The organism is Limosilactobacillus pontis, assembly GCF_002940945.1.
GTDB lineage: Bacteria > Bacillota > Bacilli > Lactobacillales > Lactobacillaceae > Limosilactobacillus > Limosilactobacillus pontis_A.
The window spans coordinates 1-41,912 of the sequence record NZ_PNFV01000012.1 but is presented as its reverse complement, the minus strand read 5'-3'; the positions used below and the strand labels follow the sequence as shown (position 1 = coordinate 41,912).

41 protein-coding genes, 19 tRNA genes, 1 rRNA gene and 1 pseudogene are annotated in these 41,912 nt (G+C 49.8%); 57 read left to right on the top strand and 5 right to left on the bottom strand.

All coding sequences use genetic code 11. The annotated features are described in order from the left end of the window. The first annotated feature begins 68 nt into the window (after nucleotides 1-68). From rrf to CK797_RS08295, 20 genes are all read left to right on the top strand, one after another. Nucleotides 69-185, top strand: a 5S ribosomal RNA gene (gene rrf, locus CK797_RS08390). A gap of 6 nt (nucleotides 186-191) precedes the next feature. Beyond that, nucleotides 192-264, top strand: a tRNA-Val gene (locus tag CK797_RS08385). Nucleotides 265-266: 2 nt separating this feature from the next. Further along, nucleotides 267-339, top strand: a tRNA-Lys gene (locus tag CK797_RS08380). Nucleotides 340-383: 44 nt separating this feature from the next. Next, a tRNA-Thr gene (locus tag CK797_RS08375) sits at nucleotides 384-456 on the top strand. An 8-nt stretch (nucleotides 457-464) separates the two neighbouring features. Then, a tRNA-Gly gene (locus CK797_RS08370) sits at nucleotides 465-536 on the top strand. Nucleotides 537-552: 16 nt separating this feature from the next. After that, nucleotides 553-638: transfer RNA gene (locus CK797_RS08365), tRNA-Leu, on the top strand. Between the two features lie 6 nt (nucleotides 639-644). Further along, a tRNA-Arg gene (locus CK797_RS08360) sits at nucleotides 645-718 on the top strand. Nucleotides 719-723: 5 nt separating this feature from the next. Further along, nucleotides 724-797, top strand: a tRNA-Pro gene (locus tag CK797_RS08355). 23 nt (nucleotides 798-820) lie between these two features. Then, nucleotides 821-894, top strand: a tRNA-Met gene (locus tag CK797_RS08350). Between the two features lie 16 nt (nucleotides 895-910). Next, nucleotides 911-984, top strand: a tRNA-Ile gene (locus CK797_RS08345). A 31-nt stretch (nucleotides 985-1,015) separates the two neighbouring features. Next, a tRNA-Ser gene (locus CK797_RS08340) sits at nucleotides 1,016-1,103 on the top strand. A 10-nt stretch (nucleotides 1,104-1,113) separates the two neighbouring features. Next, nucleotides 1,114-1,187: transfer RNA gene (locus CK797_RS08335), tRNA-Met, on the top strand. A 4-nt stretch (nucleotides 1,188-1,191) separates the two neighbouring features. Further along, a tRNA-Asp gene (locus CK797_RS08330) sits at nucleotides 1,192-1,266 on the top strand. 9 nt (nucleotides 1,267-1,275) lie between these two features. Next, nucleotides 1,276-1,348, top strand: a tRNA-Phe gene (locus CK797_RS08325). A gap of 21 nt (nucleotides 1,349-1,369) precedes the next feature. Continuing rightward, a tRNA-Gly gene (locus tag CK797_RS08320) sits at nucleotides 1,370-1,440 on the top strand. 5 nt (nucleotides 1,441-1,445) lie between these two features. Continuing rightward, nucleotides 1,446-1,520 (top strand) — tRNA-Ile (locus tag CK797_RS08315). A gap of 2 nt (nucleotides 1,521-1,522) precedes the next feature. Continuing rightward, a tRNA-Ser gene (locus CK797_RS08310) sits at nucleotides 1,523-1,611 on the top strand. A gap of 5 nt (nucleotides 1,612-1,616) precedes the next feature. Further along, nucleotides 1,617-1,688: transfer RNA gene (locus CK797_RS08305), tRNA-Glu, on the top strand. Nucleotides 1,689-1,698: 10 nt separating this feature from the next. Continuing rightward, a tRNA-Met gene (locus CK797_RS08300) sits at nucleotides 1,699-1,772 on the top strand. A gap of 4 nt (nucleotides 1,773-1,776) precedes the next feature. Beyond that, nucleotides 1,777-1,851: transfer RNA gene (locus CK797_RS08295), tRNA-Asp, on the top strand. Nucleotides 1,852-1,947: 96 nt separating this feature from the next. On the opposite strand, the gene CK797_RS08290 is transcribed toward CK797_RS08295, so the two are convergent. Further along, nucleotides 1,948-2,442, bottom strand: coding sequence for a hypothetical protein (locus tag CK797_RS08290; RefSeq protein WP_104689291.1), 495 nt, complete (start codon nucleotides 2,440-2,442; stop codon nucleotides 1,948-1,950). 214 nt (nucleotides 2,443-2,656) lie between these two features. Here CK797_RS08290 and spxA point away from each other — a divergent pair, with 214 nt between their 5' ends. The 4 genes from spxA to CK797_RS08270 all read left to right on the top strand — a co-directional run bounded on the left by spxA (nucleotide 2,657) and on the right by CK797_RS08270 (nucleotide 6,496). Next, nucleotides 2,657-3,058 (top strand): transcriptional regulator SpxA, encoded by a 402-nt coding sequence (gene spxA / locus CK797_RS08285; protein ID WP_104689290.1) that lies wholly within the window; start codon nucleotides 2,657-2,659, stop codon nucleotides 3,056-3,058. Between the two features lie 237 nt (nucleotides 3,059-3,295). Further along, nucleotides 3,296-3,967: an adaptor protein MecA gene (locus CK797_RS08280; RefSeq protein WP_104689289.1), complete on the top strand. Its 672-nt coding sequence runs from the start codon at nucleotides 3,296-3,298 to the stop codon at nucleotides 3,965-3,967. 70 nt (nucleotides 3,968-4,037) lie between these two features. After that, a complete protein-coding gene (locus tag CK797_RS08275) occupies nucleotides 4,038-5,099 on the top strand; it encodes a competence protein CoiA (RefSeq protein WP_181049549.1) in 1,062 nt (353 codons plus the stop codon). A gap of 17 nt (nucleotides 5,100-5,116) precedes the next feature. Further along, a complete protein-coding gene (locus CK797_RS08270; protein WP_181049550.1) occupies nucleotides 5,117-6,496 on the top strand; it encodes a C69 family dipeptidase in 1,380 nt (459 codons plus the stop codon). Nucleotides 6,497-6,550: 54 nt separating this feature from the next. Here CK797_RS08270 and CK797_RS08265 read toward each other — a convergent pair whose 3' ends face one another. Then, a complete protein-coding gene (locus tag CK797_RS08265; RefSeq protein WP_104689286.1) occupies nucleotides 6,551-7,183 on the bottom strand; it encodes a DsbA family protein in 633 nt (210 codons plus the stop codon). A 154-nt stretch (nucleotides 7,184-7,337) separates the two neighbouring features. On the opposite strand from CK797_RS08265, the gene CK797_RS08260 reads away from it, so the two are divergent. Genes CK797_RS08260 through CK797_RS08250 form a run of 3 tightly spaced genes read left to right on the top strand, consistent with a single transcriptional unit; the run spans nucleotide 7,338 to nucleotide 9,713 of the window. Continuing rightward, nucleotides 7,338-8,015 carry a GTP pyrophosphokinase family protein gene (locus CK797_RS08260; RefSeq protein WP_104689285.1) on the top strand — a complete coding sequence of 226 codons (678 nt, stop codon included), beginning with the start codon at nucleotides 7,338-7,340 and terminating at the stop codon, nucleotides 8,013-8,015. Next, a complete protein-coding gene (locus CK797_RS08255) occupies nucleotides 7,996-8,811 on the top strand; it encodes an NAD kinase (RefSeq protein WP_104689284.1) in 816 nt (271 codons plus the stop codon). The genes CK797_RS08260 and CK797_RS08255 overlap by 20 nt, the downstream gene beginning before the upstream one ends. After that, complete coding sequence (locus CK797_RS08250; protein ID WP_104689283.1) at nucleotides 8,811-9,713, top strand: RluA family pseudouridine synthase; 903 nt, start codon at nucleotides 8,811-8,813, stop codon at nucleotides 9,711-9,713. Before CK797_RS08255 ends, CK797_RS08250 begins: the two co-directional genes overlap by 1 nt. A gap of 47 nt (nucleotides 9,714-9,760) precedes the next feature. Here CK797_RS08250 and CK797_RS08245 read toward each other — a convergent pair whose 3' ends face one another. Next, a complete protein-coding gene (locus tag CK797_RS08245; protein WP_104689282.1) occupies nucleotides 9,761-10,789 on the bottom strand; it encodes a lactonase family protein in 1,029 nt (342 codons plus the stop codon). A gap of 98 nt (nucleotides 10,790-10,887) precedes the next feature. On the opposite strand from CK797_RS08245, the gene CK797_RS08240 reads away from it, so the two are divergent. From CK797_RS08240 to CK797_RS08230, 3 genes are all read left to right on the top strand, one after another. Next, complete coding sequence (locus CK797_RS08240; protein ID WP_104689281.1) at nucleotides 10,888-11,742, top strand: methyltransferase domain-containing protein; 855 nt, start codon at nucleotides 10,888-10,890, stop codon at nucleotides 11,740-11,742. A gap of 169 nt (nucleotides 11,743-11,911) precedes the next feature. Continuing rightward, entirely contained in the window at nucleotides 11,912-12,421 is a 510-nt protein-coding gene (locus tag CK797_RS08235; protein WP_104689280.1) for a tRNA (cytidine(34)-2'-O)-methyltransferase, read from the top strand. 14 nt (nucleotides 12,422-12,435) lie between these two features. Further along, nucleotides 12,436-14,757: an FtsK/SpoIIIE family DNA translocase gene (locus tag CK797_RS08230; protein ID WP_104689279.1), complete on the top strand. Its 2,322-nt coding sequence runs from the start codon at nucleotides 12,436-12,438 to the stop codon at nucleotides 14,755-14,757. Between the two features lie 49 nt (nucleotides 14,758-14,806). Here CK797_RS08230 and CK797_RS08225 read toward each other — a convergent pair whose 3' ends face one another. Beyond that, the gene (locus tag CK797_RS08225) at nucleotides 14,807-14,926 is read right to left on the bottom strand and encodes a DUF4044 domain-containing protein (RefSeq protein ID WP_083479927.1); all 120 of its coding nucleotides are present in this window, start codon (nucleotides 14,924-14,926) and stop codon (nucleotides 14,807-14,809) included. A 271-nt stretch (nucleotides 14,927-15,197) separates the two neighbouring features. On the opposite strand from CK797_RS08225, the gene CK797_RS09175 reads away from it, so the two are divergent. From CK797_RS09175 to CK797_RS08090, 27 genes and pseudogenes are all read left to right on the top strand, one after another. Continuing rightward, nucleotides 15,198-15,407, top strand: coding sequence for a hypothetical protein (locus CK797_RS09175; RefSeq protein WP_225365046.1), 210 nt, complete (start codon nucleotides 15,198-15,200; stop codon nucleotides 15,405-15,407). A gap of 150 nt (nucleotides 15,408-15,557) precedes the next feature. After that, nucleotides 15,558-15,986, top strand: coding sequence for a division/cell wall cluster transcriptional repressor MraZ (gene mraZ / locus CK797_RS08215; RefSeq protein WP_104689292.1), 429 nt, complete (start codon nucleotides 15,558-15,560; stop codon nucleotides 15,984-15,986). A 15-nt stretch (nucleotides 15,987-16,001) separates the two neighbouring features. Next, nucleotides 16,002-16,949 carry a 16S rRNA (cytosine(1402)-N(4))-methyltransferase RsmH gene (gene rsmH / locus CK797_RS08210; RefSeq protein ID WP_104689278.1) on the top strand — a complete coding sequence of 316 codons (948 nt, stop codon included), beginning with the start codon at nucleotides 16,002-16,004 and terminating at the stop codon, nucleotides 16,947-16,949. 17 nt (nucleotides 16,950-16,966) lie between these two features. Then, on the top strand, nucleotides 16,967-17,323 hold the full coding sequence (locus CK797_RS08205; RefSeq protein ID WP_104689277.1) for a cell division protein FtsL: 357 nt from the start codon (nucleotides 16,967-16,969) through the stop codon (nucleotides 17,321-17,323). Next, the gene (locus CK797_RS08200) at nucleotides 17,323-19,476 is read left to right on the top strand and encodes a penicillin-binding transpeptidase domain-containing protein (RefSeq protein ID WP_104689276.1); all 2,154 of its coding nucleotides are present in this window, start codon (nucleotides 17,323-17,325) and stop codon (nucleotides 19,474-19,476) included. Before CK797_RS08205 ends, CK797_RS08200 begins: the two co-directional genes overlap by 1 nt. Before the next feature lie 12 nt (nucleotides 19,477-19,488). Then, on the top strand, nucleotides 19,489-20,460 hold the full coding sequence (gene mraY / locus CK797_RS08195) for a phospho-N-acetylmuramoyl-pentapeptide-transferase (protein ID WP_104689275.1): 972 nt from the start codon (nucleotides 19,489-19,491) through the stop codon (nucleotides 20,458-20,460). A 30-nt stretch (nucleotides 20,461-20,490) separates the two neighbouring features. Next, the gene (gene murD, locus CK797_RS08190; protein ID WP_104689274.1) at nucleotides 20,491-21,864 is read left to right on the top strand and encodes a UDP-N-acetylmuramoyl-L-alanine--D-glutamate ligase; all 1,374 of its coding nucleotides are present in this window, start codon (nucleotides 20,491-20,493) and stop codon (nucleotides 21,862-21,864) included. Nucleotides 21,865-21,866: 2 nt separating this feature from the next. Then, the gene (gene murG / locus CK797_RS08185; protein ID WP_104689273.1) at nucleotides 21,867-22,967 is read left to right on the top strand and encodes an undecaprenyldiphospho-muramoylpentapeptide beta-N-acetylglucosaminyltransferase; all 1,101 of its coding nucleotides are present in this window, start codon (nucleotides 21,867-21,869) and stop codon (nucleotides 22,965-22,967) included. Nucleotides 22,968-22,993: 26 nt separating this feature from the next. After that, nucleotides 22,994-23,836, top strand: a complete 843-nt coding sequence (locus CK797_RS08180) for a cell division protein FtsQ/DivIB (RefSeq protein ID WP_104689272.1) — start codon at nucleotides 22,994-22,996, stop codon at nucleotides 23,834-23,836. A 128-nt stretch (nucleotides 23,837-23,964) separates the two neighbouring features. Then, nucleotides 23,965-25,332 (top strand): cell division protein FtsA, encoded by a 1,368-nt coding sequence (gene ftsA, locus CK797_RS08175; RefSeq protein WP_104689271.1) that lies wholly within the window; start codon nucleotides 23,965-23,967, stop codon nucleotides 25,330-25,332. A 21-nt stretch (nucleotides 25,333-25,353) separates the two neighbouring features. Next, complete coding sequence (gene ftsZ / locus CK797_RS08170; protein WP_104689270.1) at nucleotides 25,354-26,610, top strand: cell division protein FtsZ; 1,257 nt, start codon at nucleotides 25,354-25,356, stop codon at nucleotides 26,608-26,610. A 60-nt stretch (nucleotides 26,611-26,670) separates the two neighbouring features. Beyond that, the gene (locus CK797_RS08165; RefSeq protein ID WP_412458031.1) at nucleotides 26,671-27,087 is read left to right on the top strand and encodes a cell division protein SepF; all 417 of its coding nucleotides are present in this window, start codon (nucleotides 26,671-26,673) and stop codon (nucleotides 27,085-27,087) included. 11 nt (nucleotides 27,088-27,098) lie between these two features. Further along, on the top strand, nucleotides 27,099-27,359 hold the full coding sequence (locus CK797_RS08160) for a YggT family protein (protein ID WP_104689268.1): 261 nt from the start codon (nucleotides 27,099-27,101) through the stop codon (nucleotides 27,357-27,359). A gap of 15 nt (nucleotides 27,360-27,374) precedes the next feature. Then, nucleotides 27,375-28,160 carry an RNA-binding protein gene (locus CK797_RS08155; protein WP_104689267.1) on the top strand — a complete coding sequence of 262 codons (786 nt, stop codon included), beginning with the start codon at nucleotides 27,375-27,377 and terminating at the stop codon, nucleotides 28,158-28,160. A 20-nt stretch (nucleotides 28,161-28,180) separates the two neighbouring features. Further along, nucleotides 28,181-28,915 (top strand): DivIVA domain-containing protein, encoded by a 735-nt coding sequence (locus CK797_RS08150; protein ID WP_104689266.1) that lies wholly within the window; start codon nucleotides 28,181-28,183, stop codon nucleotides 28,913-28,915. A gap of 296 nt (nucleotides 28,916-29,211) precedes the next feature. Further along, nucleotides 29,212-32,007, top strand: a complete 2,796-nt coding sequence (gene ileS / locus CK797_RS08145) for an isoleucine--tRNA ligase (RefSeq protein WP_104689265.1) — start codon at nucleotides 29,212-29,214, stop codon at nucleotides 32,005-32,007. 121 nt (nucleotides 32,008-32,128) lie between these two features. Further along, entirely contained in the window at nucleotides 32,129-32,344 is a 216-nt protein-coding gene (locus CK797_RS08140; protein WP_104689264.1) for a cold-shock protein, read from the top strand. Then, on the top strand, nucleotides 32,344-32,895 hold the full coding sequence (locus CK797_RS08135; RefSeq protein WP_104689263.1) for an NUDIX hydrolase: 552 nt from the start codon (nucleotides 32,344-32,346) through the stop codon (nucleotides 32,893-32,895). Before CK797_RS08140 ends, CK797_RS08135 begins: the two co-directional genes overlap by 1 nt. Next, nucleotides 32,888-33,178: a hypothetical protein gene (locus CK797_RS08130; protein WP_104689262.1), complete on the top strand. Its 291-nt coding sequence runs from the start codon at nucleotides 32,888-32,890 to the stop codon at nucleotides 33,176-33,178. Before CK797_RS08135 ends, CK797_RS08130 begins: the two co-directional genes overlap by 8 nt. A 12-nt stretch (nucleotides 33,179-33,190) precedes the next feature. Beyond that, nucleotides 33,191-33,886, top strand: coding sequence for a 5'-methylthioadenosine/adenosylhomocysteine nucleosidase (locus CK797_RS08125; RefSeq protein WP_104689261.1), 696 nt, complete (start codon nucleotides 33,191-33,193; stop codon nucleotides 33,884-33,886). Between the two features lie 18 nt (nucleotides 33,887-33,904). Beyond that, entirely contained in the window at nucleotides 33,905-35,074 is a 1,170-nt protein-coding gene (locus CK797_RS08120; RefSeq protein WP_104689260.1) for a cysteine desulfurase family protein, read from the top strand. Then, nucleotides 35,074-35,415 carry a DUF1831 domain-containing protein gene (locus tag CK797_RS08115; protein ID WP_104689259.1) on the top strand — a complete coding sequence of 114 codons (342 nt, stop codon included), beginning with the start codon at nucleotides 35,074-35,076 and terminating at the stop codon, nucleotides 35,413-35,415. Before CK797_RS08120 ends, CK797_RS08115 begins: the two co-directional genes overlap by 1 nt. A 108-nt stretch (nucleotides 35,416-35,523) precedes the next feature. Next, nucleotides 35,524-36,657, top strand: a complete 1,134-nt coding sequence (mnmA, locus tag CK797_RS08110; RefSeq protein WP_104689258.1) for a tRNA 2-thiouridine(34) synthase MnmA — start codon at nucleotides 35,524-35,526, stop codon at nucleotides 36,655-36,657. Nucleotides 36,658-36,766: 109 nt separating this feature from the next. Beyond that, nucleotides 36,767-37,423: a histidine phosphatase family protein gene (locus CK797_RS08105; RefSeq protein WP_104689257.1), complete on the top strand. Its 657-nt coding sequence runs from the start codon at nucleotides 36,767-36,769 to the stop codon at nucleotides 37,421-37,423. A 13-nt stretch (nucleotides 37,424-37,436) separates the two neighbouring features. Next, nucleotides 37,437-38,120, top strand: coding sequence for a tetratricopeptide repeat protein (locus tag CK797_RS08100; protein WP_104689256.1), 684 nt, complete (start codon nucleotides 37,437-37,439; stop codon nucleotides 38,118-38,120). 24 nt (nucleotides 38,121-38,144) lie between these two features. Then, the gene (locus CK797_RS08095; RefSeq protein WP_104689255.1) at nucleotides 38,145-40,637 is read left to right on the top strand and encodes an ATP-dependent RecD-like DNA helicase; all 2,493 of its coding nucleotides are present in this window, start codon (nucleotides 38,145-38,147) and stop codon (nucleotides 40,635-40,637) included. Between the two features lie 85 nt (nucleotides 40,638-40,722). Then, nucleotides 40,723-41,711: pseudogene (locus CK797_RS08090) on the top strand (ribose-phosphate diphosphokinase). Nucleotides 41,712-41,784: 73 nt separating this feature from the next. Here CK797_RS08090 and CK797_RS08085 read toward each other — a convergent pair. Further along, complete coding sequence (locus CK797_RS08085) at nucleotides 41,785-41,898, bottom strand: IS3 family transposase (protein ID WP_225365041.1); 114 nt, start codon at nucleotides 41,896-41,898, stop codon at nucleotides 41,785-41,787. Between the last annotated feature and the right edge of the window lie 14 nt (nucleotides 41,899-41,912).

Genomic DNA, 41,912 nt, shown 5'->3' with positions numbered 1-41,912 from the left:
TTAGGTTTGTTGGTGAGATTGGATATTGTTTAGTTTTGAGAGCACAAGCTCTCACCCGAAGAGGGTAGTGTGGTGATGATGGCTTGAAGGATACACCTGTTCCCATGCCGAACACAGTAGTTAAGCTTCAACACGCCGAAAGTAGTTGGGGGATCGCTCCCTGCGAGGATAGGACGTTGCCACGCGATTTTGGAGGATTAGCTCAGTTGGGAGAGCGTCTGCCTTACAAGCAGAGGGTCACAGGTTCGAGCCCTGTATCCTCCATCGAGCCGTTAGCTCAGTTGGTAGAGCATCTGACTTTTAATCAGAGGGTCGTGGGTTCGATCCCCACACGGCTCATTGCCAAACAGCTATCGGTTTGGTATAATAAAAGTGTTGTCCATGCCGACTTAGCTCAGTTGGCAGAGCATCTGTCTTGTAAACAGGGGGTCGGAGGTTCGAATCCTCTAGTCGGCACTAAATATGCGGAAGTAGTTCAGTGGTAGAACATCACCTTGCCATGGTGGGGGTCGCGGGTTCGAATCCCGTCTTCCGCTTTGTCAATTCTATAATGCCGGGGTGGCGGAATTGGCAGACGCACGGGACTTAAAATCCCGCGGTTAGTGATAACCGTACCGGTTCGATCCCGGTCCTCGGCACTTCATGCACCCATAGCGCAATTGGATAGAGTGTCTGACTACGAATCAGAAGGTTGAAGGTTCGACTCCTTCTGGGTGCATTTTTCGGGAAATAGCTCAGCTTGGTAGAGCACCTGGTTTGGGACCAGGGGGTCGCAGGTTCGAATCCTGTTTTCCCGACTTGCTAATTTAATATTAGTTTTCGCGGTGTAGCTCAGCTGGCTAGAGCGTCCGGTTCATACCCGGGAGGTCGAGGGTTCGATCCCCCCCGCCGCGATTTACCTGGCTGTTTTGGACCTTTAGCTCAGTTGGTTAGAGCAAGCGGCTCATAACCGCCCGGTCGTAGGTTCGAGTCCTACAAGGTCCATCAATTGTTTTGGTGAATATATCCATATTATGGAGGATTACCCAAGTGGCTGAAGGGGGCGGTCTTGAAAACCGCTAGGCCGTGAGAGCGACGCGAGGGTTCGAATCCCTCATCCTCCTCTTTTATTATCGCGGGGTAGAGCAGTCTGGTAGCTCGTCGGGCTCATAACCCGGAGGTCGTTGGTTCAAATCCAGCCCCCGCAATTTTGGTCCGTTGGTCTAGTTGGTTTAGGACGCATCCCTGTCACGGATGAGATCACGAGTTCGAGTCTCGTACGGACCGCTTCAGTTTGGCTCGGTAGCTCAGTTGGTAGAGCAACGGATTGAAGCTCCGTGTGTCGGCGGTTCGATTCCGTCCCGCGCCATTGTCCATTATTATTTATATTGCGGGTATAGTTTAGTGGTAAAACCACAGCCTTCCAAGCTGTTGTCGCGAGTTCGATTCTCGTTACCCGCTTTTATGGGCCTATAGCTCAGTTGGTTTAGAGCGCACGCCTGATAAGCGTGAGGTCGATGGTTCAAGTCCATTTAGGCCCATTGGAGAATTACTCAAGTTGGCTGAAGAGGCGCCCCTGCTAAGGGTGTAGGTCGCGAAAGCGGCGCGAGGGTTCGAATCCCTCATTCTCCGTTAATGACCCGTTAGTCAAGTGGTTAAGACACCAGCCTTTCACGCTGGTATCGTGGGTTCAAATCCCGCACGGGTCACTTTTATTATCGCGGGGTAGAGCAGTCTGGTAGCTCGTCGGGCTCATAACCCGGAGGTCGTTGGTTCAAATCCAGCCCCCGCAATTTTGGTCCGTTGGTCTAGTTGGTTTAGGACGCATCCCTGTCACGGATGAGATCACGAGTTCGAGTCTCGTACGGACCGTTAAGTAAGCTAAGTGCATTGTGCACTTAGCTTTTTTTCTTTTAAATAAAAAACGATCAAGAAACTTGATCGTTTGCTGATTAAGGTTGGATGAAATTAACGTACTGGACGGTAGATTTCATCGTAATAATAGTTGTCCGACCCCATGGTAGTAAAGTTAGTCAATGACTTGAAGGAGTCACTTTCCCGCCAAGCTGTTAGGTCTTCGAAGTCATTCCACGCTGTCAAGAGAACTAGGGTAGAACTTTCATTATGGTTGGCGACCGAGGTCATCAGGACACCGTTAGCAGTACTTGGTGCATCGTCAACAATCTTTTCTAAACTGTTGTAAAGCAGTTTCTGGCGATCGCCGTTGACCTGGAAGGACTGGTAGTATAAGACACCAGTCAGATTAGCATTTAATGATGACTCTAGGACGGTCAGAGTAACTGGAGACTTGAATATCGGATCCTTGCCGGACAAGTCAAACAGGGCAAGCTTATTGCTGTGTGTGGAAGCCTGCATCAACTTAAACTGGCGATCAGGGTTTTCTTTAATGATATCTTCTAAGATTTGGTGTGAGCCAAATGTAAAACTAACTTTAGTTAACACGAAGATCCCTCCTATTTAATGTATACTCTATTATTATAGTACAGATTAGCATAAAAGATGGATGGAAGTAGTCAATAATTAAATAAAGGTAAATTTACTTACAAAAAGTTAATAAATTTATCGAATCCCCTTTTATCACCTGCTATAAGATAGTATAATATTAGTTGTATTAATGAATGTTGTCGTTACTAATCTTTAAGGAGGCTTTTATTTAATGGTTACTCTTTTCACGTCTCCAAGTTGTACCTCTTGTCGCAAGGCACGCGCCTGGTTGCAAGAACACAACATTCCATTTAAGGAACGAAATATTTTTTCTGAACCGTTATCACTTGATGAGATAAAAAACATCTTACGGATGACAGAAAATGGGACTGAGGATATTATTTCTAAACGGTCCAAGGCTTATAAGAAACTAAAGCTGGACCTAAATGAGCTGCCAATGAAGCAACTCTTCGCCTTGATCAGTGAGAATCCGGGCCTGTTACGGCGGCCAATCATTATGGATGATAAGCGGCTGCAGGTGGGTTATAACGAGGACGAGATCCGCCGTTTTCTACCACGAAAGGTTCGGGCATTCGAGCTGGCGGAGGCCCAACGTAAGGCAAACTTGATTTAATCTTCACGTGGCTGGGAGAAAGCAAAGTCTTCTCTGGCCACTTTATTTTTTGATAATTGCAGTGTAGTTTCAAACAAGCTAATGAGCTAGTTTTATATTATCAGCATGGTGATAAATAAAGGTTGGATTACCATTAGTTGCCAGGGGAGGTAGCCACTTCCTTTTTCTTTACTTTTATGAGAAAGGCTTTAGAATAGTAGTTAATGATTTAAATTGCGGATCTAGGGGGTGCTGCCAATGGAGATGGAACACATTAATAAAAATACGATTCGCGTCTTAATCGACAATGATGATCTGAACGCCCGAGGTATTACTATCCTCGACCTCCTGGGCGACCACCAGCAGATTGAGGATTTCTTTTACAGCATCTTGCGCGAGGTTGATACCGACCACCAGTTTCAGGACAATGATGCGGTAACCTTTCAGGTGATGCCAACGGAAAGGGGTCTTGAGTTGTTCATCAGTAAGAACGATCCCAATGACCCTAACGCCGATAATAATGCCCAGATTGCGCGGTATATCAAAAATAACCTAGCCCGCTCTGCTGCCAATCAGAAGAATAATACTCCAGTTCAACCGGTGCAGTCACAGCAACTAAATGCGGCCGAACCTCACCAAGCAAATAGCTGGCGAGTGGTGGTTTTTGATGTTTTCGAGAATCTGATTGACTTCGCTCGGATTGCCGAGGATGATGACATCGTGAGCGACCTTTATAAGTATAACGATAAGTATTATTTGGTTCTCCAATACTTCCAACCAGTTGAAAATAAAAGCCTAGTGGAGGATAGTCTGGCACTAGCCTACGAATATGGGAACCGGACGGCAATGACTCCGGATTACTTGAGTGAGCACGGCAAGAAGCTAATGACAGTGTCGGCCTTACATACTGTTCGTCACTACTTTAACTAAGGATAAGCGTGAGATTGTATCTCGCGCTTTTTCTTTTATCATCCGTATATATCATATGGGGGTGAAAAAGATGCTTGTTGCAGTAAAGGCAGGACGATTGGTTTTAGCAGGCAATGCACAGGAGAAGACAGGTTACCGCTGTCCGGGTTGCAATGAATTGGTGATTCTGCGGCGGGGACGGCACAAGATCGCACACTTTGCCCATCGACCGGGGAGCAAGTGCCGGCTCGGCGAGGGTGAGACATCGGAACACTTACTTGGTAAGCGTCAATTGCTGCAGTGGTATCGCCAGCAAGGGTATCAGGTGAAATTAGAGGCTTACCTGCCACAGATTGCCCAGCGTCCGGATCTTTTATTGACAGAAAAGGACCGTCGGGTGGCAATCGAATTTCAGTGTAGTCCACTGAGTCTAGAACGTCTTCGGGAACGCAATGCAGGGTATCGTCAGTGCGGTATTTCTTTTCATTGGCTGCTCGGTGCGCCCTATCAGAAACGTCGACTTCAGGTGGCAAAGGTGGCTCAGTTTACCCAGGAGGTTGCTGGGCGTCCCGTTTTACTCTTTTGGGACACCCGGGTTGGTCGTCTGCTGGTTCAGCGAGATCTATTGCAGTGTTCTTTTGTTCACGGGACGGAGATGGGACCGGTAATGATGATTAGGGCTCAGATCCACCACCTCAATGGAATTCAGTATGGCCGTGGAGGCGGTGTGATCGTACGCCAGATGTTGACTAGTCTGCCAGGCCACTATCCCTTAGCAGCATGTCCGCTGGTCTGTCATGATACTGTTCCTACCTGGCCGGTATTGGACGAGCCGGTCATCATGTGGCGCATTCGGGTCGTTATGGCGCTTATTCATCAACCGGTCTTTACATTCTGGTCCCAGGCAAATTGGCGGGAATGGTTAGCGGTAATGGCAGCAGATCACTGGTTGAATTTTGGCTGCTTGGATGGTCGGAGCCTACGTGACAACCTGCTGGTCATCTTTACTCAAGAACTATTGCGGGAACGGGTTCTCATCGCCTGCCCGGATGGTTACATCCTCTTTCAGCACCCTGTCTGGTTTACCAGCGTTCCGGAGAAGTTAAAGTATCTGGAACGGGGTGGGTTTTCACGGATAAGTGCATTAAAATAGAAGAAAAGGGGATGAAAATTGTGAAAAAACATACCTGTACGACACTCTTGGTGGGGAAGAAGGCTACCCTAGACGGTTCAACGATTGTTTGTCGGGAGGAAGACTATGGCAACGCTTTCGACCCGCAGCGCTTTACCTACGTTAAGCCTACTGACCAGCCTCGCCACTACCAAAGCAAGACAACGGATTTTACCATCGACCTCCCGGATACGCCCGTTGGATACACCTCGACGCCGGATGCTGATAGTTCCGCGGGGATCTTTGCGGCTGGCGGGATCAACCAGCATAACGTTGCCATGACCGGGACCGAAACGATCACGACTAATTCACGGATACTAGGGATTGATCCCTTTAACGCTACCGATGGGATTGGCGAAGAGGATTTCGTGACCCTGGTCCTGCCGTATATCAGGACGGCACGAGAAGGGGTCGAACGACTGGGTCACCTGCTCGAACGCTATGGGACCTATGAGTCCAACGCTATCTCATTTGGTGATCATGATGAGGTCTGGTACATGGAAACAATCGGTGGTCATCACTGGGCTGCCGTTCGGATCCCGGATGATGCCTTTGTGATCGCCCCTAATCGGTTGAATATCGATGATTTCGACTTTACGTCTGCTGATACCTGCTGTTCGGCTGATTTGAAGGGCCTGATTGATGACAACCGACTTAATCCGGCGCTTGACGGGCATTATAACCTGCGACAGATATTTGGCAGTCAGACGGTTACCGATACGCGTTACAATAATCCGCGAGCATGGTATGTTCAGCAACAACTGAGTACTAAGCCGACCGGTCAGCCGACGGATCAGGATCTCCCATTTATTTGCCGGCCGCGTCATAAGCTCGCCATTGAGGAGATCAAGCAGGTAATGAGTTCGCATTATCAGGGTACATCGTTTGATCCTTATGAGCATGACCAGGCTCCCTACCGGTCAATCGCCCTTAACCGTAATTTAGAATTGCATATTCTGCAGATCCGTAACAACGTTCCTGCTGCTATTGCTGGAATTCACTGGCTTGCCTTTGGTCCGAACGCGTTTAACACAGTGGTACCATTCTATGCCAATATTACCGATACGCCGGCGAGTTATCGAGACACACCTATCAACTATGATGCTGGGAGTATGTATTGGCTGACCCATACCATTGCGGCGATTGGGGATGCTCATTACGCTAAGGCACAGTCAGCAGTTGAAGCCTATGAACAAAAGGTAGTCGCTGCTGGCCGACATATCCAACGGGTGACGGATCAGCAAGTAGACCTGGCGGACCCACAGCACCAGCTAGACCAGGCAAATGAACAGATGGCGACGATCGCCATGAAGGAGGCCACCGTCCTGTTGGGCAAGCTGGTCAAGATTGCTTTTGGTGATGCCAAACTGCAATATTAAGATAAACTAACCAAAAAAATGACCAGGATTTTCCTGATCACTTTTTTTATCGGTTCATTTTTGAATAGTTTTGAGGGCTGGCCGATGGAACTGGGCCGCAAACTGGGCCGCACTCTGCCGATGGTCAATTTTATTTTCACGGAAGGCCTGGATAAGGGTCTCATAGTCGAAATTAGCAATGAGATAGCCATAGTCTGTTTGGTCGGTATCAAAAACCACCGCTGTCGCCGTCTGAGTAACTCCTAGTTCGGCGGCCATTCGCTGGTCCTCTTGAAAGGCCTGACGGGCAAGCTTGGACTGACGGTCCTCCATGAACATCTCCAGATCCAAACCAGCTTCCTTGGCAACTTGTTCGGCCAACTGACGTGAATAACCAACCTGCCCCTTGACAATGGCATCCTGGAGCCGCAGAAGATAACAGCGTCCTCGCTTACGACCCTGGAAAAGTGCTGCCTTATAATCCAAGATAACCTGGAAGATAGTGTTAGAAACGTGCTGGCGAACCGTCAGATCGCAACGGCTGAGCCCATATAGGCGTATGGTATCGCTAATTGTCTGCATGTTAAACAGCGGGACAAATTGATAATTAATTTTGGTATTCAGTTCATGATCCACCCGTAAGACGTCATTTTCACAGCGGAAACAACGCATCCCCAAGGGGTTTACAAATAAATGAATCTCAAGCATCAACTGCTCCTCCGATCAATAATAGCCTTAATTTGTTTTGTGAACATTTTCAATTGTGGCAAAAAAAGTGCTGCTTGTAAAGTAAACCGTATCGGGTCCACCAGTTAACTAAAGTATGCTAAAATAATATGCAGATTTAATGGGAGGCTTTAACATGATTGAAAATTGGCAGCACTTTTTATTGCCATATCAACAGGCCGTCAATGAATTAAAGGTAAAACTACGCGGGATGCGTAAACAATACCAGGAGCAAGGAGAGCACTCGCCGATCGAGTTTGTTACCGGACGGGTTAAACCCGTTGATAGCATCAAGGAGAAGATGGTGCGGCGCCACGTCCAAGAAGACCGGTTGGAGCAGGATATGCAGGATATTGCTGGCCTGCGGATCATGTGTCAGTTTGTTGAAGACATCTATGTAGTCGTCGATCTGTTGCGGCAGCGTAGCGATATGACTATCCTAGAGGAGCGGGATTATGTCACTAACGTTAAGCCCAGCGGTTATCGATCCTATCACATTGTAATCGAGTATCCGGTTCAGCTGGTGACCGGAGAAAAAAAGATTTTGGCCGAGATCCAGGTGCGAACCCTGGCAATGAACTTTTGGGCCACAATTGAGCATTCTCTGAACTATAAGTACCAGGGGGCCTTTCCTGAAGAACTATCGGCTCGGCTACAGCGGGCGGCCGAGGCGGCCTTCCGTTTGGATAATGAGATGTCGGAGATTCGCGAGGAGATCAAGGAGGCCCAGACCCTCTTTTCACAGCGGACGCTGACCAAGGATGCTGAGCAGGATAAAGAGAAGGGACAACGTAATGAGAGTAGCGATATATAACAACGAAACGGCCGAGTCGCAGCGAGTCACCAAGTTGCTGCGTGTAGATATGGAGAAGGCTGGACTGGTATACGACCAGCAGAAGCCCGAGGTTGTCGTCACAATCGGTGGGGATGGGACTCTGCTGTCTGCCTTTCATCATTATCAACACCAACTTGACCGGGTACGCTTTGTGGGGATCCACACTGGGCACCTAGGTTTTTATACCGATTGGCGTAATTTTGAGATTGACGACCTGGTCGACAGCCTGGTCCGGGATAGCGGCCAGTCAGTTGCTTACCCCCTGCTGGATATGAAGGCGATTTACTCGGACGGGTTAGTCGATCACTTCATTGCCCTTAATGAGTCGACGATTCGCAACATCACCAAGACGATGGTCTGCGATGTTTACATCAATAATCAGCTCTTCGAGAATTTTCGGGGCGATGGCCTGTGCATCTCAACACCAACCGGATCTACCGCTTATAACAAATCAGTTGGTGGGGCAATTATGGATCCGCACAGTGTCGGCTTCCAGCTTGCTGAGATGGCATCTTTAAACAACCGGGTCTTTCGGACGCTAGGCTCACCAATCATTTTTGGTGCTGATGCTAAGCTGATGTTGCGCCTGCGAGACGCAAACGGCCATGTGCTGACCTGCGATCGTGATCAGCTCATGTTGAAGAACAAGAAGGGCCAGCGTTATCTGATGGAATTAGCCTATCAGGTTTCGGATCAAAAGATTAACTTTGCCCGCTACCGCCACAATAATTTCTGGAACCGAGTCAAAGATTCCTTTATTGGTGGGACCAAGTAATGGAGTTTACGTGGAAATATCAGCAGGCGGTCCCACGGCGACTGCGGTCGGCCCTCAGAATGAAAGGGGTAACTAGTTCACTGATGAAGGTTGCAATCTACCATGGCGGTAAGATGTTGATCAACGGTGAGGAGAAGTGGGCAGTTGACATGGTTCACCCCGGAGATAGCTTCACTCTGGTCTTGCCCCCTGAAGCCGGTAATGAGCATGTGGTAGCCTATCCAGCGCCACTTCAGATTGTCTATGAAGATCAAGATTTCTTGGTTCTGAATAAACCGGCTGGGGTGGCCACCGTTCCGGCTCACCATGTAGCAGTTCCCGACAGCCTGGTTAATCGGGTCAAGTCCTATTATCAGCAGCAGGGTTACGAGAACCAAGTGATTCACGTGGCTACCAGACTGGACAAGGACACCAGTGGACTGGTGATCTTTCCAAAACACCGCTTTGCCCACGCTGTTCTCGACCGTCAGCTAAAGCATCACCAGGTCAAGAAAAATTACCTGGCCCTGGTTCGGGGACGAGTATCAGCTGACCATGGCTATGTCGATGCCCCAATTATGCGGGATCCCGAATCGTTTGTCCAACGGATGGTCGGGAATGGTGGCAAGGCCTCGGTGACCGAGTATTGGGTTCAGGGGCGTAGCGCATCTGGATCGCTGGTCAAGGTTCGTCTGCACACTGGCCGGACTCACCAGATTCGAGTTCACTTCAGTTATCTGGGGCATTCACTTCTGGGGGATGATATGTACGGGCAGAAATCGTCGCTGATTGCCCGTCAGGCCCTGCATTGTTATTGGTTGCAGTTCTATAGTCCGTTTAAGGGTGAGAATATTACGGTAACCGCCCCACTGCCGACCGACATGCGGACAGCTATCACGGCTGTGGGTTTAAGTCAGCCATAAAAAAGGTCGATGACGTTTTTTGTCATCGACCTTTTGATATATAAAACTTACTTCCACTTCATGACGCAAACTGGTTCTGGGCAGGCAACGTCCTTCTGCAGGAGGGTTAGCTTGCCGGTATCGGCATCCCGTTTGTAGAGGGTAAGGTTATCGGAATTCTGGTTAGAGGCAAGCAGGTAGGATTCATCCTGGCTGAGGTTGAAATCCCGTGGAAAGTCTCCTTCGGTTGAGATGGACTGGATATGCTTAACCGTGAAGTCCGGCTGGACCGCAAAGACAGCGATCGTATTTTCACCACGGTTGGAGGTGTAAATGAATTTACCATCGCTGGAGAAGCGGATAGCGGCTGCCCCGTTGTGGGCTGTCCAGTCATCTGGAATTGTCTTGATCGTCTGGACATGGGTGAAACTGGCATCGGTGGCATTGTACTTCAGAACTTCAAGCTTACTAGACAGTTCACCGAGAACATAGGCGTACTTGCCATTTGGATGGAAGGCAATGTGACGGGTCCCAAAGCCGTCTTCACACTTATAACGGGAGACAGCGGTTAGCTTGCCATCGGCGGAGACATCGTAGACCACGATCAAGTCCATCCCTAGGTCACAAACGACCAGGCGTTGGTCTGGAGTCAGGTCGGCAAAGTGAACGTGGGGGGCCTCCTGTTCTGGCTGGGGACCGGTTGCTCCCTGATGGGTAACGGAATCGGTCTGGGTCAGTGTTCCGTCTTCGTTGATCTTGAAGACGTCAACCTTGGCGGTGTGGTAATTAGCACTGTAGAGCAGGTGGCGCTTTTTATCAAGACCGACGTAGGCTGGTGGGGCACCTGCGGCGAGGACCTTGCTGAGCATCTTTGCGTTGTCGTCCTTCAGGGAGTAAGATGCCACGCCTCCTTGGTCACCGATCTGCTTGATGGCATAGACCCGGTCGTTGTTGCCAACTTGCAGATAGGCTGGTTTCTGGGATGGGATGGCCAGGCGGACGTTGGTTAGCTTGCCAGCGTCATCATCAAGGGTGACGGCGTAGACACCTTTACTGTCCTTTTTGGTATAGGTTCCAATTAAAAAATTCTCTTCCACGATGGAATTCCTCCTTTGAAAATGCTTACTTATATGATAGCAAAATTATGGCTATGGTAAACTATTAATATTGAGAAAAAAGGAAAGGTCAGATCAATGTGAAGAAAATCGAAAAGCAACGGCAGTTCGTAAAACGACATCTCGACCTCTTTCGGTGTCCGACCTGTCAGGAGCCCTTTGTCCAGCTGACGGAGAACAGTATTGTTTGTGGGCGGGGACATCGGATTGACTTCAATAAGCATGGCTACCTCCATTTCTTACGGGGGGCCGCAGATACGGAATATGGGCGGAAAATGTTTCTGGCCCGCCGTGAACTCTTAAATGCGGGGCTGTTCAAGCCAATCGTTGAAGAAATTGCCAAAGCTCTGCCGTCACAGCCCCTGAATATCCTGGACGTCGGTACGGGGGAGGGGACGCCGTTCTACCAGTTGAGCGAGTTGCGAGCCGGGCAGGACGACTGTCTAGTAGGTTTTGATATTTCTAAGGCCGGTGTGACATTGGCTACTCAGTTAGACATGAAAGCCTTTTTCTGCGTGGCGGATCTTCGTCAATTGCCATTCAACGATCAGTCTTTCGATGCAATCATTGAATTGTTTTCGCCTTCAGATTACGCAGAATTCAACCGGGTTCTAATGCCCGGTGGTACCCTGATCAAGGTGATCCCCAACGCTGACTACTTAACCGAACTGCGTCACCTCCTTTATGCTGAAGGTGACCAGCACGCTCACTATGATAATTCCCGGGTCAAGGAGCTGTTTGCACAGCACTACCCAAACGGTCGGGTTCAACGGGTTCGCTACCGGTTTGAGTTGCCAGCAGGGATGCAGGCAGCTCTAGTTGAAATGACGCCCCTTCATTGGGGACGTGGTGTTAAGCAGCTAACTGCTACCGAGTTAGCAAATCTGCAGGCAGTGACCGTCGATGTTAGTCTGCTGATTGCTAAAAAATCTTAATAAAATGTTTGCACAAGCAAAGAAATGATGCTAAAGTATTATAAAGAAATCGTTTGGCAGTTGACATCGAACCGATTCGTTGGTAACTGCCAAAGAGTACTTCATTAAAGCAGCGTTTCGCCGTGCCCACACCGAGACCCTGCTTTTTTTATTTCTGAGGAGTTTAACAATGACTAATCATATTGTACTGTTTGAACCACTTTTCCCCGCCAATACGGGCAACATTGCCCGGACCTGTGCGGGAACCAATACGGAACTGCACCTGATCCGTCCTCTGGGTTTCTCTACTGATGATAAGCACATGAAGCGGGCCGGGTTGGATTACTGGGATAAGGTCAAAATTACCTATCATGATGATCTTCAGCAGTTTGTTGCCAGTGTACCAGACATCAGCAAGCTGTATTTAGTTTCCAAGTTTGCCAGCCGCGATTATACTGACGTGGACTACACTAGTGAAGGTGACCATTACTTTCTGTTTGGCAAGGAGACGACCGGTCTGCCTGAACAGTTTATGCGCCGCTACCCAGAGAATGCTATCCGAATTCCACAAAACGATGATAATATTCGGGCACTCAACCTCTCGAATAGTGCGGCCATCGTCATCTATGAGGCCCTGCGTCAGCAGAGTTTCCCGGGATTAGCCCGGGTGCACACCTATCACTTTGACAAGCTGAAGTAGCGAAGGGAGGGCGTATGGCACAGCGAAAGAAAACAAATAAGCGGCGCCGCCCACGCCGGAGTTCAAATGCTAAGCAACACCGTCTTATCAATAACCTGGCCGGGATTATTGTTGTCCTGCTGATGCTGGTGGGACTATTCAAACTGGGAGCCTTAGGGGCAGTGATTCAGGGAATTTTTAAGCTCTTGGTTGGAGCGGGCTATCCGATCTTAATGCTAGTTGTCCTGCTCTACGGGCTTGGCTTTGCCCTCTATGCTCGCTGGCTGCACTTTGGTCCGCGCCGAATCACGGGGGCGGTGGTCTGCTATCTGGGACTCTTGATTTGGTTGCATGTTTTGATGATGGATCAATTGAACGTGCACGCCAAGATTCCGGTAGTCACTTGGAGCAACCTGAGCAAAGCCGTGCTTAACGGGGATAGCACCCTGCCAATCGGTGGGGGGATGCTGGGGGCCTATCTCTATACCGCCTGTGATGTCCTGGTCGACCGGGTTGGGACGGCTATTTTGTCCTGGCTCCTGATGATTTGTGGTATGGTAATCTTCTTTGCCCTGCCTTGGCGGGATTTTCTCCGGCTTTGTGGTCAGCTGGTTCAGCGTCTGGCGGGGGCGCTCCACACCGGTGGTCAAGAACTATCAGCCAAGATGAAGCAGCCGGGGGTGACTGCCCCGGCTTCGACGGCTCCGGAACCATCACTGAGTCGGAAGGTTCAGGACTTCTTCAAGGATGATAACGAAGAGGCGGCAACACCATCAGAAGCTCCAGCGCCGCAACCCACAACCCCGGTGGCCGAGCCAAGAATCACAGTGGCTAGTGACCAACAGGAGAAAACAACTCCAAAGAGCGATGTCTCAAGTGATGAACAGTCTGAACTTTCCCTGGCTGGAGTTTCGGCTCAGGCGGACAAGGATTACCAGTTGCCGCCATTGACCTTGTTGAGCAAGGTTAAGCCGACTGATCAGCAGGCTGACTTGAAGAACATTAAGAAAAATACCCAGTTGTTACAGAAGACCCTGAAGTCCTTCAATGTTAATGCAACGGTTGAGAACGTCAATTTAGGACCGTCTGTTACCAAGTATGAACTGCGGCCAGCCGTTGGGGTCAAGGTCAGCCGGATTACCCACTTGGCAGATGATTTAGCCCTGGCTCTGGCCGCCAAGGATATCCGGATTGAGGCGCCAATTCCTGGCAAGTCGCTGATTGGGATCGAGGTGCCAAACCAACAGGTAGCCACCGTGGGCTTCCGCAACATGTTTGAGGCGGCACCCCAGGATGACAACCCGATGGATGTTCCACTTGGGAGGACTGTTACTGGGGATGTTGAAATGGCGGACTTGACTAAGATGCCCCATCTTCTGATCGCCGGAGCGACCGGGAGTGGGAAGTCGGTAGCAATCAACGTTATTCTGACTAGCATTTTACTCAAGGCTAAGCCCCACCAGGTGAAGATGCTTTTAATTGATCCGAAGAAGGTCGAGCTGAGCGTCTATAATGATATTCCCCACTTGCTTAGCCCGGTGGTTTCCGAGCCCAAGAAAGCGGCCCGGGCATTAGGAAAGGTAGTAGCAGAGATGGAACGGCGCTACGAACTGTTTGCTAAGTTTGGAGTTCGCAACCTCAAGGGGTACAATCACCTAGTTCAACAGCAGAACAGTGCTCACCCTGAACAGCAGCAGCCCTCGCTACCGTTGATTCTGGTAGTCGTTGATGAATTGGCAGATCTGATGATGACGGTCTCCAATGATGTCGAGGATGCCATCGTTCGGATCGCTCAGATGGGACGAGCCGCTGGAATCCATATGATTCTGGCGACCCAGCGGCCATCCGTCGACGTCATTACCGGTTTGATCAAGGCCAATGTTCCGTCGCGGATTGCTTTTGCAGTTTCTAGTGGGGTTGATTCGCGAACTATCCTGGATGCCAACGGGGCTGAAAAGTTGCTCGGTCGTGGGGATATGCTGTTTGAACCGATTGACCAGAATAAGCCGGTTCGGGTTCAGGGAGCGTTTATTGCCGACCGGGATGTAGAAGCAGTGGTTGACTTTATCAAACAGGAGCGGCCAGCCGAGTACGATAAACAGATGGTGGTCAGCGACTCTGAGATGGCTGCGGAAGCCGAGAAAGAGGATGAGGATCCGCTCTTTCAAGAGGCCCTTGATTTTGTGGTTCAGGAACAGCGAGCTTCTACATCACTTATCCAACGTCGCTTTAGGATTGGTTATAATCGAGCGGCCCGGATTGTTGATGACATGGCTCAGCGGGGCTATATTAGTCCAGCTAATGGTTCAAAGCCGCGTGAGGTTTATAAAAAAACCGACCAACCGGAACAAAAATAAAAGAAGCGGTCATGCAAACTCGTTGCATGACCGCTTCTTGCGTTCGGGCTTAGATAAGATTCAATGCGGCGACCGCACTGAAGATGAGTGATCCGAGCATCGCAATCAGCATTAACCAGATGGCGACCATGGTGATCTTTTGGAAACGTGTCTTCTTCTTCCGTTGCATAATCCTTAACCACCTTTCACGATTGGTAACTTATAGTAGTGTACCGCATTTTGTCGCCAGCTTTCAAACGGAATGCTAAATTTATGGTAGACTACTTAAAACAATGAATTTTAAGGTGGCTAAAAAAGTGTTGGTTGATTATCATCGTATCTTAATACAGTTGACGATCGTTCTCTTATTGGCAATAGCGACCAGCTTATTAAAGCGATTTAATCGCGGACTGTTGATACGCCGGTACTGTCGTTACGGCTGGGTGCTAGTCCTCTGGGGCATGAGCATTGTTAATTTGGGACCGTATTGGTTTGCCTATCCAGTAGCTCTCTGGATGCTGCTTGCCCTAGTACTGATCTTCATTCAGCTATTGCATAACCACGAGTTCATCTATCGGCGTTACTGGCCAGTTTTCTGGCACTGGTCTTTGTTGTATGCGGTGGTGGTGTTTATCGTCTCGCTGTTTAGTGGGAAATTACCATTGGTATAATAAATTAATAATTAATATTTATTAAGTAAGGTAACGGAAATTGGACGATTTTCGTTACTTTTTTATTATAATAAAATCCTGAAATACCGTGGTGAGAAGTGGGGGATTGTGGTAGACTTGTCCTATAAAGTGGTAAAGGGGATGAGTGGCTTGTTGATGGGTGAATATCAGCATACGCTTGACACCAAACAGCGGCTGATCATCCCAGCTAAATTCCGTGACCAGCTTGGTAGTCAGTTTGTGGTTACCCGGGGCTTAGATGGGTGTCTTTTCGGGTACCCAATGGCTGAATGGCGGTTACTAGAGGAAAAATTGAAGACGTTACCGCTGACCAAGCGGGACGCCCGGGCATTTGTCCGCTTTCTCTATTCCGCCGCTACTGTTTGTATGATTGATAAGCAGGGGCGAATCAATATTCCAGACCCGCTTTGCCAGTATGCCAAGCTGAGTAAGAAGTGCATGGTGGTCGGGGTTTCCAATCGTCTAGAAATCTGGGATCGTGACCGTTGGGACGAATACAATACTGATACCGCGGATAACTTTGATGAGATTGCTGAGGATTTAAACATTGATTTCTAAAAGGAGGGAAAGTTGATGGCAGAGTTTAAGCACGTGACGGTTTTGCTCCATGAGGCCGTGGCAGGACTAAATCTGCAACCAACTGGTACCTATGTTGATGCAACCCTTGGTGGTGGTGGTCATTCTGGCGAAATCTTAAAGCAGTTGACCACCGGTCACCTTTATTCATTTGATCAAGATAAGACAGCCATTGCCTATAATCAGGATCATCTAGCTGCTGCCCTGGCGAATGGACGGCTGACCTTGGTGGAGGATAACTTCCGCCACCTCAAGCATGCATTGGCCATGCATGGAGTTACGACAATTGATGGAATCGTCTATGACCTCGGGGTTTCTTCGCCGCAATTTGATGATGGCGCCCGGGGCTTTAGCTACCAGCACGATGCGCCTTTAGACATGCGGATGAACCAGGAACAATCGTTATCGGCAATGGAAGTTGTCAATGAATGGCCATATGAGCGCCTGGTCAAGATCCTTTATCGTTATGGCGAGGAGCACTTTGCAAAGCAGATTGCCCGCAAGATCGAGCAACGTCGAACACACCAGCCGATCCGGACCACCTTTGAATTGGTGGATGTCATCAAAGAAGCAATTCCGGCGGCAGCTCGACGTCACGGGGGGCATCCAGCGAAAAAGAGTTTTCAAGCGATCCGAATTGCGGTCAATGACGAACTGGGTGCCCTTGAGGAGTCTCTGGAACAGGCGCTAGATATCCTAAGTGTCCATGGCCGGATCAGCGTGATTACTTTCCAGTCTTTAGAAGACCGGTTGGTGAAGACAATGTTTCGGGAAAAGACCTCACTGAGTGCTGACTTGCCTCAGGGACTACCGGTGATTCCGGCTGGGATGGAGCCCCATTTTAAATTAGTAAATAAGAAGCCAATTCTTCCTAGTGCTCACGAATTAGCCGCTAATCATCGAGCACATAGCGCAAAGTTGCGAATTATCGAGAAAATCAAATAAAGGAAAGAGTGATTAAAGTGGTTTCAAATACTGCACGAGAATTATCAAAGGAGCAAGAGACGACACCGGTTCAACAGGTGCGCACGGTCAGTGTGACCAAGGTAGCTTGGTCGCCTTTTGAACGTTTGTTAATGCTTGTTGGCAGTATTGTGACCCTTTTTTTAGTCATAACCTTATTATCGACGAAGGTGACAACAAATAGTCGGCAACACCACCTGCAAGACCTGCAGAATCAAATTACCCGTGTAAAAAATTCTAATACCAGTACTCATCAGGAGATCGCCGAGCTGACTAGTCAGTCCCATCTCAAGGCCGCGGCACACAAGTATGGCCTGTCTGATAAAATTTCAAACGTAAGGAACGTTAATAAATAATGAGTAAGATGCCACGACGAACGAAAAATAAGCTGAATAATAAAAATCGCGGAACATTCGGTAAATGGCTGTTCATGATTACGGTTGCGTTATTCGTCTTGTTTATCGTTCGTTTTGCATATATTGCGATTAATAAAGATGTTCAGCATGTCAACCTGCAATCGAAAGCTGAGCAAATATATACCCAGCGTCAGGTGATTCAGGCTAAGCGGGGGACAATATATGATGCCCAGGGAAACCAGCTGGCAAGTGATACCAGTAAGTACACTCTCTACGCCGTGGTTGACCGGAATCAGCGTTCGAACACGGGTAAGCCGCTCTACGTAACGAATAAGAAGAAGACCGCCAAGATTTTGGCACGCTACATTGACCTTACGCCTGCCAAGATTGAGAAGATCTTGACGACTAACCACCAGACCTATCAGGTCGAGTTTGGAGCAGCCGGTAGCCACCTATCTGTAGCGACGATGCAGAAGATCAAGAGTCATCACTTGCCGGGGATCAACTTTGTGGCGACCCCGGCCCGACAATATCCGGAGGGTGAGTTTGCCTCCCAATTGATTGGGATGGCCAATCCTAAGACCGACCCTAAGACCCCGGGGGGAACAACCTTGGTGGGACAGCTCGGTCTGGAGGGTTACTTTAATAAGCAATTGACGGGGATTAATGGAATCCGTCAAGATAAGCAGGACGTTTACGGTTACCAGCTAGCGAACTCCAAGTCAAAGACAAAGAAAGCTGTCAACGGTGATAATGTTCAGACTACCCTAGATCCGCAAACCCAACACTTCTTGGAAAACAAGGTCAACAAGGTTTATGAACACTCACGGGCTAATGCAATGACGGCTGTCGTGATGGAGGCCAAGACAGGTAAGATTATCGCGGCTACCCAGCGACCGACGCTGCGTTCCAAGAAGAATCCAGTTTGGCGCAATATGCTGGTCCAGGATGCCTATGAACCTGGATCGACGATGAAAGTCCTAGCCCTCAGTGCGGCTATTGATTCTGGGCACTTTGATCCCAATGGCACCTTTAACTCTGGTACCTGGGCGATGGGGGGTGGCAAGATTACCGACTGGTCGTCTGGTGGCTGGGGTGTGATTACCTACAAGGATGCCTTTGACTTATCCAGTAACGTCGGCTTTGCCCACCTGGAACAGGATATGGGAGCCGATACTTGGTACAAGTACATTAAACGCTTTGGCTTGCTGAAACGGGTCAACGTGGTTGGAATGGGTAATGAGGTTACAGGCTTTACCCAGTTCAAGGGGATCTTGGAGCAGGCTAATACCGCCTTTGGCCAGGGGATCACAGTAAATGTAATGCAGATGATGCAGGCGTTTACGGCGGTTGCCAACCATGGTGAAATGATGCGGCCATTCTTCGTTTCCAAGGTGACTGACAGCTCTGGCAAAGTTGTCAAGCGAGTCAAGCCAACGGTGGTCGGGCACCCGATCAAAGCTCAGACTGCCCATAAGGTACTTAAGCTGATGCAAGGGGTCGTTTATGACCAAAAGGGTCTCGGTCATGCTTACCAGATTAAGGGTTATCGGATCGCCGCTAAGACCGGGACGGCTCAGATTGGTGGGGCCAACGGCTATAGCAACGGTGATACTAACTACCTTTACTCAATGGTGGGGATGGCGCCAGCCAAGAATCCCCAATACATCATTTATATCACCCTGCGGCAGCCGCAGAACATTAATCCGCAGCCAGCTGATCAGATTGCCGAGGTCTTCAACCCGACGATGAAAATGTTGCTTAATCGGCGGCGTGCCACCAAGAACGCTGCTCATAGCATGGTTACTGTACCATCAGTGATTGGCCACAGCGGGCATGCAGCCAGCGATGAATTGAGTGGTCGTCACTTGCAACCGGTGCTGGTCGGCAGTGGCAAGAAGGTTAAACAGCAGTCGCTTACACCCGGGCAACAGGTACTAGCCAATCAGCGGATCATTCTGTACACTGGTGGTCATGCTAAGATGCCAGACTTGACGGGCTGGAGTGCTGCCGATGTTAACGAACTTGCTCAGTTGCTACACTTACAGCTCAGCGAACAGGGTGACGGTTATGTAGACGCCCAGAGCATCAAGGCCAATACGGTCATCAACAATAACCAAACCCTGGTTGTTAAATATAAATCTAAGAACTAATTGGAGGACACTATGAATTTATTGACAGCTATTCTAACGGTAATTAGTGCATTTGCGATTACCTTCTTCCTGATGCCATCACTAATCCGCTATTTCCGGGCTAAAAAGGAGGGCCAACAGATTCGCAAGGAGGGACCTACCTGGCACGCCAAGAAGGCTGGAACTCCGACAATGGGAGGATTGCTTTTCATTGTTTCAGCGGTCGTTACCATTCTCTGGGTTGCAGCCTGGCGGGGGTTAATCACCAACACCCTCTGGGCCTTGCTCTTCATCCTGGTTGTCTATGGCTTGATCGGGATGTGGGATGACAGCATTAAAATCTTCCACCATCAGAATGAAGGTTTTAAAGCATGGCAGAAAGCTCTTTGTCAGGTCATTGCGGCAATGATTTTCACGGTGATCTATCAGAACGAAGGTTTCCAGATGGGCTTTGGGACCAGTCAAATTGGTTGGTGGTATGGCCTATTCATCATCTTCTGGATTGTCGGATTCTCCAATGCGGTTAATCTGACCGATGGCCTTGATGGTCTGGTCAGCGGTCTGTCCATTATTTCATTTATTGCCTACCTAATCGTTGCCCTGGTTAACCTCAATCAACCAGGCTATCCTGAGATTGCGCTGTTCTGTCTGGCTATGATTGGGACGCTAGTTGGCTTTTTCCCATATAACCATAAGCCAGCTAAGATTTTCATGGGTGACATGGGGTCGCTGGCTATTGGTGCTTCACTAGCGGCGGTTTCCCTACTGCTGCACCATGAATGGTCCCTGTTGATCGTGGGGATTGTCTACGTCTGTGAAACAGCCAGTGTCATGTTGCAAGTGGCATCGTTTAAGCTAACTGGGAAACGGATCTTCAAGATGAGTCCAATTCATCATCACTTTGAGTTATGTGGCTGGAGCGAATGGAAGATCGACATCGTCTTCTGGCTCGTCGGTTTGATTGGTGCTCTCATTGCCGTAAGTTGGATTTTGATTGCAGGTTAATAATTACAGATTGAGAGAAGGAAATATCCTATGAAGAAGATTAGTAAGTATCAAGGCAAGAAGGTTCTAGTAATGGGCTTTGGGATCAGTGGTATTAATGCGGCCCACCTGCTTGTCAAGCTGGGGGCCATGGTAACGGCTAACGACATGAAGACGCCTAAAGACCCACAGGTAGTTGCCGGTCTGGAGAGCGATGGCATCAAGGTCATTACCGGTTCCAATCCGCTTAGCTTAGCCGATGAGGGTTTTGACATTGTTGTTAAGAATCCAGGCATCCCGTACGATAACCCACTGGTTGCCAAGTTCGTTGAGCAGCAGACGCCGATTATCACCGAGGCCGAACTCGGTTGGGAGATTTTCGACGGGCACCTGGTCAGCGTTACCGGTAGTAACGGGAAGACGACCACAACAACTCTGACCCAGTTGATGCTGGCTAAAAGTTCTAGTCACAATGTCAAATATGCGGGCAATATTGGGGTATCCTTTAGCAAAGTTGCCGAGGGGTTAGGTCCTGATGACACCTTGGTCACCGAACTCTCCAGCTTCCAACTGCTTGGGTGTCCAACCATTCACCCACACATTGCTATCATCACCAACATCTTCTCCAATCATTTGGACTATCATAAGACCCGGGAGAATTACATTAACGCCAAACTCAACATTACCCGTAACCAGACCAGAGATGACTTCTTGATCATGAATTGGGACCGTGATGAATGGCAGTCAATTGCTCAGCGTTCCCAAGCGACAATTGTTCCCTTCTCACGGCTCAACAAGAGTCATGCGGGTGCCTACGAGGAAGACGGTATGATTTGCTGGCGCGGTGAACAAATCATGAAGGCCAGCGACATTCGCCTGATCGGGCCTCAAAATGTCGAGAATGCCCTGGCTGCCATCGCTGCCGCTAAGCTTAGCGGAGTAGCAAATGAGGATATTATCAGTGTTCTGACGACCTTTGGCGGAGTCCGGCACCGTCTTCAGTATGTCACGGAATACCAGGATCGGCTGTTCTATAATGACTCCAAGTCGACTGATATCGAGGCTACCGAGGTTGCCCTGCAGGGATTTGACCGGCCGGTGATCCTCTTGGCTGGCGGCTTGGATCGAGGATATACCTTTGAACGCCTGGTTCCGTACTTCAAGAAGCATGTTAAGGCGATCATTGTCTTCGGGCAGTGCAAGGATAAAATGAAGGATGCCGCTGAACAGGCCGGTATTCCAACAATTCTCGAGAGTGAGAACGCCGTCACGGCAGTACCAGAAGCCTGGAAGATCAGTGCTCCTGGCGACGTAATCTTGCTATCGCCAGCCAACGCCAGCTGGGATCAGTTTCCAAGTTTTGAGGTACGTGGTGACCGGTTCATCGAAGCAGTTGAAAAGTTAACGAATCAAAAGGAGAAGTAAAAATGCGGTTACTTGTATCTGGCGGGGGCACCGGTGGTCATATCTATCCGGCACTGGCCCTAATTGAACGGTTGAAACAGGTTGAACCTGATACGGAGGTTCTTTACGTCGGGACCACCCGGGGCTTAGAGAACAAGATCGTCCCCGATGCGGGTATCAAGCTGGAAACTATGCATATGCAAGGTTTCAAGCGGTCCCTATCCCTGGATAACTTCAAGACTATCTATCTATTCCTGCATTCGGTTCACCATGCTAAGAAGATTATTCGGGACTTTAAACCTGATGTGGTATTAGGCACGGGTGGCTACGTCAGTGGAGCTGTTCTATATGCGGCGGCTAAACATCATGTTCCGACGGTCATTCATGAGCAGAACAGTGTGGTCGGGGTTACCAACAAGTTTCTCAGTCGTTATGTTGATCAGATTGCGATTGCCTTTGAAGCGGCTCGTGACCAATTCCCGGCTGCTAAGGTGACGATGGTCGGGAACCCACGGGCCCAACAGGTTGCGGCCCAGGCCGACAGTGACTTTTCCTGGACTAGTTATGGGCTTAAGGATGACGTAGCGACTTTGATGATCTTTGGCGGCAGTCAGGGGGCACCAAAGATCAACCAGGCAGTTATCGATGCAATTCCCGAGTTTAATAAACGTGATTACCAGGTGCTCTTTGCGACCGGTCAGAAGCGCTATGATCATGTCAAGGAGCAGTTGAAGGACATTAAGATCGGTGCCAATGTTAAAGTGGTACCGTACATCAAAGATATGCCGGCCAAGATGCCCCGGGTAGCGGCCTTAGTTTCTCGGGCAGGGGCCACGACAATTGCTGAGGTGACCGCACTGGGGGTACCGACTATCCTGATTCCAAGTCCGTACGTCACGGCTAACCACCAGGTAAAGAATGCTCAGGCCTTGGTCAAGAACAATGCGGCGGTCATGATTACCGAAGACAAGCTGGATGCCAAGACGCTCCTGCTGCAGGCGGACCGGATCATGGAAAATGATGACCTGCGGGCTAACATGTCGGCAGCGTCTAAGAAGGTGGGCCGGCCCGATGCGGCGGACCGGCTGATTAAAGTCCTACATAAGGCGATTGATGAACATTAAGTAAGAAGTAAGGAGGACGGCTGAAGATGACAAGGGATCACTATGTCTCTGAACACCAGCGCTATGCCAAACGGTTGGCAGAACTGGAAGAGCGAAGCCGTCGTGCCCATCAGCGGCGTCAGCGGCCAGTCAAGAAGCACATTGGCAAACGACTACCGCGACTGCGCCACCACCACTACCGTAAGAATGGTGAACGGGTATTTAAGCTGGTCCTGCTATTCGGCCTTGTTCTCCTACTGATGGTTTACATCATTTCGCCATTAAGCAAGCTTTCGTCCGTAAAGGTGGTTGGTAATAGGGAACTGACGGCCGCAAACGTTGAGGACGCGGTAAAGGTTTATCCGGGGCGCTTTATCTGGGGTGTCTACCTGACCCGGGATAAGCTCTGTCAGCAGGCTCGAGTGCGTCAGCCCCGCATTACCAGTGCCAAGGTCAAGGTGACCGGGCTGCGGAGTATGACGGTCACGGTTCGGGAGAATCCATTGCTTGGGACCGCCCGGCTCGGCAAACAGGAATATGCGGTTTTAGCTGATGGCCGTCTGCAGGTGACTACAATGGACAGCACCGGAATCGACTACCGTCAATTTGATGGCCATCGTGCTGATCTTCAGCTAATTGCCCGTCAGGTGGGCAAGCTGAAGCCAGCAATCCGCACCGGGATCTCAGCAATTGTTTATCAGCCAACCAAGCAGATGCCAAACCGAATTATCCTGTACATGCGTGATGGGAACACGGTTCTTGCTGATAAGAATACGGTAGGCAAGAAAATGGCTTATTATCCTGGGATTGTGGCAAATATGAAGCAAAACGGGGTTGTTGACTTGCAGGTTGGAGCCTTTTCATATGATTATGGTGCTAAAGATAAGTGACAAATTTTGAAAAAGCTTGCATCAATCCATTTGAGAGTAAGTTTAACTGTGGTAAAATCTTTATTAGATCAATATTAAATTACGAAAAAAATAATTTAGTATAATAGTTTTAGGAGGGTTCCGACCAGATGAATAATTCAGAAGTTTATGTTGGATTAGATATTGGAACCACCTCGATCAAGGCAATGGTCTGTGAAAATGTAAAGGGACAGCTGAAGGTTATCAGCGTTGGTGTTGTACCTTCAGCCGGTTTAAATCGTGGTGTGATTGTTGATATCGATAAAACCGCTCGTGCAATTTCCCAAGCTGTTAAGAAGGCCGAGGCAAAGTCCAATATCGATATTAAGAATGTTATCGTGGGGTTACCAGCTAATTATTTGCATATGCAACGGGTCCACGGCTCAATTACGATTGCTTCACAGGGCCAGTCACATGAGATTACCGATCGCGATGTGATTGATGTAGCCAAGGAGACACTGACCCAGAGCATTTCGCCGGAGTTAGCCGTTCTTGACCTAATTCCAACCGAGTTTACAGTGGACGGATTCGACGCAATTAAGGATCCTCGGGGAATGGTTGGCGTTCGCCTTGAAATGAAAGGGACTTTGTACACCGGACCTAAAACTATTATTCACAATACGAAAAAGGCTGTACAGCAGGCAGGTTACGGTATTCGCGACTTTGTGATCGCACCGATTGCTACCGGATTCACCCTTCTTAACGATGGTGAGCAGGACTTTGGGACTGTAGTAATTGACCTTGGCGGTGGCCAGACGACAACTAGCATTATTCATGATCACCAGCTCAAGTACACTTTCGTTGATCCCGAGGGTGGTCAGTATGTTACCCGGGACATCTCAACGGTGCTTAACACTTCCCTGCGTAATGCTGAACGGCTGAAGCTCGATCATGGATATGCAATGGCCTCCTTGACTAAGGCTGATGCCCAGGTGGATGTCCCAGTAGTTGGCGAGAATACCCCCCAGCAATTCTCCGAGGAGTATTTAGCAGAAATTATTGAGGCGCGGGTTCGCCAGATCTTCCAGCGGAGTGTTCAGCGCTTGCATGCCATTCATGCACCTCGGCTGCCCGGCGGAGTAGTTCTGGTGGGTGGCGGCGCTTCGCTGCCTGGCATCAGCCAGTTGGCTCAACAGTACTTCAAGGAGCGCATTAATGTCTACCAGCCTGAGCAGATGGGAGTTCGCTATCCGCGCTACTCATTGGCCCTGGCACTGACTATGTACGAGAGTCAGTTGACAGATGTTGACCGTTTAATCAAGCAGACCCTGCAGCAGGCGGACCTGATCACTAGACCTCATGAGTCGCTGAATACGCCACGCCCAGCACAGGAGAGTAGGGGGCAGTGGACTACTACACCTACTCAGTCAACTACAGATGAACAGTCGACAGAAAAGAAGCCGACACGCACCAAGAAGAATAAGAGCCACTCGATTGGCAACCGCTTTAAGAGTATGTTTAATAACTTATTCGATTAATATTCACGGAGGAACAGCTGTATGGACAACAACGAAACAAACGCAATGGAAAATGAATTTGCCGGTGCACGAATTAAGGTAATTGGTGTCGGTGGCGGTGGCGGAAATGCCGTCAACCGGATGATCAGTGAAAAGGTTCAGGGAGTTGACTTCATCGTGGCCAACACTGACCTGCAGGCCTTGAATGCTTCTCAGGCCCCTACCAAGATCCAATTGGGCCCTAAGCTGACTAAGGGACTGGGTGCTGGCTCCAACCCAGAAGTGGGTGACAAGGCTGCCCAGGAAAGTGAAGAACAGATCCAAAAAGCCTTAGAGGGTGCCGACATGGTCTTCATCACCGCCGGAATGGGTGGTGGAACCGGTACAGGTGCAGCACCGGTTATTGCCAAGATCGCTAAGGATAGCGGTGCTCTAACGGTGGGGGTAGTTACCCGGCCATTCTCTTTTGAAGGACCACGTCGTTCAAAGTTTGCTACGGAAGGACTTGAAAAATTCAAGTCCAACGTGGATACGCTGATCATTGTGGCTAATAACCGCCTACTTGAAATGATTGATAAGAAGACGCCGATGATGGAAGCCTTTAAGGAGGCTGACAATGTCCTGCGTCAAGGTGTTCAGGGAATCTCTGATTTGATTGTGACACCAGGGTACATCAATCTGGACTTTGCTGATATCAAGACCCTGATGTCTAACCAGGGAGCAGCCTTGATGGGTGTTGGTAACTCTACTGGTGAAAATCGGGCCACTGAGGCCACTAAGAAGGCTATTTCTTCACCATTGCTGGAGGTTTCCATCAACGGTGCCCAGCACGTCTTAATGGATATTACTGGGGGCAAAGATCTGTCCATGTTTGAGGCTCAAGAGGCATCTGATGTTATTCGGCAGGCTGCCGGGACAGATGTTGATATTGCCTTTGGGATGTCTCTCAATGAAAAGATGGGTGACGAGGTTCGGGTAACCGTGATTGCCACGGGAATTGACAAGAAGAAGGCGGCTACCCCGGCTCAACCACAAGTAAATACGGCGGGGAGTGCGGCTCCACAGAGTGCTGCCCAGTCACAACCGACGACGGCGGCCAAGGAGAAGGATCCGTTTGACAATTGGAGTGATCCGACGGCAGGCAACTCCACCGTACAACCGGATTCAGCAGCGGGTAGCGATTTTACACACGTTGATAAGCCAGAATTCAATGTATTTAATGATGATACTGCCAGCTCTGATGATAGTGATGACGACAACCTGTCGACCCCACCTTTCTTTAAGAACCGGCGCAAATAAGAATTAACGGGGGCGATTTAATTGCACCCGTTTTAGTATCTTCTGTGTATTAAGGAGGGAATTAGTATGGCACTTTTTAAGAGCCTGTTTGGTGATGATGATGTTGCCCAGGACGAATATTACGATGATGAAACCCCATCTCAGCAGTCTGGTCGGCACAATAATGTCGTTTCGATTCATCAGGCCAAGCAGGAAAAACGACTTAGTCAGATTTCTCTGTACGAACCCCGGCTGTACGCTGATGTTCGCCAGATCGCAACCCAGTTGCTTGACGGCCGGGCGGTGATCGTCAACTTCATGCAGATGGATAATGATAACGCCAAGCGAGTGGTTGACTTCCTAAACGGAGCTACCTTTGCTATTGATGGTGGCATCAAGCGGATCGGCAAGGAGATTTTCCTATGTACACCAAAGAACTATGAGGTTTCCGGTAGCCTATCTGACATGAAGATGGATAGCGGCAATCTGCCAAATTAAGGAGCAAATCGATGTTAGGATACATATTTTGGTGCCTAAACTGGCTAATTAACGCCTATATCTTGGTGATTGTGGTCTGGTGCCTTTTGTCGTGGTTTCCGATTTCTCGGGGTACCCGGCTGGGTGAGATTATTGATCGCCTGGTTGAGCCTTACATGCACTGGTTTGATTTCATTCCACCGCTGGGCGGTATCAGCTTTTCTCCGGTGGTGGCCATTATCGTCTTGTACCTGGTGCAAGACGGGCTGGCCTTCCTGGCGCATTTGATTTAGCGGGTAATGATAACCATGGATAGTGAGAGTATTAAACAGCACTTTCGCCCAGAAGAGGCCCCACTGATCGACCAGATCAATGACTGGGTAGCTACCGCAGCTGGGCAGTACCGCCCCGTCTTGACTGCTTTCTTAAATCCACGGCAGCGCTACATTGCCCAGACAATTGCCAACCGGACGGATGAGGTCAAGGTAGCCAGTGAAGGCGGCTGGACAGGAGCAGAAATGCAACGACTGCTATTTTATCCAGCCTACTATCAACCAACGGTAGATGACTTTGACTTACAGCTGCTGACGATTGATTACCCGACTAAGTTTGCCACACTTCATCATCGGCAGATTATGGGAACCCTGCTTGGAGAGGGCCTCACGAGGGAGTCGTTCGGTGATATCATCACAGATGGCCAGCGTTGGCAAGTGGTAGTAACCGAGGCGATGGCGCAGTTTCTGCGTCAGGAGGTCCACCATGTTGGCCGGGTGAAGGTGAAGTGGCTGGCTAGTGAGTTAACGGCGGCACTGACCCCAGTTGAGGATTGGGAGCAAGTGACCACCACCGTTTCATCACTACGCCTTGACAATGTTGTAGCAGCTAGCTTTAACTATTCTCGTAATCGTGCCAAACAGCTGATTGAGCACGGACTGGTTCGTCTGAATTGGGAGGTAATGGCCCGGCCAGATTATCCGATCGTTGCCCATGACCTCCTGTCGGTGCGCCATGCGGGTCGGGTGCGGATCGATGTGATTGGTGGCAAGACCAGGAAGCAAAAGGAACGAATAAGGATGTCCGTTGTCCGGGCATGAATTTAATTGGAGGGAATAACATGGGGTTAACAATTGATCAAATTAACAATCAAGATTTTTCGACTAAGATGCGGGGATACAATCAGGATGAGGTGAAGGCCTTCATTCAAGAAGTCTCTCAGACAGTTCAGGAACTAACCGAAAAGAATAATGCTCTTCAGGAAGCCATCAAGGCCGATGAGGAGAAACTGAAGTATTTCACGGAGCTTAAGGATTCATTGAACAAGTCGATCCTGGTTGCCCAAGAAGCCGCGGATAAGGTCAAAACAAATGCTAAACGTGAGGCGGACATTATGATCCGTGAGGCCCAAAAGCAGGCTACTGATATTGTTTCTGAAGCCAACGAAAAGTCCAACCAGGTTATCGAGACGAGTGCGGAAGACACCCGGAAACTGACCACGGAGACTAACGACCTCAAGAAGCAGACCCGGATCTTCCGGCAACGGCTTCAGGTGATGCTGGAATCTCAGCTTGAGGTTGTCAAGAGTGACGAGTGGGATAAGTTGTTGGCCACTGACAATACCGATAAGTACGATGAAATCCAAAAGATCTTGGGAGCATCGCTTGACAAGCATTCTGACGACAGTGTAGAATCATCAACAACTAGTTCAGACACGCAGCCGGTAGCTGGTGATCAGCCAGCCGTTGAGCCGACAGATGCTGGTAGTGAATCATCAGCAGTTGATAGCCAGGCCAGCGATGCGGGGCAGACAGTCGTTGTCTTCCCGGATGACGACAGCGATGCTGATAAGTAGCTCGTGTTTGAATCACAGGCGCTTTAATAAAACGTTGAAGAGAATTGCAATCGTAATTGTTGAATTTAGCGAGCCAATGAGTGGTGTGAGATTGGTATTTGACAGCGATTGCTGATCATCTCTGAGCAACGGGGTGAATGTATTAGCCTCGTTCGGTTCATTACCGTTACCCAATGATTTGAGGAGGTCATATCTGACCTTGAATCTGGGTGGTACCACGTTTAGCTTCGTCCCAATCGGGATGAGGCTTTTTTTATTAAGGCGACCAATTTGCATAACAGAAAGGGGTAATTGCGATGCGTGTGAAAGACACACTAAACATCGGCCGGACCAAGTTCCCAATGCGCGGGAAGCTACCGGTTACCGAAGCCCAACGTGAACAACTTTGGGAAGAGAATAAAGTTTATCAATTGCGGCAAAAATTGAATGAGGGCAAGCCGTCATTTGTTCTTCATGATGGGCCCCCATACGCTAACGGAAACATTCACATTGGTCACGCCATGAACAAGATCTCTAAGGACTTCATTGTTCGTTATAAGTCAATGACCGGCTACCGGGCTCCATACGTTCCTGGCTGGGATACCCACGGCCTGCCGATCGAACACCAACTGACTAAGTCCGGGTACGACCGTAAGAAGATGTCTACCTCAGAATTCCGGGATCTTTGTCGTAAGTATGCCCTGGAGCAGGTTGACAAGCAGCGGACCGACTTCAAACGTCTGGGTGTCAGTGGGGAATGGGATCATCCATATCTGACGCTGGACAAGGAATTTGAAGCGGCTCAGATTCGGGTCTTTGGCGAATTTGCCAAGAAGGGGTTGCTCTACCAGGCCAAGAAGCCGGTTTACTGGTCATGGTCATCGGAGTCTGCCCTGGCCGAGGCTGAGGTTGAATACCACGACGTTGTAGCAAAGACGGCTTTCTTCGTCGAACAGGTAAAGGACGGCAAGGACCGCCTCGACAGTAACACCTACCTGGTAGTCTGGACGACGACTCCGTGGACGGTACCCGCATCTGAAGCCGTAGCCGTTAACCCGAAGTTTGATTACTCCGTTGTTAAACCAGCTGGTGATGACCGCAAGTACGTTGTTGGTACGGAGTTGCTGGGCAACCTAGCGGAAAAGCTGGGCTGGGACGATTATGAGGTGGTTGACCATCTTTCCGGCGCTGATATGGAAGGGATGACTACCCAGCACCCATACCTCGACCGGGAACTGCTGGTCGGTAATGCCGACTACGTTACCGCCGACACCGGGACCGGCTTGGTACACACCGCACCAGGCTACGGTGACGATGACTACAACTTTGGTAAGAAGTACGACTTGCCGATCTTTGCGCCAATCAATGACCAGGGGGTCTTGACCAAGGAGAATGGGGCCGACTTTGACGGGGTCTTCTACCAGAAGGCTGACGATATCTCCCTGCAAAAGCTGGAAGACAACCATGCCCTTTTGCTGGAAGAACCGCTTAAGCACTCCTACCCATTTGACTGGCGGACCAAGAAGCCGATCATCTTCCGGGCTACCGACCAGTGGTTTGTTTCTATCGAGAAGATGCGTCAGGATATCTTGGATGCTCTGGAAAATGTTGAGTACCACCCGGCATGGGGGAAAGTTCGTCTGCGCAACATGATCAAGGACCGTGGTGATTGGGTTATCTCCCGGCAGCGGGTCTGGGGTGTACCGCTGCCAATCTTCTATGCTGAGGATGGCACGCCAATTATGGAAGAAGCAACGATCAACCACGTTGCTGATCTGTTTGCTAAGTATGGTTCCAACGTCTGGTTTGACCGGGACGCTAAGGACCTTCTGCCAGAGGGCTACACCAATGAGCACTCACCACACGGAAAATTCACCAAGGAGACCGACATCATGGATGTCTGGTTCGACTCTGGTTCCTCCCATCAGGGTGTCTTAGCTGAGCGGGACTACCTGACCTACCCGGCTGATATGTACCTGGAAGGTTCTGACCAGTACCGCGGCTGGTTCAATTCCAGCTTGATTACCAGTGTGGTCTGCTCCGGTCATGCGCCATACAAGAGCATCATCTCCCAAGGATTTACCCTGGATAAGAAGGGCAAGAAGATGAGTAAGTCGATGGGAAACGTCATCGATCCTAACAAGGTGGTCAAGCAGATGGGTGCCGAAATTATCCGTCTCTGGGTAATGTCCGCCGACACCTCGGCTGACGTTCGGGTTTCTATGGGAACCTTCCAACAGATTTCCGAGGCCTACCGGAAGCTACGGAACACCTTCCGTTTCCTGCTGGCCAACACTGCTGACTTCAAGCCTGCTGAGAACACAGTTTCCTATGAAAAGCTGACGGCTGTTGACCAGTACATGCTGGTTAAACTGAACCATTTCCTCAAGCAGATGCGGGATGATTTCGACCAGTACGACTTCTTGGATGCCTACAAGCTCTTGATCAACTTTGTCAACAATGACTTGTCCGCCTTCTACATGAACGTGGCTAAGGACGTTCTTTATATTGAACCTGCTGATTCCCATGTTCGGCGGTCGATGCAGACGGTCTTTTACCAGATCCTGCTGACGCTGGTTAAGCTGCTGACGCCAATCCTGCCACACACCACGGAAGAGGTCTGGGGCTATATGGATGAACCGGAAGATTTTGTCCAACTGACTGAAATCCCGGATGTTGAGTCCTTCGCCAACGAAGGGGATCTCCTGGATAAGTGGCACGACTTCATGGAAGTTCGTTCCCATGTCCTGAAGAGTCTGGAAGAGGCCCGCAATGCTAAGATGATTGGGAAGTCCCTGGAGGCCCAAGCTGATCTCTACCTGAACGATCAACAGGCGGCCTTGTTGGATAGCTTGGACGCTAATGTTCAACTCCTGCTTGGGGTTTCCGACCTTCACGTTCACCCATTGGATGAGGCACCAGCCGATGCTGATAAGTTCAATGATGGGGTGGCAGTCAAGGTTAGTCCGGCTGTTGGTGAGACCTGTGCCCGCTGCCGGATGGTCAAGGAAGACGTTGGCAGTGACAGCGCATACCCAACTCTCTGTGCACGGTGTGCTAAGATCGTGCGGGATAATTTCCCTGAAACGGTTGATGAAGGTCTAGAAAAGTAAAGAAACATGTAAAATTCAGCCGCTGATTGCCGATTCATGACAATTATTTATGAGCGGTGTAAAATACCAAGTGACTGTGTCGCTTGGTATTTTTAGTTTGATAAAATTAGTAGGTGAAAAAATGCTTGAAGGCAAAGTAAAAAGTTTTGATGAGCAGAAGGGGTGGGGATTCATCATGGTTCCCCACGAGGGCGAGATTTTCGTCCATTACAGCGGCATTGAGGGGACTCACCGTCGGGTCCTGCACCCGGGTCAGCGGGTTTCTATGGTAATTGTCCAGGGCAAGAAGGGCCCCCAGGCTGCTCACGTTCGAATCTTAGCCAAGGAGGGATTTTAGTGGATTTTGAAGAGCAACCAATCGAGAGTAAGACGGTTTTTCACGGTCATCTGATTGACGTCGAGGTTCAGCAGGTCAAGACCCCTCAGGGAAATGTGGCCCAGCGGGAGATTGTCCACCATGCACCAGCCATCGCAATCCTAGCGTTGACGAGTGATAACAAGATGATCCTGGAGAAGCAGTGGCGCGCGCCAATCGCTAAGACCACCCTGGAGATTCCGGCCGGCAAACTGGATGACCGTGACGCAGATAACGCGGTTCATGCCGCCAAGCGGGAGCTGAATGAGGAGACCCGCTACCAGGCTACAGAACTAGAGAAAATCTCGTCTTTCTACACCTCGGTGGGGTGTATGGATGAGTATATGACTCTCTACCTAGCCCGGGGCCTGGAGCGGGTTGACCACGAGCTGCCCCAGGATCAAGATGAACAACTGGCCCTGCAGACGGTCAGCTTGGACCAGGCTCTGGCAATGATCGATCGTGGTGAGATTGAGGACGCCAAGACGATTATGGCTATCTACTACTGGCGGGGAATGAAGAATTATGAATAATCAACCGACCAGCCCACAAGATGATCGGGCTGCAGACGAACCTTTCCTGTCCCGTCGGCAGTACCGTCAGCAGCAGGCAGCTCAGTCCCAGCAGCGTCCTGCACAATCGGCCGAAGACACGACTACGCCGCCAGAGATGCGTCGACGTGCTTTTGCGGATGAACGGGCGGACCAGGACCGAGAGGAAAGGGTTCGTCGTCTGAAACGCCGCTTGAATATTGTCATTGCGGCTCTTGTTGCAGCGATTATTGTGGTGTATTTGATCCTCTTTTATGTTGGATAAGGAGAAGTGAAAATGAAATTTGGAATTATTTGTGCAATGCCAGAAGAAATTAAGGAATTAACCGCCCAGCTCTCTGACAAGCAGGTGGAGACGATCGGTGGTAAGGACTATCTCCAAGGTAAGATCAGCAACCAGCAGGTCGTTCTGGTAGAATCCGGGATTGGCAAGGTTGAGGCAGGGATCACTACAGAGCACTTGATCACTGACTTTAACGTCGATGTAGTGATTAATTCTGGTTCTGCCGGTGGAATTGGCCAGGGTTTGCATGTTGGGGATGTGGTTATCTCCAGTGAGACGGCCTACCATGATGTCGATGCCCGGGCTTTCGACTATGTTTACGGCCAGCTGCCGGGTAAGCAGCCCCGCTTCAAAGCTTCCGAGAAGTGGGGGAAGGCTTTGGAGAAGGCTGGTGAACAGACAGGGTTGAATATCAAGCGGGGCCTGATCGTCTCCGGGGACCAATTTATTGCCAGTCAAGACGCTATCGACCAGATTCTTCATTACTTCCCCGAGGCCCTGTCGAGTGAGATGGAAGGGGCCGCAGTTGGCCAGGTAGCTACTGATCATGACGTACCGTACGTTGTGGTGCGGGCAATGTCTGACACCGGGAACGAAGATGCCGGTGTCAGTTTCGACGAGTTTATCATCGAGGCCGGTAAACAGTCCGCCAACATGCTTCTACAGCTATTTGACGACCTGAATAAGTAATTGAAAGGATGAATTGTAGTGAGTGAGGTTTACTTAGATAACGCGGCCACCACCCCGATGGCCCCGGAGGTAATTGCCACGATGACCAAGGAGATGGAAGACTCCTGGGGGAACGCCTCAACTGGCTATTCCTACGGACGCCATGCTAAGCTAGTGATGGAGAATAGTCGTCACCTGATTGCCCAGAGCATCAACGCTGATGATAATGAAATCATCTTCACCAGTGGAGGGACTGAGAGTGATAACACTGCCATTATTCAGACGGCCCTGACTCGTCAACAGCTCGGCAAACACATTATCACCACGGCGATTGAGCACGAGGCGGTCTTAAAGCCGTTGCACTATTTGGAGCAGCGTGGTTTTGATGTCACCTACCTGCCGGTGGATGAGAACGGTGAGATTTCATTAGATGATTTCAAATCCGCCCTACGTGACGATACCATCCTGGTTACCATCATGACCGGAAATAATGAGGTCGGTAGTCGGATGCCGATTCACGAGATCGGGGAAATCTTGAAGGACCATCAGGCCTGGTTTCATACCGATGCCGTCCAGGCGTATGGCTTGTTGCCAATCGATGTTAAGCGTGATCATATTGACCTGCTATCGACTTCGGCCCACAAGCTCAACGGGCCTAAGATGATCGGCTTCCTCTACCGACGTGATGGGATTAGTTTTCCGAGCTTCATCAAGGGCGGTGACCAAGAGACTAAGCGTCGGGCCGGTACCGAAAACGTTCCTGCCATTGCAGCTTTTGCCAAGGCAGTCGAGCTTGATTCGCCGGCTGAGAAGCAGCAGCGTCAGGAGCGCTACTACCACTTTAAAGAGAAGATTGTTCAGGGCCTGCGTGATAACCATATCGATTTTGCGGTCAACGGCAAGATCGATCCAAATGGCCTGAACCACGTTCTTAATATCTGGTTCAAGGGAATCTCAACTTATGTTATGCAGACCGACCTTGACCTGGCCGGGATTGCCGTTTCTGGAGGGTCGGCATGTACGGCCGGCAGCATTGAGCCGTCTCACGTCCTGACAGCAATGTACGGGCCAGACAGTCCGCGGATCAGCCAGTCTATTCGGATTAGTTTTGGGGCGATGAACACCGATGAAGACATCGATAAACTGATCGCTGCCGTCGTCAAGATTGTGGCTAAGCTCAAGCAGGTTAAGAAAGTGGAGGAAGATTAATGCAGTTTACCAAGAGTGTTCAAATACCAGGTGATGCCGATACTTACTCCATCAGCACTGATATCAAGAAGTATGCCCTCCTGGACTTGGGCTTCGAGCAGACGCGGCGGGGAAACTTCGAGTACAAGGGAAGCCTTGACACTGATAACCCCTTCAATCCGGTGGCTCGATTGCGAATCCTGATTGCTGCCGACCTGACTGGCTTTAAGATGGAGACCCTCTCTGGTAACGGGATGCGGAAGGTCAATATCTTCACCCATCCCCGGGCAGCCGAATTCGTTGAGCAGTATCATTACATCCTAAACGAGATGCTTGATCGCCACATCCTAGTGAAGGATTAAATCTGTGCAGGGCCGGGGATCATTTGGTACAATGGTTCGTACTGGATGCATGCGACCTTCAATCGTAGATTATTCCAGAATCTATTTGAAATGATGGTGATGTAAAAAATGACTGATCACAGTCACACACGTGTTGTTGTTGGAATGAGCGGGGGAGTTGACTCCTCTGTAACTGCCTTGCTCTTGAAACGGCAGGGATATGACGTTGTTGGGGTTTTCATGAAGAACTGGGACGACACCGACGAGAACGGGGTTTGTACCGCCACCGAGGACTACAAGGATGTGGCCAAGGTAGCTGCTAAGATTGGAATCCCTTATTACTCGGTTAACTTCGAGAAGGAGTACTGGGACCGGGTCTTTAAATACTTTATCGCTGAGTATAAGAAGGGGCGGACACCGAACCCGGATGTCATCTGTAACAAGGAAATTAAGTTCAAGGCTTTCATTGATTATGCCAACCAGCTGGGGGCTGATTATGTGGCTACTGGACACTACGCAGACCTTAAGCGGGACGAAGGCGGCCGGATGCACTTGATGCGGGCTGCCGACCAGCACAAGGACCAGACCTACTTTTTGAGCCAGCTGGACTACCACCAGCTGGATAAGGTCATGTTTCCACTTGCCCACTACACTAAGCCGCAGATCCGGCAGATTGCCTCAGAAGCTGGTTTGGCCACGGCAGACAAGAAGGATTCCGTTGGTATCTGCTTTATTGGTGAGGACGGTCACTTCCGAGAATTTCTCAGTCAGTACATCCCCGCTCAGCCTGGGAATATGGAGACCGTCGACGGCAAGGTAGTCGGTCAGCACATGGGGTTGATGTACTACACGATTGGTCAGCGGCGTGGCCTGGGCCTTGGTGGCAACAAGGAGAGCAACGAGCCTTGGTTCGTGGTTGGCAAGGATATCGCTAAGAACGTCCTTTACGTTGGCCAGGGCTACCACAACCCGCACCTCTACGCCACCCACCTGGAAGCTAGTGACATTCACTGGGTTGACGACGTGATCAGCCGTTATGGTCGTGATTTCCATTGTACTGCTAAGTTCCGCTACCGTCAGAAGGACGTTGGCGTGACAACGCATATCTCTGAAGATGGTCGCCAGGTCACAGTTGAGTTCGATGATCCAGCTCGTGCCATCACACCAGGTCAAGCAGTGGTCTTTTACGATGGTGACGAGTGTCTTGGTAGTGCTATTATTGACCGGGCCTATAACAAGGATCGACAATTACAATACGTTTAGGCAAGAAGATGAAGTCAGTTTCGACTGGCTTCATTTATTTTTTTAAGTCAGAATGAACAAGCGGCCGTTTTTTTGGTAAAATATAAATTAAAAAGGTCTGCGATAAGTAATGACAAAAGTTTATTTAATTCGTCATGGTAAAACTGAATGGAATCTGCAATCCCGCTATCAGGGTGCCCACGGTGACTCGCCACTCTTGACTAGTAGCTATCATGAGATTGCTCAGCTTGCCAAGTCTTTGGAGGAGGTGCCAATTGCACACGTCTACGCCAGTCCTCTGAAGCGGGCGCGGGTAACAGCCCAGAAGCTGATCGACCATCTTGACCGGCCGATCCCATTGACAATTGACAGCCGTCTTCGCGAATTCAACCTGGGGAAAATGGAGGGAATGCACTTTGCTGACGTGGCAGCCAAGTGGCCGGAAGCCCTTCATAACTTCCGTCACCATCCCGACAAGTACGACGCCCAGCTGGTTGAGAGTGAGAGCTTCGAGGAGGTTATTAACCGAGTTGGTACCGCCATCAAGGAGTTCTGCCGGTACAATCCCGGTAAGAACATCGTAGTTGTCTCCCACGGGGCGGCCCTCAATGCTACTATCAACGCGTTGGTGGGGACGCCAATGGCCCATTTAAAGGACCGGGGTGGGTTAAGCAATACTTCAACTACGATCTTGGAAACTGACGATGCTGAGCACTTTGTACTTAACCAGTGGAACGATACTTCATACTTGCACAAGACTAAGGTTGACCCGACGGACATAATATAAAGGGGGTAATACAATGGCAGAAAAAGATTTTCGTGAAGAAAAGAAAAAGGAAACGGAAAAGCTGGTACATAAACTGATTCAGGCAATTGATGAGCATCCCGATAAGGTCAACAACTACTATGATTTGGGATCCCTTTTAACTCGGTTAAACGACTACACCCAAGCCGAGGAATTATATATGAAGGCACTAGGAATTTTCGAGGCTAAGAACGATCGGGATGCCCAGGACCTGCTGAATTATGGACTGGGGAACCTCTACTACGAGGTCGGAAAGGTTAACCGGGCTATCGAACTCTATAACAAGATTGAAGATGATAAGCTCAAGGCGGATTCCTATCTGATGCTGGCCCAGAGTTATATGAAGAAGGGACAGCACAAGCAGGCGGTTGCATATGGTCTGACCGCCCACGAATTGCGTCGTGAGGACCCGGCGATCAACCAGGTGATCGGGGATTCCCTCTTGGCCCTCGGCGAGTTTACCAAGGCCAAGGAATACTATGATGCGATCCTTAAGCGACATCCGGGTCGGGCTGACACCCAGTTTAACCGCGGAATCGTCGCTATGGTCTTCAATGAGCCCTACAAGGACTACCTTGCCCAGGCCAAGCAGTTAGACCCTAACTACTACCAGAAGAGTGAACAGCGCTTAGCCGACATCGAGAAGACCCTGCGAAAGACTCAGGGTAAAAATAATTAATACCGTTTAGAAAGGATGACTTCAATGGCTGTTGAAATGGATTTATTTAAGACGCCGACGGAGCCGTCTTTTTTTATTGGCCAGGTTCAGTCGGAGATATTCACCAGTCCGGACTCTTTTTACAAAGTACTGATTGTTTCGGTAGAGGAAGCCAATTTTGATTGGAATGAAACTGAGATTACCGTCACTGGGAGCTTTGGTGATCTCAGCGATGATCAGACCTACCGTTTTGAGGGGCAACTGGTCGATCATCCGCGCTATGGCCGCCAGTTTCAGGCTCAGTCCTACCACGTCAACCAACCGTCCAGCCGGGAGGGGCTGATTGACTTCCTATCTGGTAAGCAATTCAGCGGGGTAGGTAAGAAGACGGCCGAAAAGATCGTCGACATCCTGGGCACAGACGCTATTGCCAAGATCAACCGCGACCCCCACGTGCTGGATGACATTCCGCTCCGTCATGGAGTCAAGCAATCGATTGTCGAGAATCTCCAGGCTAGCCAAGGAATGGATCAGATCATCATTGGCTTGAATGATCTGGGTTTTGGTAGCAACCTAAGCAGCACAATCTTTGATAAGTACGGTGACGAGACCCTCCACGTGATTCGGGAGAATCCTTACAAGCTTGCCCAGGATATCGACGGAATAAGTTTTAAGCGGGCTGACCAGGTGGCGGCACAGCTTAAGATTGCTCCTGAGGACCCGCGACGGATCACGGCAGCGATCTTTCAGAGCCTCGATGATCTAACGATGACTACCGGTGATACTTATACCAGTACTCCACCTCTTCTTGCTCAGGCCGTCCGCCTGCTTAATGAGAATGGGGCAGGGCAGGTTGCGGTGAATGCCATCTCAGATCAGATCGTTGCCCTGGAAAAAAAGGACGCCATTAATTATGAGGACCAGCGAATTTATCCGGCGTCTCTCTATAAGGCGGAATGGCAGATTGCTGATCACTTGCATCGGCTGATGAATGCTCCAGAAGAGAAAATCGATCAGGCAACAGTTGCTCAGACCGTCCGCAAGGTTAGTATTCAGACTGGGATCAAGTACGACTCAGTCCAAGAGGAAGCGATCAAGATGGCTCTCAACCACAAGGTAATGCTGTTGACCGGGGGCCCAGGGACTGGAAAGACCACGATTATTAAGGGAATTGTGGCGGCTTATGCTCGTCTTCATCAGATTTCCTTGGATCTGGATGAGTACAAGGATAATGCCTTTCCAGTCCTGCTAGCTGCTCCAACTGGTCGGGCGGCCAAGCGGATGAGTGAAGCTACTGACCTGCCGGCTAGTACCATTCACCGAATGCTGGGGTTGAATGGCCGGGAGGTACCAACCGATATGAACGCCCGGGATATCAAGGGGTCCCTGCTAATCATCGACGAGATGTCAATGGTTGACACGCTCCTTTTCAAGACCCTTGTTCAGGCGATCCCAACTTCAATGCATGTTGTACTAGTCGGCGATAAGGACCAGTTGCCTTCGGTCAGTCCTGGTCAGGTTTTTCATGACTTACTCAGCTTCTCGGAGATCCCCCGGGTGGAATTGACTAATATCCATCGGCAAGCGGCCGACTCAACCATCATCCCACTGGCCCATGCTATCAAGGAAGGACACCTGCCAGCTGATCTGACGAACCGCTTGCCGGACCGTTCTTTTATTAAGTGCCACGCTCCACAGGTACCAAGCATTATCAACCAGATTATCAACTTATCAGCTAAGCGGGGTTACACTGCCGCTGATGTGCAGATTCTGGCACCAATGTATCGCGGTCAGGCGGGGATTGATAACCTCAACCAACTGGCGCAGCAGGCCTACAATCCACCGGCCAAGGGTAAACAAGAAGTTGAATTCCGTGGGCAGACCTTTCGGGTCGGAGATAAGGTTCTTCAGCTGGTCAATAGTCCAGAGAATAATGTTTTTAACGGTGATATCGGGCAGATCACAGCTGTAGAGACTGGTGCCAAGAAGGGCGGCAAACGAACCGATACGATCACGATTGACTTTGATGGTAACGAGGTCAACTATGGTCGTCAGGAATGGACTCAGATCCGTTTGGCCTATTGCATCTCAATTCACAAGGCCCAGGGGAGCCAGTTCAAGATGGTTCTCCTGCCCCTGGTTCATCAATTCAGCCGGATGCTCCAGCGAAACTTGGTCTACACGGCGGTGACTCGGGCAGCTGAGAAGCTGGTCTTGATTGGTGAACCGGCTGCTTTAGTAATGGCCACTCAACACACCGGTGAGAATCGGCAGACATCCTTACCTCAGCGCCTGGCGACGGTCTGGCAACGTCATGACCATCTGAAGTCACCGTTGGACAAGTCTAATGTTAATGAACGATCCCGGGAATCGTCGGCAACCCCACAGACTAGTTCTTCTCAAGCCGTGCCGCTGTCTAATGCCTCAAAGGAGCCGGAATCCAACGACCAGTCAACCGTATTGACGGCAGCGATGGTTGCAAACCAGGAAGTTGATCCCATGATTGGAATGGCGGGACTCACCCCCTATAACTGCTAGTAACGTAAATTTTGCTTGAACAACCATTCATTTGTTGCGATAATGAAGGTGGATTTTTGCATTGACTTAAAAGGAGCACAGAAACATGACGCAGATTAAAAACGCTGAGAATGTCCGCCTGTTTGCCTTAAACTCAAACCGGCCGCTGGCAGAAAACATTGCCCACCGGATTGGCTTGCCGCTGAGCAAGGCCTCCATCAGCCACTTCGCTGACGGGGAGATTAAGATCACGATTGATGAAAGTGTCCGGGGCTGTGAAGGTCTATGTGATTCAGTCCGTTTCAGTCCGTTTCAGACCCGGTCAATACTAACCTGATGGAACTCTTGATCATGGTCGACGCTTTACGTCGGGCTAGTGCGGCGAAGATCAATGTGGTAATGCCATACTACGGTTATGCCCGTCAGGATCGTAAGGCCCGGAGTCGGGAACCAATCACCGCTAAGTTGATTGCCAACCTCCTGGAAATGGACCAGATCGACCGGCTAGTCACCATTGATCTTCATGCTGCCCAGGTTCAAGGTTTCTTCGACATCCCAGTGGATCACCTTCAGGCCACCAGCCTGTTTGCCAGCTACTGTGAACAGCACGGCTTGACTGGCGATGACATCGTTGTTGTTTCTCCTGATCATGCTGGGGTCAGTCTGGCCCGGAAGTTTGCTGAACACATTAAGGCTCCAATTGCCATTGTTGACAACCGCGCGGATGAGGTACGGGAACGGACTAGTCAGGAGGTCCCTGAATACGTCATCGGGGATGTTAAGGATCGGACGGCAGTGGTCGTTGACGATATCGTTGATACCGGTATCCGGATGAAGCTGTCCGCTGCTGCTTTGCAGAAGTTCGGTGCTAAACGGATCTTCGGGATTGCTACTCATGCAGTCCTCTCTGGAGATGCCGCCAATACCCTGGAAAATTCCGACCTGGAGAAGATGATCGTCACGGACACGATCCAGTTGCCAGAAGAGAAGTGCTTTGACAAATTGGTCCGGCTATCGGTAGCTGACCTGTTGGCCGAGGCGATGGTCCGTATTCACAATCACCAATCCATCGACACTCTGTTTAATCGCAAATAATAACATTAACTAGAAAAGCCCCGTCACGTGGCACTAGCGCCTGTCAAGTATACAGTTCAAATAGAAAAATAGTTTATGCGGCTTGAGCGCGGAATTTTTCCGCGGTCAAGCCGTTTTTGGATGTATAAGCTCGTTGAGTGTTGAAATATTTAATAGCTTCCTTTACTGATTGTTCTAATTCCGTCAATGTTTTAGGCCGCG

What these genes read in the sequence shown, in the direction of transcription:
- spxA (WP_104689290.1), top strand. Translation starts at nt 2,657, where the DNA reads ATGGTTACTCTTTTCACGTCTCCAAGTTGTACCTCTTGTCGCAAGGCA.
- CK797_RS08280 (WP_104689289.1), top strand. Translation starts at nt 3,296, where the DNA reads ATGGAGATGGAACACATTAATAAAAATACGATTCGCGTCTTAATCGAC.
- CK797_RS08275 (WP_181049549.1), top strand. Translation starts at nt 4,038, where the DNA reads ATGCTTGTTGCAGTAAAGGCAGGACGATTGGTTTTAGCAGGCAATGCA.
- CK797_RS08265 (WP_104689286.1), bottom strand. Translation starts at nt 7,183, where the DNA reads ATGCTTGAGATTCATTTATTTGTAAACCCCTTGGGGATGCGTTGTTTC.
- CK797_RS08260 (WP_104689285.1), top strand. Translation starts at nt 7,338, where the DNA reads ATGATTGAAAATTGGCAGCACTTTTTATTGCCATATCAACAGGCCGTC.
- CK797_RS08255 (WP_104689284.1), top strand. Translation starts at nt 7,996, where the DNA reads ATGAGAGTAGCGATATATAACAACGAAACGGCCGAGTCGCAGCGAGTC.
- CK797_RS08250 (WP_104689283.1), top strand. Translation starts at nt 8,811, where the DNA reads ATGGAGTTTACGTGGAAATATCAGCAGGCGGTCCCACGGCGACTGCGG.
- CK797_RS08235 (WP_104689280.1), top strand. Translation starts at nt 11,912, where the DNA reads ATGACTAATCATATTGTACTGTTTGAACCACTTTTCCCCGCCAATACG.
- CK797_RS08230 (WP_104689279.1), top strand. Translation starts at nt 12,436, where the DNA reads ATGGCACAGCGAAAGAAAACAAATAAGCGGCGCCGCCCACGCCGGAGT.
- CK797_RS08225 (WP_083479927.1), bottom strand. Translation starts at nt 14,926, where the DNA reads ATGCAACGGAAGAAGAAGACACGTTTCCAAAAGATCACCATGGTCGCC.
- CK797_RS09175 (WP_225365046.1), top strand. Translation starts at nt 15,198, where the DNA reads ATGAGCATTGTTAATTTGGGACCGTATTGGTTTGCCTATCCAGTAGCT.
- rsmH (WP_104689278.1), top strand. Translation starts at nt 16,002, where the DNA reads ATGGCAGAGTTTAAGCACGTGACGGTTTTGCTCCATGAGGCCGTGGCA.
- CK797_RS08200 (WP_104689276.1), top strand. Translation starts at nt 17,323, where the DNA reads ATGAGTAAGATGCCACGACGAACGAAAAATAAGCTGAATAATAAAAAT.
- mraY (WP_104689275.1), top strand. Translation starts at nt 19,489, where the DNA reads ATGAATTTATTGACAGCTATTCTAACGGTAATTAGTGCATTTGCGATT.
- murD (WP_104689274.1), top strand. Translation starts at nt 20,491, where the DNA reads ATGAAGAAGATTAGTAAGTATCAAGGCAAGAAGGTTCTAGTAATGGGC.
- murG (WP_104689273.1), top strand. Translation starts at nt 21,867, where the DNA reads ATGCGGTTACTTGTATCTGGCGGGGGCACCGGTGGTCATATCTATCCG.
- CK797_RS08180 (WP_104689272.1), top strand. Translation starts at nt 22,994, where the DNA reads ATGACAAGGGATCACTATGTCTCTGAACACCAGCGCTATGCCAAACGG.
- ftsA (WP_104689271.1), top strand. Translation starts at nt 23,965, where the DNA reads ATGAATAATTCAGAAGTTTATGTTGGATTAGATATTGGAACCACCTCG.
- ftsZ (WP_104689270.1), top strand. Translation starts at nt 25,354, where the DNA reads ATGGACAACAACGAAACAAACGCAATGGAAAATGAATTTGCCGGTGCA.
- CK797_RS08160 (WP_104689268.1), top strand. Translation starts at nt 27,099, where the DNA reads ATGTTAGGATACATATTTTGGTGCCTAAACTGGCTAATTAACGCCTAT.
- CK797_RS08155 (WP_104689267.1), top strand. Translation starts at nt 27,375, where the DNA reads ATGGATAGTGAGAGTATTAAACAGCACTTTCGCCCAGAAGAGGCCCCA.
- CK797_RS08150 (WP_104689266.1), top strand. Translation starts at nt 28,181, where the DNA reads ATGGGGTTAACAATTGATCAAATTAACAATCAAGATTTTTCGACTAAG.
- ileS (WP_104689265.1), top strand. Translation starts at nt 29,212, where the DNA reads ATGCGTGTGAAAGACACACTAAACATCGGCCGGACCAAGTTCCCAATG.
- CK797_RS08140 (WP_104689264.1), top strand. Translation starts at nt 32,129, where the DNA reads ATGCTTGAAGGCAAAGTAAAAAGTTTTGATGAGCAGAAGGGGTGGGGA.
- CK797_RS08130 (WP_104689262.1), top strand. Translation starts at nt 32,888, where the DNA reads ATGAATAATCAACCGACCAGCCCACAAGATGATCGGGCTGCAGACGAA.
- CK797_RS08125 (WP_104689261.1), top strand. Translation starts at nt 33,191, where the DNA reads ATGAAATTTGGAATTATTTGTGCAATGCCAGAAGAAATTAAGGAATTA.
- CK797_RS08115 (WP_104689259.1), top strand. Translation starts at nt 35,074, where the DNA reads ATGCAGTTTACCAAGAGTGTTCAAATACCAGGTGATGCCGATACTTAC.
- mnmA (WP_104689258.1), top strand. Translation starts at nt 35,524, where the DNA reads ATGACTGATCACAGTCACACACGTGTTGTTGTTGGAATGAGCGGGGGA.
- CK797_RS08105 (WP_104689257.1), top strand. Translation starts at nt 36,767, where the DNA reads ATGACAAAAGTTTATTTAATTCGTCATGGTAAAACTGAATGGAATCTG.
- CK797_RS08100 (WP_104689256.1), top strand. Translation starts at nt 37,437, where the DNA reads ATGGCAGAAAAAGATTTTCGTGAAGAAAAGAAAAAGGAAACGGAAAAG.
- CK797_RS08095 (WP_104689255.1), top strand. Translation starts at nt 38,145, where the DNA reads ATGGCTGTTGAAATGGATTTATTTAAGACGCCGACGGAGCCGTCTTTT.